62 protein-coding genes and 1 riboswitch (1 of these 63 only partly in view) are annotated in these 53,889 nt (G+C 65.4%); of the genes, 30 read left to right on the top strand and 32 right to left on the bottom strand.

The annotated features are described in order from the left end of the window. A partial coding sequence (locus ACYCVF_RS06265) for a transposase (RefSeq protein WP_459606558.1) occupies positions 1-164 on the top strand: 164 nt, incomplete at its 5' end. Between the two features lie 9 nt (positions 165-173). Here the strand turns inward: ACYCVF_RS06265 and ACYCVF_RS06270 are convergent. Then, positions 174-866, bottom strand: coding sequence for a ribonuclease T2 family protein (locus ACYCVF_RS06270; protein ID WP_459599929.1), 693 nt, complete (start codon positions 864-866; stop codon positions 174-176). 118 nt (positions 867-984) lie between these two features. Then, positions 985-1,446, bottom strand: coding sequence for a hypothetical protein (locus ACYCVF_RS06275; protein ID WP_459599927.1), 462 nt, complete (start codon positions 1,444-1,446; stop codon positions 985-987). A 185-nt stretch (positions 1,447-1,631) separates the two neighbouring features. On the opposite strand from ACYCVF_RS06275, the gene ACYCVF_RS06280 reads away from it, so the two are divergent. Together ACYCVF_RS06280 and ACYCVF_RS06285 are read left to right on the top strand one after the other, a co-directional pair. Then, positions 1,632-1,925 (top strand): hypothetical protein, encoded by a 294-nt coding sequence (locus tag ACYCVF_RS06280; RefSeq protein ID WP_459599925.1) that lies wholly within the window; start codon positions 1,632-1,634, stop codon positions 1,923-1,925. 42 nt (positions 1,926-1,967) lie between these two features. Next, positions 1,968-2,498, top strand: a complete 531-nt coding sequence (locus ACYCVF_RS06285; protein WP_459606500.1) for a DUF3617 domain-containing protein — start codon at positions 1,968-1,970, stop codon at positions 2,496-2,498. Between the two features lie 100 nt (positions 2,499-2,598). Here the strand turns inward: ACYCVF_RS06285 and ACYCVF_RS06290 are convergent, their stop codons facing one another. Genes ACYCVF_RS06290 through ACYCVF_RS06300 form a run of 3 tightly spaced genes read right to left on the bottom strand, consistent with a single transcriptional unit; the run spans position 2,599 to position 5,279 of the window. After that, positions 2,599-3,987 (bottom strand): ATP-binding protein, encoded by a 1,389-nt coding sequence (locus ACYCVF_RS06290; RefSeq protein WP_018318346.1) that lies wholly within the window; start codon positions 3,985-3,987, stop codon positions 2,599-2,601. A 24-nt stretch (positions 3,988-4,011) separates the two neighbouring features. Beyond that, positions 4,012-4,743 carry a response regulator gene (locus ACYCVF_RS06295; RefSeq protein WP_459599921.1) on the bottom strand — a complete coding sequence of 244 codons (732 nt, stop codon included), beginning with the start codon at positions 4,741-4,743 and terminating at the stop codon, positions 4,012-4,014. Continuing rightward, positions 4,740-5,279, bottom strand: coding sequence for a MarR family winged helix-turn-helix transcriptional regulator (locus ACYCVF_RS06300; RefSeq protein WP_459599919.1), 540 nt, complete (start codon positions 5,277-5,279; stop codon positions 4,740-4,742). Before ACYCVF_RS06300 ends, ACYCVF_RS06295 begins: the two co-directional genes overlap by 4 nt. 338 nt (positions 5,280-5,617) lie before the next feature. Here ACYCVF_RS06300 and ACYCVF_RS06305 point away from each other — a divergent pair, with 338 nt between their 5' ends. From ACYCVF_RS06305 to ACYCVF_RS06325, 5 genes are all read left to right on the top strand, one after another. After that, entirely contained in the window at positions 5,618-6,700 is a 1,083-nt protein-coding gene (locus tag ACYCVF_RS06305) for a branched-chain amino acid aminotransferase (protein WP_459599917.1), read from the top strand. A gap of 150 nt (positions 6,701-6,850) precedes the next feature. Further along, complete coding sequence (locus ACYCVF_RS06310) at positions 6,851-7,375, top strand: YegJ family protein (protein ID WP_459599915.1); 525 nt, start codon at positions 6,851-6,853, stop codon at positions 7,373-7,375. A gap of 174 nt (positions 7,376-7,549) precedes the next feature. After that, entirely contained in the window at positions 7,550-9,070 is a 1,521-nt protein-coding gene (gene hisS, locus ACYCVF_RS06315) for a histidine--tRNA ligase (RefSeq protein ID WP_459599913.1), read from the top strand. A 122-nt stretch (positions 9,071-9,192) separates the two neighbouring features. Beyond that, positions 9,193-9,396: a tautomerase family protein gene (locus tag ACYCVF_RS06320; protein WP_025033847.1), complete on the top strand. Its 204-nt coding sequence runs from the start codon at positions 9,193-9,195 to the stop codon at positions 9,394-9,396. Positions 9,397-9,513: 117 nt separating this feature from the next. Then, on the top strand, positions 9,514-9,906 hold the full coding sequence (locus ACYCVF_RS06325; protein WP_459599911.1) for a thioesterase family protein: 393 nt from the start codon (positions 9,514-9,516) through the stop codon (positions 9,904-9,906). A gap of 19 nt (positions 9,907-9,925) precedes the next feature. Here ACYCVF_RS06325 and ACYCVF_RS06330 read toward each other — a convergent pair whose 3' ends face one another. The 3 genes from ACYCVF_RS06330 to ACYCVF_RS06340 form a co-directional block, all read right to left on the bottom strand. After that, positions 9,926-11,287 carry an NAD(P)H-dependent oxidoreductase gene (locus ACYCVF_RS06330; RefSeq protein WP_459599909.1) on the bottom strand — a complete coding sequence of 454 codons (1,362 nt, stop codon included), beginning with the start codon at positions 11,285-11,287 and terminating at the stop codon, positions 9,926-9,928. 75 nt (positions 11,288-11,362) lie between these two features. After that, positions 11,363-12,199, bottom strand: coding sequence for a pyrroline-5-carboxylate reductase (gene proC, locus ACYCVF_RS06335; RefSeq protein ID WP_459599907.1), 837 nt, complete (start codon positions 12,197-12,199; stop codon positions 11,363-11,365). 181 nt (positions 12,200-12,380) lie between these two features. Then, a complete protein-coding gene (locus ACYCVF_RS06340) occupies positions 12,381-12,881 on the bottom strand; it encodes a type III secretion system chaperone family protein (RefSeq protein ID WP_459599905.1) in 501 nt (166 codons plus the stop codon). Positions 12,882-13,317: 436 nt separating this feature from the next. Continuing rightward, positions 13,318-13,489: riboswitch (FMN riboswitch) on the top strand. 77 nt (positions 13,490-13,566) lie between these two features. Between ACYCVF_RS06340 and ACYCVF_RS06345 the strand changes: the two genes are divergently transcribed. Continuing rightward, a complete protein-coding gene (locus ACYCVF_RS06345) occupies positions 13,567-14,151 on the top strand; it encodes a 6,7-dimethyl-8-ribityllumazine synthase (RefSeq protein WP_459599903.1) in 585 nt (194 codons plus the stop codon). 156 nt (positions 14,152-14,307) lie between these two features. Here ACYCVF_RS06345 and ACYCVF_RS06350 read toward each other — a convergent pair whose 3' ends face one another. From ACYCVF_RS06350 to lgt, 7 genes are all read right to left on the bottom strand, one after another. Then, positions 14,308-15,342 (bottom strand): D-alanine--D-alanine ligase family protein, encoded by a 1,035-nt coding sequence (locus ACYCVF_RS06350; protein ID WP_459599901.1) that lies wholly within the window; start codon positions 15,340-15,342, stop codon positions 14,308-14,310. Then, positions 15,339-16,367, bottom strand: coding sequence for a putative zinc-binding metallopeptidase (locus ACYCVF_RS06355; RefSeq protein ID WP_061020492.1), 1,029 nt, complete (start codon positions 16,365-16,367; stop codon positions 15,339-15,341). The genes ACYCVF_RS06350 and ACYCVF_RS06355 overlap by 4 nt, the downstream gene beginning before the upstream one ends. A 219-nt stretch (positions 16,368-16,586) precedes the next feature. Continuing rightward, the gene (locus tag ACYCVF_RS06360; RefSeq protein WP_212374359.1) at positions 16,587-17,540 is read right to left on the bottom strand and encodes a ribose-phosphate pyrophosphokinase; all 954 of its coding nucleotides are present in this window, start codon (positions 17,538-17,540) and stop codon (positions 16,587-16,589) included. Between the two features lie 194 nt (positions 17,541-17,734). Beyond that, on the bottom strand, positions 17,735-18,352 hold the full coding sequence (locus tag ACYCVF_RS06365; protein ID WP_459599899.1) for a hypothetical protein: 618 nt from the start codon (positions 18,350-18,352) through the stop codon (positions 17,735-17,737). Positions 18,353-18,532: 180 nt separating this feature from the next. Beyond that, positions 18,533-19,300, bottom strand: a complete 768-nt coding sequence (gene pgeF, locus ACYCVF_RS06370) for a peptidoglycan editing factor PgeF (RefSeq protein WP_459599897.1) — start codon at positions 19,298-19,300, stop codon at positions 18,533-18,535. Then, positions 19,300-20,415 (bottom strand): class I SAM-dependent methyltransferase, encoded by a 1,116-nt coding sequence (locus ACYCVF_RS06375; protein ID WP_459599895.1) that lies wholly within the window; start codon positions 20,413-20,415, stop codon positions 19,300-19,302. Before ACYCVF_RS06375 ends, pgeF begins: the two co-directional genes overlap by 1 nt. Before the next feature lie 21 nt (positions 20,416-20,436). Then, positions 20,437-21,282: a prolipoprotein diacylglyceryl transferase gene (lgt, locus tag ACYCVF_RS06380; protein WP_459599893.1), complete on the bottom strand. Its 846-nt coding sequence runs from the start codon at positions 21,280-21,282 to the stop codon at positions 20,437-20,439. A 203-nt stretch (positions 21,283-21,485) separates the two neighbouring features. Here lgt and ACYCVF_RS06385 point away from each other — a divergent pair, with 203 nt between their 5' ends. From ACYCVF_RS06385 to ychF, 4 genes are all read left to right on the top strand, one after another. Next, on the top strand, positions 21,486-21,737 hold the full coding sequence (locus ACYCVF_RS06385) for an accessory factor UbiK family protein (RefSeq protein WP_212341808.1): 252 nt from the start codon (positions 21,486-21,488) through the stop codon (positions 21,735-21,737). Positions 21,738-22,020: 283 nt separating this feature from the next. Beyond that, on the top strand, positions 22,021-22,737 hold the full coding sequence (locus ACYCVF_RS06390) for a 50S ribosomal protein L25/general stress protein Ctc (RefSeq protein WP_459599890.1): 717 nt from the start codon (positions 22,021-22,023) through the stop codon (positions 22,735-22,737). Positions 22,738-22,797: 60 nt separating this feature from the next. Then, complete coding sequence (gene pth / locus ACYCVF_RS06395) at positions 22,798-23,403, top strand: aminoacyl-tRNA hydrolase (RefSeq protein WP_459599888.1); 606 nt, start codon at positions 22,798-22,800, stop codon at positions 23,401-23,403. Between the two features lie 118 nt (positions 23,404-23,521). Further along, positions 23,522-24,619, top strand: a complete 1,098-nt coding sequence (gene ychF, locus ACYCVF_RS06400; protein ID WP_459599886.1) for a redox-regulated ATPase YchF — start codon at positions 23,522-23,524, stop codon at positions 24,617-24,619. A 46-nt stretch (positions 24,620-24,665) separates the two neighbouring features. On the opposite strand, the gene ACYCVF_RS06405 is transcribed toward ychF, so the two are convergent. Further along, positions 24,666-24,962: a DUF4282 domain-containing protein gene (locus tag ACYCVF_RS06405; protein WP_061020500.1), complete on the bottom strand. Its 297-nt coding sequence runs from the start codon at positions 24,960-24,962 to the stop codon at positions 24,666-24,668. Between the two features lie 155 nt (positions 24,963-25,117). On the opposite strand from ACYCVF_RS06405, the gene ACYCVF_RS06410 reads away from it, so the two are divergent. The 3 genes from ACYCVF_RS06410 to ACYCVF_RS06420 all read left to right on the top strand — a co-directional run bounded on the left by ACYCVF_RS06410 (position 25,118) and on the right by ACYCVF_RS06420 (position 26,395). Continuing rightward, complete coding sequence (locus tag ACYCVF_RS06410; protein WP_459599884.1) at positions 25,118-25,570, top strand: MaoC family dehydratase; 453 nt, start codon at positions 25,118-25,120, stop codon at positions 25,568-25,570. After that, on the top strand, positions 25,570-26,052 hold the full coding sequence (locus tag ACYCVF_RS06415; protein ID WP_459599882.1) for a MaoC family dehydratase: 483 nt from the start codon (positions 25,570-25,572) through the stop codon (positions 26,050-26,052). Before ACYCVF_RS06410 ends, ACYCVF_RS06415 begins: the two co-directional genes overlap by 1 nt. Before the next feature lie 196 nt (positions 26,053-26,248). Further along, a complete protein-coding gene (locus ACYCVF_RS06420) occupies positions 26,249-26,395 on the top strand; it encodes a hypothetical protein (protein ID WP_459599880.1) in 147 nt (48 codons plus the stop codon). Positions 26,396-26,547: 152 nt separating this feature from the next. On the opposite strand, the gene ACYCVF_RS06425 is transcribed toward ACYCVF_RS06420, so the two are convergent. The 5 genes from ACYCVF_RS06425 to ACYCVF_RS06445 form a co-directional block, all read right to left on the bottom strand. Continuing rightward, on the bottom strand, positions 26,548-26,775 hold the full coding sequence (locus ACYCVF_RS06425) for a hypothetical protein (RefSeq protein WP_459599878.1): 228 nt from the start codon (positions 26,773-26,775) through the stop codon (positions 26,548-26,550). Positions 26,776-26,967: 192 nt separating this feature from the next. After that, the gene (locus ACYCVF_RS06430) at positions 26,968-27,390 is read right to left on the bottom strand and encodes a hypothetical protein (protein ID WP_459599876.1); all 423 of its coding nucleotides are present in this window, start codon (positions 27,388-27,390) and stop codon (positions 26,968-26,970) included. A gap of 242 nt (positions 27,391-27,632) precedes the next feature. Further along, positions 27,633-28,544, bottom strand: coding sequence for a hypothetical protein (locus ACYCVF_RS06435; protein WP_459599874.1), 912 nt, complete (start codon positions 28,542-28,544; stop codon positions 27,633-27,635). Positions 28,545-28,891: 347 nt separating this feature from the next. Beyond that, the gene (locus ACYCVF_RS06440; RefSeq protein ID WP_459599872.1) at positions 28,892-29,332 is read right to left on the bottom strand and encodes a nuclear transport factor 2 family protein; all 441 of its coding nucleotides are present in this window, start codon (positions 29,330-29,332) and stop codon (positions 28,892-28,894) included. Between the two features lie 260 nt (positions 29,333-29,592). After that, positions 29,593-30,045: a nuclear transport factor 2 family protein gene (locus ACYCVF_RS06445; protein ID WP_459599870.1), complete on the bottom strand. Its 453-nt coding sequence runs from the start codon at positions 30,043-30,045 to the stop codon at positions 29,593-29,595. A 404-nt stretch (positions 30,046-30,449) separates the two neighbouring features. Between ACYCVF_RS06445 and ACYCVF_RS06450 the strand changes: the two genes are divergently transcribed. Beyond that, positions 30,450-30,836: a hypothetical protein gene (locus ACYCVF_RS06450; RefSeq protein ID WP_459599868.1), complete on the top strand. Its 387-nt coding sequence runs from the start codon at positions 30,450-30,452 to the stop codon at positions 30,834-30,836. Positions 30,837-30,915: 79 nt separating this feature from the next. On the opposite strand, the gene uvrB is transcribed toward ACYCVF_RS06450, so the two are convergent. The 4 genes from uvrB to ACYCVF_RS06470 form a co-directional block, all read right to left on the bottom strand. Beyond that, on the bottom strand, positions 30,916-33,924 hold the full coding sequence (gene uvrB / locus ACYCVF_RS06455) for an excinuclease ABC subunit UvrB (protein ID WP_459599866.1): 3,009 nt from the start codon (positions 33,922-33,924) through the stop codon (positions 30,916-30,918). A 93-nt stretch (positions 33,925-34,017) separates the two neighbouring features. Then, positions 34,018-34,245: a hypothetical protein gene (locus ACYCVF_RS06460; protein WP_459599864.1), complete on the bottom strand. Its 228-nt coding sequence runs from the start codon at positions 34,243-34,245 to the stop codon at positions 34,018-34,020. Between the two features lie 52 nt (positions 34,246-34,297). Next, the gene (locus tag ACYCVF_RS06465; RefSeq protein ID WP_091886682.1) at positions 34,298-34,522 is read right to left on the bottom strand and encodes a hypothetical protein; all 225 of its coding nucleotides are present in this window, start codon (positions 34,520-34,522) and stop codon (positions 34,298-34,300) included. Positions 34,523-34,638: 116 nt separating this feature from the next. Then, positions 34,639-35,553, bottom strand: a complete 915-nt coding sequence (locus ACYCVF_RS06470; protein ID WP_459599862.1) for a LysR substrate-binding domain-containing protein — start codon at positions 35,551-35,553, stop codon at positions 34,639-34,641. 120 nt (positions 35,554-35,673) lie between these two features. Here ACYCVF_RS06470 and ACYCVF_RS06475 point away from each other — a divergent pair, with 120 nt between their 5' ends. The 3 genes from ACYCVF_RS06475 (at position 35,674) to ACYCVF_RS06485 (ending at position 37,492) form a co-directional block, all read left to right on the top strand. Beyond that, on the top strand, positions 35,674-36,453 hold the full coding sequence (locus ACYCVF_RS06475) for a TSUP family transporter (protein ID WP_459599860.1): 780 nt from the start codon (positions 35,674-35,676) through the stop codon (positions 36,451-36,453). Next, the gene (locus tag ACYCVF_RS06480; RefSeq protein WP_459599858.1) at positions 36,450-36,680 is read left to right on the top strand and encodes a hypothetical protein; all 231 of its coding nucleotides are present in this window, start codon (positions 36,450-36,452) and stop codon (positions 36,678-36,680) included. Before ACYCVF_RS06475 ends, ACYCVF_RS06480 begins: the two co-directional genes overlap by 4 nt. A 113-nt stretch (positions 36,681-36,793) precedes the next feature. Continuing rightward, positions 36,794-37,492: a glutathione S-transferase family protein gene (locus ACYCVF_RS06485; RefSeq protein WP_459599856.1), complete on the top strand. Its 699-nt coding sequence runs from the start codon at positions 36,794-36,796 to the stop codon at positions 37,490-37,492. A gap of 173 nt (positions 37,493-37,665) precedes the next feature. Here the strand turns inward: ACYCVF_RS06485 and ACYCVF_RS06490 are convergent, their stop codons facing one another. Continuing rightward, complete coding sequence (locus ACYCVF_RS06490; protein WP_459599854.1) at positions 37,666-37,872, bottom strand: cysteine-rich CWC family protein; 207 nt, start codon at positions 37,870-37,872, stop codon at positions 37,666-37,668. Positions 37,873-37,986: 114 nt separating this feature from the next. Between ACYCVF_RS06490 and ACYCVF_RS06495 the strand changes: the two genes are divergently transcribed. From ACYCVF_RS06495 to ACYCVF_RS06505, 3 genes are all read left to right on the top strand, one after another. After that, entirely contained in the window at positions 37,987-39,540 is a 1,554-nt protein-coding gene (locus tag ACYCVF_RS06495) for a DUF1800 domain-containing protein (protein ID WP_459599852.1), read from the top strand. 2 nt (positions 39,541-39,542) lie between these two features. After that, positions 39,543-40,760 carry a DUF1501 domain-containing protein gene (locus tag ACYCVF_RS06500; protein WP_459600849.1) on the top strand — a complete coding sequence of 406 codons (1,218 nt, stop codon included), beginning with the start codon at positions 39,543-39,545 and terminating at the stop codon, positions 40,758-40,760. 133 nt (positions 40,761-40,893) lie between these two features. Next, positions 40,894-41,217: an antibiotic biosynthesis monooxygenase family protein gene (locus ACYCVF_RS06505; RefSeq protein WP_459599850.1), complete on the top strand. Its 324-nt coding sequence runs from the start codon at positions 40,894-40,896 to the stop codon at positions 41,215-41,217. Positions 41,218-41,387: 170 nt separating this feature from the next. Here ACYCVF_RS06505 and ACYCVF_RS06510 read toward each other — a convergent pair whose 3' ends face one another. The 5 genes from ACYCVF_RS06510 to ACYCVF_RS06530 form a co-directional block, all read right to left on the bottom strand. Further along, positions 41,388-41,843: an N-acetyltransferase family protein gene (locus tag ACYCVF_RS06510; protein ID WP_459599848.1), complete on the bottom strand. Its 456-nt coding sequence runs from the start codon at positions 41,841-41,843 to the stop codon at positions 41,388-41,390. Between the two features lie 88 nt (positions 41,844-41,931). Then, complete coding sequence (locus tag ACYCVF_RS06515) at positions 41,932-42,744, bottom strand: PAS-domain containing protein (RefSeq protein WP_459599846.1); 813 nt, start codon at positions 42,742-42,744, stop codon at positions 41,932-41,934. Between the two features lie 128 nt (positions 42,745-42,872). Then, entirely contained in the window at positions 42,873-43,031 is a 159-nt protein-coding gene (locus ACYCVF_RS06520; protein WP_459599844.1) for a hypothetical protein, read from the bottom strand. Between the two features lie 73 nt (positions 43,032-43,104). Continuing rightward, positions 43,105-43,281 (bottom strand): hypothetical protein, encoded by a 177-nt coding sequence (locus ACYCVF_RS06525; RefSeq protein WP_459599842.1) that lies wholly within the window; start codon positions 43,279-43,281, stop codon positions 43,105-43,107. Between the two features lie 155 nt (positions 43,282-43,436). Then, positions 43,437-44,087: a glutathione S-transferase family protein gene (locus tag ACYCVF_RS06530; RefSeq protein WP_459599840.1), complete on the bottom strand. Its 651-nt coding sequence runs from the start codon at positions 44,085-44,087 to the stop codon at positions 43,437-43,439. A gap of 604 nt (positions 44,088-44,691) precedes the next feature. Between ACYCVF_RS06530 and ACYCVF_RS06535 the strand changes: the two genes are divergently transcribed. The 7 genes from ACYCVF_RS06535 to ACYCVF_RS06565 all read left to right on the top strand — a co-directional run bounded on the left by ACYCVF_RS06535 (position 44,692) and on the right by ACYCVF_RS06565 (position 52,787). Then, positions 44,692-45,894: a pyridoxal phosphate-dependent aminotransferase gene (locus ACYCVF_RS06535; RefSeq protein ID WP_459599838.1), complete on the top strand. Its 1,203-nt coding sequence runs from the start codon at positions 44,692-44,694 to the stop codon at positions 45,892-45,894. A gap of 159 nt (positions 45,895-46,053) precedes the next feature. Continuing rightward, positions 46,054-46,533, top strand: coding sequence for a DUF992 domain-containing protein (locus ACYCVF_RS06540; protein ID WP_459599836.1), 480 nt, complete (start codon positions 46,054-46,056; stop codon positions 46,531-46,533). 153 nt (positions 46,534-46,686) lie between these two features. Continuing rightward, positions 46,687-48,750 carry an elongation factor G gene (locus ACYCVF_RS06545; RefSeq protein ID WP_459599834.1) on the top strand — a complete coding sequence of 688 codons (2,064 nt, stop codon included), beginning with the start codon at positions 46,687-46,689 and terminating at the stop codon, positions 48,748-48,750. Between the two features lie 300 nt (positions 48,751-49,050). Next, on the top strand, positions 49,051-49,323 hold the full coding sequence (locus tag ACYCVF_RS06550; RefSeq protein ID WP_061020522.1) for a helix-turn-helix domain-containing protein: 273 nt from the start codon (positions 49,051-49,053) through the stop codon (positions 49,321-49,323). A 111-nt stretch (positions 49,324-49,434) separates the two neighbouring features. Next, positions 49,435-51,177 (top strand): SulP family inorganic anion transporter, encoded by a 1,743-nt coding sequence (locus ACYCVF_RS06555; protein WP_459599832.1) that lies wholly within the window; start codon positions 49,435-49,437, stop codon positions 51,175-51,177. Between the two features lie 78 nt (positions 51,178-51,255). Continuing rightward, positions 51,256-52,095, top strand: a complete 840-nt coding sequence (locus ACYCVF_RS06560) for a shikimate dehydrogenase (RefSeq protein WP_459599830.1) — start codon at positions 51,256-51,258, stop codon at positions 52,093-52,095. A 65-nt stretch (positions 52,096-52,160) separates the two neighbouring features. Then, the gene (locus ACYCVF_RS06565) at positions 52,161-52,787 is read left to right on the top strand and encodes a hypothetical protein (protein ID WP_459599828.1); all 627 of its coding nucleotides are present in this window, start codon (positions 52,161-52,163) and stop codon (positions 52,785-52,787) included. A 112-nt stretch (positions 52,788-52,899) separates the two neighbouring features. On the opposite strand, the gene ACYCVF_RS06570 is transcribed toward ACYCVF_RS06565, so the two are convergent. After that, a protein-coding gene (locus tag ACYCVF_RS06570; protein WP_459599826.1) for an alpha-hydroxy acid oxidase crosses the window boundary here: on the bottom strand, positions 52,900-53,889 show its 3' portion. Its footprint extends 147 nt past the window's final position; only the last 990 of its 1,137 coding nucleotides appear in the window; the start codon falls outside the window, past its right edge — the gene reads right to left on this strand; its stop codon occupies positions 52,900-52,902.

Consider the following 53,889-nt stretch of genomic DNA (forward strand, 5'->3'; position numbering starts at 1 on the left):
CGCATCGCTACGATAAGATCGCCTACAAAGGCCGAAACGTCATCGAACGGATGTTCTGCCGCCTCAAGGACTTCCGCCGGATTGCAACTAGATACGACAAGCGAGCAGACATCTTCCTGTCTGCAATTCTTCTGGCCGCTGCGATCACTTGGTGGATCAATTGAGTCCGGACCCTAGCCGCCCCTGATCGGCGGCATGGTCACCTGCTCACGGCGGCAGGCGCGGCGCTCGATCTCGTCGCAGGCACGGAATTGCAGGTCCTTGCTGAGGCAGACGCGAACCTCGGAGAGCCGCGTCCGATTGCAGGTGACCGAGACGGCGGCATTGCTGAGACCCGGATTGGCCTTGATGAAGGCCTCCTCGACCTCCGCCGGCGCCACGGTCTTGGCCTGCGACAGATCGAGATAGTCGGCCGGGATCTTGATCGCGGCGCGCGCTTTCCGGATCATCTCGAAATAGCTGCGGCCCTCGAGCCCGGAGCAGGTGCCATGCTTGTCCCATTCGTTGAAGATCAGGCCCGGCGCCGGCATCAAATCGAGCATCGAGGAGACGATGTTGCGGTTCAGCCGGGGCGCCGGCCGCCGGCAATATTCCGGGAAGCCGTTCTCATATTGCGGCCACAGCCCATGCACCACGAAAGCGTAGGGACGCCCGCCGCATTGCATCTGTGACCGGCCGCCGCGCTCGGCCGCCTCCTCGCAGAACGAAGGCGACCATGACAGCGCGAGCACGTAGAAATCGAACTCACCCGGTGCGTTCTGCCGCTTGTCCTGGGCCTGTGCATGCCCGGCGAACGAGGCTAGCCCCGCGGCGAGCGTCAGCGAGATCATCAAGCGTGACAACGAACGCAATCTGGAATGAAACATGGCGACGGCCCTCAACTAGACTGTGCATATAGCCTAGCAGGCGATTGGAACATTTCAAGAACAAAATTAGGCGCTACCGATTGCCCCCTGGCTCGACCCGAATCAGGCGCCCTTCAGATCAGGGCTTGGCGGCGCGGCAAGCCGGATTGTAGGCCCAGTTGCGATCGACCCCGACCACGCACCATTCGACACCGTTGCCGTAGCCGGCGAAGCCGCCGTCCTCGATGATCGAGAAGTGCACCTTGCGCACCTTGCCGTCATTGAGCATGGCGTCGCCGGTGCAGAAGCGGCGCGGAATGTTATCGGACTGCCAGGGGCGGAACGCGACCTCGCGAACGGCAGAGAAGCCCGTGATCTTCAGCGACGAATTCCAGAACGAGCTTTCCTTTTCCCAGAACTGGGTGGCGATCGTCGGCAGCGCCTGGTCGCAATCGGCGACGGCGCCGTCGTAGCGGGGGCCGCTCAGCCAGAAATTGAGCTCCAGCGGATTGGCGGCCCTGGCCTCGCCGAGCGACAGCGCCCCGAACATGAGGCCGAGCACGGCGGCAAAGCGGAGCGATTTCAGGGAGGGGGCGCGCATGATCAATCCGGACAGCTAAGGTCTTGCGAAGGTCGGACGGTGCCGCGAAGGCCGGGGGAGGTCAAGTGCAGCGCGGCAACACTTCGCCAGGAGTTGACCGGAATGTGCCCGCTGACTGGGCTTCGGTTCTTTTCACTTCCATCCCGGCACCGTACACTGGCGGCTAGCCAATTGGAGTGACGGGAATGCGAATCATTGCGGCCGCGGGCCTTCTTGCCCTGGGTATGATGGCGAGCCAGTCGGCGCGCGCCGATCTCCTTCCTGTGCCGCCATTCAAGGGCAACGACACCGGCGGCATCATCGCCTATTCCATGGCGACCCAGGTCGATGCGCGCCAGGTCGCGGTCGATCATTGCGCGCGCTACGGCAAGGTCGTGAAATTCCTCGCGGTGCAGGCCTCCGAGGGCGGTTATGTCTCGTTCTCCTGCCGCTGGGTGCCCTACGGCGCCGCCGCGCAGCCGATCCGCACGCTGTACTGAGACGCTGTCGTAACGCCGCATTCTTTCGGCCGGAGCCTCCCCATGACGCGCAAACTTGCTTTGCTCGGCTCGATGCTTTGCTTCGTGCTGTCGGCAGGCAGCGCCAGCGCCGAGGATTTGCCGATGCGCAAGGCCGGCCTATGGGAAATGAAGCTGGTCACGACCGGCTCGCCCATCCCTGAAATGACCATGCAGCACTGCACCGACGAGACCGTCGACAAGGAGATGAGCAACAACGTCTCTCCGATGGCCAAGCAGATCTGCGCCAAGCAGGAGATCAAGAAGACCGCGACCGGCTATGTCAGCGATTCCGAATGCAGCGTCGCCGGTGTCAGCACGACTTCGCATGCCGAGATCACGGGCGACTTCAACTCGGCCTATACGGTGAAAACCACATCGCATGCGCAAGGCGGCGTCGCCGGGGCGGCCGGCCGCGATAGCACCATGACGCTGCAGGCCAAATGGCTGGGCGCCTGCAAGCCGGACCAGAAACCCGGCGACATCGTGATGCCCGGCGGCTTCAAGATGAACGTGCGCGACATGGACAAGCTGAAGGCGCTGCTGCCGAAGTAGGAGAGCAAGCGGCACGGACGCCGGTGCGCTCCCTCGCCCCGTTCTCACGAAGAGAGAGGCGGGGTCAGGGGCCTCTCTGCCCGGGGGCGAGGTAGGACCGCTACACCGGAATCCGCACGCTCGCCCTTAATCCGCCCATTGGGCTGTCGCCGAGCGTGATGTCGCCGCCGTGCGAGCGGGCGATGTCGCGGGCGATGGCGAGGCCTAGGCCGGTGCCGCCTTCGTCCTGGTTGCGGGCGTTGTCCAGCCGCAGGAACGGCTTGAACACCTCTTCGCGCAAGTGAGCGGGAATGCCCGGGCCGTCGTCGTCGATCGTCACGGTCAAGTAACGGTGATCGCGCTGGCCGGTGATGGCGATGGCCTTGCCGTAGCGGGCCGCGTTGGTGACGAGGTTGGCGAGGCAGCGCTTGAACGAGGCCGGCTTCACCGTCACCACCGGCAGGCCGTGGAAGGCAACGGTCGCCGTGTGGCCGTGGCGTTCGGCATCGCTGCGCAGTTCTTCAAGCGCCTGCGCCATGTCGGTCGGCTGCGACTGCTCGCCGGAATCGCCACGAGCAAAGGCGAGATAATCCTCCAGCATCATCGACATCTCGTCGACGTCCTTGCGCATGCCCTCGAGTTCGGGGCTGTCGCCGATCAGCGCCAGCTCGAGCTTGAAGCGGGTCAGGATGGTGCGCAGATCGTGGCTGACGCCGGCGAGCATCGCGGTGCGCTGCTCCATGGTGCGCTCGATGCGCGACTTCATTTCGAGGAAGGCGACTGCCGCGCGCCGCACCTCGCGCGCGCCCCTCGGGCGGAAGTTCGGCGCTTCGCGGCCCTTGCCGAAGCTTTCGGCGGCATCGGCAAGGCGCAGGATCGGCTTGATCTGGTTGCGCAGGAACAGCACCGCGACGATCAACAGGATCGAGGACGTGCCGACCATCCAGAACAGGAAGATCTCCGAGTTGGAGGCGTAGGCCGCGCTGCGCTGCGCGAACACGCGCATCACGGCGTCGTCGAGCTGGATGCGGATCTCGACGAGATTGGAGCGGCCGACCGTGTCGATCCAGAACGAGCGCCCGATCTGGCGCCCGAGCTGCACCGACAGCGTCTGGTCGAGCAGCGAGAAGAACGGCTTTGGTCCTGGCGGCGGCATGTCGCCGGCGGGCAGGAAATCGACCACGAGGCCGAGCCGCTGCTGGGCGATGCGGCGGATCTGATCACGGTCCTTGTCCTGCGGATAGCCCTTGTAGACGTCGATGAGCGCGGCGATGTCCTGTACCACCGCGGCCGACAATCTGCGCGTCACCGTGTTCCAGTGCCGCTCCATGAACACGAAGGCGACGACCGATTGCAGCACCACCATCGGCACGATCATGATGAGGAGCGCGCGGGCGTAGAGGCCGGTCGGCATCCAGCCCTTGAATGCGTTGCCCATCCAGCCATTGGCGGCGGAGACGCGGCCGGCGGCGCTTCGCAGCAGCGTCAGGCCGGTATCGATCGTGCTCATCGCTCGCGCTTCACTGCTTGGGTCTCAAGGCGAGGCCACCAGCCGGTAGCCGATGCCGCGCACTGCCTGGAGGAACAGCGGATTGGCTGGGTCGGTCTCGATCTTGCGCCTGAGGCGGTTGATCTGCACGTCGACGGCGCGCTCGTTGACGCTGCCGTTGCCGGTCAGCGCGCTGCGCGGCACGGTTTCGCCCGGTGTCTCCGAGAGAATCCGCAGCATCTCGCGCTCGCGATCGGTGAGGTGGATGACCTCCTCGCCCTGGCGCAACTCGCCGCGGTCGAGATGGTAGACGTAGGGACCGAAGGCAATTTTCTCGACGATCGCGGCCTGCGGCGGCGGGGCGGCGCGCTTGAGGATGTTGTTGATGCGCAACGCGAGCTCGCGCGGCTCGAACGGCTTTGCCACGTAATCGTCTGCGCCGATCTGAAGGCCCTCGATGCGGGCTTCCGCTTCGTGCCGCGCCGTCAGCATCACGATCGGCACCGAGGAGGAGGTTCGAATGAAGCGGGCGAGATCGAAGCCGGTTTCGCCGGGCATCATCACGTCGAGAATCAGGAGGTCGAAATGCAGGCCAAGCAGCTTGGATCGCGCGTCGCCGGCGCTCGCTGCGGTGGTGACGCGGTAGCCTTCACCGGCGAGAAAGCGCGAGAGCAGATCGCGGATGCGGCGGTCGTCATCGACCAGCAGCAGATGCGGGGCGTCATCGGCGGGTTGCACCGGCGGGCGGGCGAGCGTGGCAGCGAGCGGCACGGTCACTCCTTGTCGTGGTTGACGGAAGCGAAGATCGTCTCGAGCACCTTGTCCGGATCGTCGCGGTCGATCATCGCGCGCAGGAAGCGCTTCACGGTCTCGGCGTCTTGCGGAGCCATCTCGGCAAGCGCCCTCGTGATTCGCGTGGTCTGGAGGCCGGCGAGCTTCTGCACCAGCGCCTCGCCCTTCGGTGTCGCGTAGAGCAGGCGCTGGCGGCGATCATTGTCGCCGGTCTTCTGCACGATATAACCCTCGTCCAGGAGCTGCTTGAGCACGCGGCCGAGCGACTGCTTGGTGATGCGCAGGACGTTGAGGAGGTCGGCGACCTTGAGGCCGGGATAGCGGTAGACGAAGTGCATGACCCGGTGGTGGGCCCGGCCAAACCCGAACGCCTCCAGCTCCTGGTCTGGATCGCCGACGAAGTCGCGATAGGCAAAGAACAGCAGCTCGATGATATCCCAGCGCAAATTCCCTCCGTCGGAGCCGGCCGGCCGAGGCTCGGCGGCGTCATGAGAGGAGCTCGCGAAATTTATGTCAGGCATATTGACGTATCTTGGGTTCAATGTTACAAAACGATCGGCCCGTACGAAATTTTAGGTCGTTTCACGACGGGGCGGCATCGAAGCAGGGGCGGCGGAAGGAGCCGGACAGGCGACGACGGCCGGATCTGATCTACCGTGCGATTGTCGAGCGGCATTTCGGCAAAACATACTGGACTTCCGCCTTCCGCAAAAGCATGTCCTCAGCGACATGCTGGCCACGGAAACCGGCCGTAACAAGGCTGGCGGTGGTCCGCAGAAACCAAATCGAGCCAGCCGGGGCCCAAAGCGGGCAGGCGGGCGCCAGAACAGCGCCGCCACCGGCAGCGGGAGGCAAGGACATGAGCATGACATTCGACATCCAGCCCGCATCCAATCCGACGTCCGAGAAGGACCGCGTCGCCAAGCTGGTGGACCCCGGCTTCGGACGGATCTTCACCGATCATATGGCGATCGTCCGCTACAATCAGGCCAAGGGCGGCTGGTACGAGGCGCGGATCGAGGCGCGCGCCAACTTCCAGCTCGATCCGGCCGGCGCCGTCCTGCACTACGCCCAGGAAATCTTCGAGGGCCTGAAGGCCTACAAGCGCGATGACGGCGGCGTGAACCTGTTCCGTCCTGACGCCAATGCGCGCCGCTTCAAGGACTCCGCCGACCGCATGGCAATGGCACAGCTGCCCGAGGACGTCTTCATCGAGGCAGTCGAGCAGGTCGTGCGCATCGATCGCGCATGGATCCCCGGCGGCGAAGGTAGCCTTTACCTGCGTCCCTTCATGATCGCGAGCGAGACCTTCCTCGGCGTCAAGCCGTCGTCCGAGTACATCTTCGCGGTCATCGCCTCGCCGGTGGGGTCATACTTCAAGGGCGGACCCGCCCCGGTCTCGATCTGGGTGTCGGAGAATTACACGCGCGCAGCCGTCGGCGGCACCGGCGCCGTCAAGTGCGGCGGAAACTATGCCGCGAGCCTGCGCGCCCAGGCCGAAGCGATCCAGCACGGCTGCGATCAGGTCGTCTTCCTCGACGCGATCGAGCGCCGCTACATCGAGGAGCTCGGCGGCATGAACGTCTTCTTCGTGTTCGATGACGGCTCGCTGCTGACGCCGCCGCTCGGCACCATCCTTCCGGGCATCACCCGCGACTCCATCATCACGCTCGCGAGGGATGCCGGCAAGACCGTGCGCGAGGAGCCCTATTCGCTCGATCAGTGGCGCAAGGATGCGGCCTCGGGCAAGCTGAAGGAGGCGTTCGCCTGCGGCACCGCGGCGGTGATCTCGCCGATCGGCAAGGTGCGGTCGGTGAGCGGCGACTTCGACATCGGCGGCGGCGCCGCCGGCCCCGTCGCCATGGGCCTGCGCAAGCAACTCGTCGACATCCAGTACGGCCGCACCAACGATCCGCACAATTGGATCCGCAAGGTGTCTTGATCGCCGGTGAGAGCGTCTTCTCCTTCTCCTCCTGGATAACCAAGGGGGGAGGGGAAACGCGCATGGCGTGTGGCTTTTCGTGCACTGAACGTACCGCCACAACTCCGCGACAAAGCCAGGATACATCGAGTCATCCTGGACATTGCGATCATGGCAGCAAAACTCTCCCAACTCCTGAAATGGGTCGTTCTCGCCGCAATCACCGGCCTCTCCGTCTTCGGCATCCTGACCATCGGCCCGACGCACGAAGTCGCAGCGCAAGACCGCTCGCCGATCGTCGATGTGCGCACCAGCGATCCCGAGATGAACGCGGCGATCGCGCGGGCCCGCGGCACGCTCCCGACCTTCTGGGCGTCCTACGAATCGCCGAAGCCGGCGGAGACCGGGCACGCCCTGAAGGTGCGCTTCTCGACCCGCAAGGGCGGCGAGCACATCTGGATTGGCGAGGTGAAGAAGCTGCCAAATGGCACCTATTCCGGCCTCTTCGCCAACGAGCCGCGCGACATGCCGGGCAAGCACGCCGGCGACAAGGTCTCGTTCGCCGAAACTGACATCTCGGATTGGATGTTCATGCGCAACGGCAAGATCGTCGGCGGCGAAACCATCAAGCCGACGCTGAAATCGCTTCCGAAGGCGGATGCCGACGCCCTCAGGGCCCGGATGGAGCAGCCGTAAAGGCGGGGGGCTCGGGCCCGTAACCGCACACTCCGTCATGCCTGGGCTTGTCCCGGGCATCCACGTCTTTGGCACCCTCATCGTGCTACGTGGATGGCCGGGACAAGCCCGGCCGTGACGAGTTCTGCGGACGGCCCGGTTGCCGCATCCCGCGTCGGCTGGTAAACGCCGCGCATGGCCGAGAAACCCAAAAAACCCCAGAAACTGAAGGCCCGCCTGCCGCGCGGGCTCGAGGATCGCGATCCCGCCGCGATCCGGGCGACGCGGGAGATGGTCGAGAAGATCCGCACCGTCTACGAGCTCTACGGGTTCGAGCCGGTGGAGACGCCGGCAATGGAGTACACCGACGCGCTCGGCAAATTCCTCCCCGATCAGGACCGTCCGAACGAGGGCGTATTTTCGTTCCAGGACGACGACGAGCAGTGGATCAGCCTGCGCTACGATCTGACCGCGCCGCTGGCGCGCTATGTCGGCGAGCGCTACGGCACCGACGGTCTTGTCTTGCCCTACCGCAGCTACCGCGTCGGCTATGTCTTCCGCAACGAGAAGCCCGGCCCCGGCCGCTTCCGCCAGTTCATGCAGTTCGATGCCGACACGGTCGGCTCGGCGACGCCGGCGGCAGATGCCGAGATTTGCATGATGGCCGCGGACACGATGGAGGCGCTCGGCATTGCGCGCGGCTCCTATGTCGTGAAGGTCAACAATCGAAAAGTGCTCGATGGTGTTCTGGAGGCCATCGGGCTGGGCGGTGACGAGAACGCTGTCCGCAGGCTTACGGTGCTGCGCGCGATCGACAAGCTGGACAAGTTTTCCGCCGACGAAGTGCGCAAGCTGCTTGGTCCCGGGCGGTGGGACGGCGGCGAAGAAGGCAAGGGTGACTTCACCAGGGGCGCCAATCTGAGCGAGGCTGAGGCAGACGTCGTTCTCGCCATCACCAAGCCGCGTGAGGATTGGAAGGAAGCCATCGCCGCGGCAGAAGCCTACCTTGCCAAGAGCCAAGTCGGTCAGGCCGGCGTCAGCGAGCTCGAAGAGATTGCCGAGCTGGTCACGGCGTCGGGCTACGGTGCGGACCGCATCAAGATCGATCCGTCCGTCGTGCGCGGCCTCGAATATTACACCGGCCCTGTTTACGAGGTCGAACTCCTGCTCGACACCAAGGACGAGAAGGGCCGTCCGGTGCGCTTCGGCTCCGTCGGTGGCGGCGGGCGCTACGACGGCCTGGTCTCGCGTTTTCGCGGCGAGCCGGTGCCGGCGACCGGATTCTCGATCGGCGTGTCACGCCTTCAGGCCGCGCTGACGCTGCTCGGCAAGCTGGATACGCGGCCGGAATTCGGCCCCGTCGTCGTCACCGTGTTTGATCGCGACCGCGTCGCCGACTACCAGAAGATGGTGGCAAGCTTGCGCACCGCCGGCATCCGCGCCGAGCTCTATCTCGGCAATCCCAAGAACATGGGCAACCAGCTCAAATACGCCGATCGCCGCAACTCACCTTGCGTGATCATCCAGGGTTCGGATGAAAAAGCGCGCGGCGAGGTGCAGGTCAAGGATCTCATCGAAGGCGCCAAGGCCGCCGCGGCGATCGCCTCCAATCAGGAATGGCGCGAGACCCGGCCGGCGCAGTTCTCGTGCAGCGAAGCAGATCTCGTCGCGAAGGTGCGCGAGGTCCTGGCGCGCCATGACGTGAGCTGGGGCTAGCCATTCACTGGCGTCGTCATGCCCGGGCTTGTCCCGGGCATCCACGTCTTGTTTGATAGCGAAGACCGTGGATGGCCGGGACGAGCCCGGCCAGGACGGAGAGAGAAGAGGGAGCGAACAAAATGCCTGAGATCACCATCAGCATGGCCGAAGGCCGCACCGACGAGCAGAAGGCCGGCATGATGCGCGACATCACCCAGGCACTTGTGAAGAATCTCGGCGTCGATGCCGATGCCGTCGTCATCCAGATCAACGAAGCCCCGCTGCGCCACAAGATGAAGGGCGGCAAGACCTTCGTGGAGCGCGCAGCAGCGGCGAAGAAGTGACGCTTTAGACTAGCGTCATTCCGGGGCGCGCGAAGAGCGAACCCGGACTCTCGTGCCGCAAACTTCTGGATTCCGGGTTCGGCGCTACGCGCCGCCCCGGAATGACGAGCAAGCACCATGGACGCACGCGACTTCATCAAGATCGGCATGAGCGCCGAGCGCACGCTGGTGGTCCCGGCCGAGCGCACGGTCGGGCATTTCGTGCCCGGCATGCCGATGGTCTACGCAACGCCGATGATGATCTTGGAGATGGAGATGACGTCGGGCGATGCGATCCGCTCCGCCCTCCAGCCGGGCTGGGTCACTGTCGGCACCGAGGTCGACATCCGCCATCTTGCAGCAGCCCTTGTCGGCGCGACGGTGCGGACCACGGCGAAGGTGGTTGCCGTCGAGCGCCGCGTCATCCGGTTCGAGGTCGAGGCCTACGAAGGCACGCGAAAGCTCGGCGAGGGCCGCCACGCGCGCGGGCTGGTGAATGTCGAGATGTTCAACAAGCGGCTGGGGGCGTAGGGAAGCGCTTCAGCGTGACTTAACCCGCGCTGCGCGCTCCCGGCGTCGAATAGAACGCTTCCTGCTCCCTGCGGACACGCACGGCAGGCAGGGTCTCGTCGATCGCCACATCGGCCCAGGTAATGCAGGAATCCTTTGCCACCGCCTTGGTCAATCGCACATTGTGTGCCAGCCCGAGCGGCAGATAGCCCTTTGCAAGTGACGTGCTGGCCGGCGTCAGCTTGCCGAAAACAGTGTAGCCGCCTTCTCCGTCCAGTGTATCTCCCTCGCGCAGGTCCTTCTTGGCTGTCGCGGCAACATCGGCGTTGAACGTCGTTGCAACGCCTGTCGCCTCCTTGCGCAGGGCGATCGAGGCCACTGAAATTCCAAGCTCCAGACCTATGAGATGCCACTTCTTGTAGGAGCTCATGTAACGACCGCTCGGATCGGTGACGACGCTGTATTCCTGGAAGCAGTTGCGGATGTAATCGCTGTCGCCTTCGAAACAGACCCAGACGCCCTTGCGGATGTCGTTGGGGATCGGTTTGCCCTCGGCCGTCAGGCAGGACACGACTTCGACCTGGCCCTTGGATTCCAGAATGCCGCCCTCGGAACGCGGGCGCATCAGCGTCGGGATGTCGTCGACCGATCCCGGCGGGAATGCGAGGCCTTGCGAGGGCGCCTCCAGCCCGGTTGCGTTCGCGATCGCGGCCGATTCGATCGCCGGCTTGGAGCCGTCGAGGAACGCGTTGAACATTTTCGGATTCATGCCGCCGCGCGCGGCTTGCTCGGCAGACAGTCCCCAGTGATCCCAGACCGTTTCGGGCGTTGATTCCCGATAATGCGGCAGCCATTTGTGGCCGCGGCCCGCCGCCACGACCGGGAAACCGCAGGCCCTTGCCCAATCAACGAGGTCGCAGGCGAGGGCCGGCTGATCGCCGTAGGCAAGGCTGTAGATCACGCCTGCCTGCCTGGCTCTTTGCGCAAGGATCGGTCCGCAGAAGGCGTCAGCCTCGACGGTCACGTTGATGACGGCCTTGCCCGCAGAAAAGGCGCCGAGGCAGTGCTCGACCGCCGCGATGGGATTGCCGGTGCATTCGGCAATCACCTCGATGCCTTCGCACCTCACCAGCGCTTCCCAGTCGTCGGTCAGGAACGTCGTGCCGTTCTTGAGCGCATCCTCGAGCGAGGCTGCGGCGAATTGCTCCGGGCGCCAGCCGACCCGGTTCAGGTTTTCGCGGGCACGCGACGGGGACAGGTCTGCAATTGCGACGAGATGGACGCCCGGCGTGCGCAGAACCTGATGCAGGTACATTGCACCGAACTTGCCCGCCCCGATCAGCCCGATCCTGATGGGGCGACCGTCGGCCTGTCGTTCGAGAAGTTTCGCGTAGAGATTCACGATCGCTCTCCCTACCGGCAACAGCCAGGATCGCATTGCATCCGGCCGACCGGGGCCGAAGCGCTCTTGATCCGCCTACTTAGCCAATTCCTTCGACCGCTTCGTGGCCGCCGCGATGGCGCGGATCATCAACTCGCGCAGGCCGGGCTCGCCCATCAGCACGCCGAGCGCCGCAGCCGTGGTGCCGCCGGGCGAGGTGACGTTCTGGCGCAACGTGCTGGCGGGAAGGTCTGACCGGTGCAGCAACTCGCCGGAGCCGGCGACGGTTTCACGTGCGAGCTTGGTTGCCAGCGCTTCGGGCAGTCCTGCCTCGACGCCGGCGCGCGCGAGTTCCTCGGCGAGCAGGAACACATAGGCCGGGCCCGAGCCGGATACGGCGGTGACCGCGTCCATCAGGCCTTCGTCCTCGACCCATTCGACCGAGCCGGTGGCGCGCAGCAGCGCATCGGCCACCGCGCGCTGAGCGGCGCTGACACTCTCCGCTGCGACCGCAACGGTGATGCCACGGCCGATCGCGGCCGGGGTGTTCGGCATCGCGCGCACGACGGCGCCGCCGCAGACCTCTTCAAGCGACGCGATCGTGGTGCCCGCCATGATCGAGACCACCGAGGTCCGGTTCGAGACGAACGGCTTCAGCCTGGCGCCGGCCTCGCGGAACATCTGCGGCTTGACCGCGACGACCAGCGTCTCGACCAGGCCGGCGGTCTGTACATCGGGGTTGAGCACCACGCCCTTGGCGGCCAACGCTGTGATCTCGGGCGAGACGTGCGGATCAATCACCGCGACGCGGCGCGGATCGAGCCCGCCCGAAAGCCACCCGGTCAGCATCGCACCGCCCATCTTGCCGGCGCCGGCGAGGAGAATGGTGCCGGTGATGTTTTGGAGGGGGTTGCTGTCTGCCACTGTGATCACCCAAGCAAAAGGTGTCGTCCCTGCGAACGCAGGGACCCATAACCACAGGTGGTTCTAGTGGATGGAGGGCGGAGCAACAAGCGTTGTGCCACGAGGAGCATCACGCGATATGGGTCCCTGCGTTCGCAGGGACGACGATGAGGAGAGAGAAGTGGGCCTCCTCACTTGCTGAAGAGCAGGCCTACGCCTCTCCCACCGTGTCGAACATTGCGGCGTCCATCGCCTCGACCGTGGTCTTGCCGGCCCACACCACGAACTGGAACGCGGGAAAGTAGCGCTCGCAGGCGTGGATGGCGCCGGCGAGCATGGCTTCGCATTGCGCCGTGGAGGCGGTGAGGCCGCCCGGCAGCACCAGGGCCTGGCGGTGCATCACCATGCCGGTGTTGGTCCACAGGTCGAAATGGCCGACCCACAGCTGCTCGTTGACCGCTGCCACGAGCCGCTGAACCTCGCTTCGCCGCGGCAGCGGAATCTTCATGTCGAACGCGCAGGCCAGATGCAGCGCCTCGATCTCGCCCATCCAGGTGAAGGAGAGCTGGTAGTCGGTCCATTGTCCCTTCGAGACAATCGTGAGTTCGTCCTCGCCGGAACGTTCGAACGGCCAGTTGTTGCTGGCGGCGATGTCCTCGACGACCGCGAGCGGATGGCTTCTGGAATCGATAGTGCCTTCGAGCAGGGACATGCCGTCTCGACCTCTTGCCTTCTTGTTGTCTTTGATACGCACGCGGTTGGGCCCGGCGCGCGCTCCCTAAACGTCGCTATGGCGATCTCCGGGGTCGCTCTCGCGATCCCCTCGGATCAGCGCGGGCCTGTCGCGGATCAAGTGATGTGATTTGCGGAATCTGCGCAACGGGGTCCCGAGTCCGTCCACAAGCCAGGACTCGTTCGTCCACAGCTCATCTCCGCCACAATTATTAACGCCGGCAGTCCCCAATCCGGACGGAGGAGAACAAACCGGAATCGAATTCACCGGGCGGGCGTCAATCGTTGAATTCCGCCCCGCGAGGCCCGCTCCCGCGGGGCTGGCATGGGACCATGCGATTTGCCCATGCGGAACGCGCTTGCCGCGACTGCGCGGGGGTTGCATATTTGCGGGCAGGCCGTTCATTCCGGGCGGCCGATGTTCTCAGGGCGGGGTGAAAGTCCCCACCGGCGGTAAGGGCCGAAAGGCCTAAGCCCGCGAGCGCCTTCCCCCAGGGTTCCTGAAAAGGATTTCGCCGAAGGGAGGGGTCAGCAGATTCGGTGCAACTCCGAAGCCGACGGTCATAGTCCGGATGAAAGAGAACGGTCGGTGGCAGACGCATCGCAAGATGCGGCTGTTTGTCGTTCCGTGTGCCCTGATTCTGGTCCTTGAACCGAGGAAAGCCATGAATCAGATGCTGCAAGATCCCCAAGTCCAAACTTCCCAAACTCCCAAAGCCGAAACCTCCCACTCCGCCGAACCGCCGGTTCCACGTGGCCCGGCGACGGATCATCCGCGCTTCGCAAAGCCGCAGCGGGTGGCCTTCGTGCAGGCCTGCTGGCACCGCGAGGTGGTCGAGGAGGCCCGCATCGCCTTCGTGAAGGAGGCCGAGGCGCGGCACCTCACCCATGTCGACGTATTCGAGGTGCCGGGCTCGTTCGAGATCCCGCTGCACGCGCAGGTCCTCGCCAAGACGCGGCGCTACACCGCGATCGTCGCGGCGGGCCTCGTCGTCGACGGCGGCATCTATCGCCACGAATTCGTCGCCGACACCGTGATCAAGGCGTTGATGGACGTGCAGCTCCGTACCGAAGTGCCGGTGTTCTCAGCCGTGCTGACGCCGCAGCAATTCCACGAGACCGAGGTGCACTACGACTTCTTCCGCAAGCACTTTGCCATCAAGGGCGTCGAGGTCGCTGCCGCCTGTGCGGAGACTTTGCTTGGCCTCGAACGTCTCCGTGGCCAGGTCGCGGCGGGGATCGTGGGGTAGGCCAAGGTCATTCCGGGGCTCGCGAAGCGAGAACCCGGAATCTCGAAGTTCTCAGGTGCGCAACCGCGCACCTGAGTTCGGCGCTGACGCGCCGCCCCGGAATGACGATGAAAAATCAGTCGAACAGGCTCGAAGCCGACTCTCCGGCGGCCGTCGTCAGCCCAACGATACACCCGCCTTGGCCCGGCTGATCCCGAGGGCCAGGATGCGGTGCAGGAGGTCCGGGTATTCGAGCCCGGCATGCTGGGCCGCCGTGGCGAATTCCTGGCTTTTCGCGATCTCGGGGTTGGGATTCGCCTCGATGAAATACGGCATGCCGTCGGCGGTGAGACGAAAGTCGATGCGCGCGTAGCCGTCGAGGCCAAGCGCCCGATAGATGCGCTTCGCGGCGCGCTGGATGCGTGCGGTAACTTCGGGCGTGAGGTCTTTCGCCGGCCCGTCGACGATGCCGACCTTCTCCTGATAGTCGGTGTCGTGCTTGGCCTTCTCCGTGGCGATGTGCCGAGACCTGCGCCCGCCCATGCTGCCGAATTTCAGTTCCCAGACCGGCAGGACGCGCAGGCGATTGTTGCCGATCACGCCGACATAAAGCTCGCGCCCCTCGATGAATTGCTCGGCGATGGCGGCGGTTTCGCTCCGATCATGGATGAAGGCGACGCGCTCCGCGAGCTTTTCGTCGGTGTCGACGATCGAGGCCTGGGAAATGCCGGCAGATCCATCCATGTTCAGGCTCTTGACGATCAGCGGCAGCGCAAGATGCTTCGGCCGCTTGACCTTGCGTCGCATCGGGAAAACGGCGAAGGCCGGCACCGCGATGCGCCGGTGATGCACCAGCGTCTTTGACAGGTCCTTGCCGCGCGCCAGGATCAGGCCGCGCGGGTTGCAGCCGGTATAGGGCACCTTCATCAGTTCGAGATAGCTGGCGATATGCTGGTCGTAGGCGACGTTGTTGTGGAATTCCTCCAGCAGCGTGAAGACCACGTGCGGCTTGAACTCCTCGATCGCCTCGCGCACCGGCTTGATCTCCTCCTGCGCGCCGAGCGCGCGGACGTCGTGGCCGGCCGCACGCAAGGTGCTGACGACGTCGTATTCCGTTTTCCAATTGTTGATTTCCTGCGCGGTGTATCCGTCGGAGGAGTCCGGGGGCAGGAAGTCCGGATGCATGAGGACCAGAATGCGAAGGCGTCTCATAGCGCGATCCATTTGCGCCGGGACGGGCCGAACATCGTGTGCATCGTCTTGGCGGTCACGAGGACGGTGAAGTCGAGAACGAGCTTCTGTTCAGGGCCGACGGCGCGCAGGTCGAGCTCGCGGCAGCGGGAGATCATCTCGTCGAGCACGGCATCGAGCGTGAGCTGGTTCTCGCCCGTCCAGCGCGCGACCAGTTGCCTGATGTGGGCGCGGTGCCGCCTGATCAGGGCCGAAGCCGGCTTCGAGCGGTGATGGCGTGGGTCGGCTGAAAACAGCCGGGAGAGGTCGCGGTCGTAGGTTTTCGGCGGCGTGAAGGCGTAGAACGCCTGCTTCTTCTTGTAGTGGTCTTCGAGCGTCTGGCTGAGCCGGCTCAGCGGGTCGACGCGCTCCCGCGTCGTGATCTGCGGCCGCTTTCCCGCAATCTCGCTCATCAGCTCGTCGACATATTCGAGCTTCTTCAGCGCCGGCCAGCCGGCATATCGCGTCCGCCAGTTCGAGCGCGGCCGCAGCCACACCGCGAAGGTTTCGGCGAAATCCTCGTCCGGATGGCTCTGCGCGTACCACAGCCGGAGATGCTGGACGTATCGCCTGCTCGCGGGATTGGGCCGATAGTAGCGAGGGTAGTGTTTCGATGACGGGCCGAACAGCTGCTGCCAGCGCCGTCGGCGCTGCAGCTGGTAGCCGTGCTGCAGGGCATGGCCGGCTTCGTGACGGAGGATGGCCATGCATTCGCGCCAGGTCCCGCCCTCGACGTCGAACATCATCTTCTTCTCGAGCTTCATCAGGCGCGGATGGGCGAGATAGAAGGGTATGGCGATGCCGGGGACGTCGCCCGGACTGAACCATTCGCTCGAGATCCAGGTGTGCGGCCGCAGCCGAATGCCGCGTTCTTCGAGTTCCTCGTGCAGCGTGCTGACGCAGTCCTCGAGCCAGGTGCCTTCGACCGTAACCCTCAGGCTGGAGAGACGCTGCTTGAGCAAGGCGTCGTCCGACAGCTTCTCCCAGGCAAATTTCCGGCGGGGCATCAGGCATCCAGTGGGCAGAGATGACTCGGTCACCGGATGATGTCATGGGCTGCCGTTGGCAACAACCCGCGCGGTCGGGTCGCGGCAGGCACCGCGTAGATGGTGGTCATTCCGGGGCGTGCGTAGCACGAGCCCGGAATCCATTGATCTCACGGATTGCTGGAAGATGGATTCCGGGTTCGCCTCTCCGAGGCGCCCCGGAATGACGACTGTAGAAAATCAGTCGAACAGGCTCGAGACCGACTCTTCGGCCGCCGTGCGCGCGATCGCGTCGGAGATCAGGCTGGCGATCGGTAGCGTGCGGATGTTCGGAGCCTTGGTCACCGCATCCGTCGGCAGGATCGAGTCGGTGATCACCAGCTCCTTCAGCTTCGAGCCGGAGATGCGCGCGGCTGCGCCGCCGGAAAGTACGCCATGGGTGATGTAGGCGTAGACGTCCTTGGCCCCCTTGGCGATCAGCGCATCGGCCGCATTCACCAGCGTGCCGCCGGAGTCGACGATGTCGTCGACCAGGATACAGGTGTAGCCGGCGACGTCGCCGATCACGTTCATGACCTCGGACTCGCCGGGACGCTCGCGCCGCTTGTCGACGATCGCGAGCGGGGTGTTGATGCGCTTGGCGAGGCCGCGCGCACGCGCCACGCCGCCGACGTCCGGCGAGATCACCATCACCTTGGAGAGGTCGAACCGCTCCTTGATGTCGCGCACCATCAGCGGCGCCGCGTAGAGATTGTCGGTCGGGATGTCGAAGAAGCCCTGGATCTGGCCGGCATGCAGGTCGAGCGTCATGACGCGATCGACGCCGGCCTGCGTGATCAGGTTGGCGACCAGTTTGGCCGAGATCGGCGTGCGTGAGCCCGATTTGCGGTCCTGTCTTGCATAGCCGAAATAGGGCAGCACCGCGGTGATGCGGCGCGCCGAGGAGCGCCGCAGCGCGTCGGTGATGATCAGGAGCTCCATCAGATGGTCGTTTGCCGGGAACGAGGTCGACTGGATGATGAAGGCATCCGAGCCGCGGACGTTCTCCTGGATCTCGACGAAGATCTCCATGTCGGCGAAGCGCCGCACCACCGCCTTGGTCAGCGGCAGGTCGAGGCCCTGCGCGATGGCCTGCGCGAGGGCCGGATTGGAGTTGCCGGCGACGAGCTTGATGGAGCCGTTCTTGGCCGACATGGACGCTTCCTCCCGCGCTTTGCTGGATACGACGTTCAACATCAGAAAATACCCACTGGCAGCACGGTTACGACGGGCGAGGAAATATCAGGCGAGAGGCCGCAATGGCAACCCGGCATGCTACGTTTTCCCTTCGATAATCCTGAGTCGGGCCAACGGCTTGGCCGCAACTTGAGACCGTGGTTTAACGGGGGTTATCGGTCGGCGTAGCCGAGGGCCGAGGCGGGCATCTCAGGCACGGGCGCGACCGGGCTCATGCTTGCCACTGCCGGTCCGCGCAGGCCCGGAGCGGCGCTCGGCGTATCCGGCGCGCCGTTGATCATGTTGGAAAGTCCGCTGAATCCGGCCTGGGCGATCTTCCGCAACACGAGATCGTCGGCAGCCGCCCATGCGTCGCGGCCGCCCTTGGCCGAGGTCGGTTCCTCGCCGGAGAGGCGCAGCGCCCGCTGCTGGTTGGCGTCATAGACGTCCCAGACCCAGGCGATGACGGTCTTGCCGCGCACCACCTGGGCCGAGAGGTAGCTGCGCACGCGGTAGGCGGCTGTGCCCTCGCGGGAAACGACGGACAGGCTGCGCAACTTGGATTCGCTGTCGAGCACGCCGACCATGCGGTCGAACACCTGGGGCGGCGGTCCGTCGATGGATTCGAACGCCACGGTCGACCCGCCGCCGACGCTCGGCGCCATCGCATAGGAGTTGGCGGCATTGCCGCCGCCGCCGGCACAGCCGCCGAGCGCGGTCGCAGCCGCCAGCAGCATGACTGCCAGCACGCGCGAACCCGCGCGGCGCAGAAATGATGACGCGTCCCTCATTATGGAGGGCAGCGATATCGTTAAAATCGATTAACGTCTAGGGCAGCGGCGACACACACCGGGAATACACGGATTTCTCGTGTTGTCACTTGGGCTTGAGCCACCCCGAGATTGCGCATCCTGGACGCGCTGCGGCGCATGGTGCCGTTGTGCTGCGTCCGGGACACGAGACTGTGTTGTTCACGCTTCCAGCGCGATGGCGTGAACATGCCGGCCGTAATCCGGCTCTTTGCGATGCACGGAGCGGCGGTAACTGAAGAAGCGCTCGTCGGCATAGGTGTCGAGCCCGAGATCGTCGATCATCAGGATTCCGGCAGCTTCCAGCCGCTTGCGGATGAAGCCGGCGAGATCGAACATCGCGTGGCCCTCGCGCACGGACGGGATGAAGAACACGGCATTCTCGGCGTCGGCCTCGATGAAACGCGTCACGAACTCGTTGCCGACCTCATAGCTCTCCTGGCGGATCAGCGGGCCGATTGCGGCGATGATGCCGCCACGGGTGGCGCCGAGATTTTCCATCGCCGAGATGGTCGCTTCGAGCACGCCCGTCAGCGCGCCCTTCCAGCCGGCATGCGCGCCGCCGATCACGCCGGCGTTGGGATCGACGAACAGCACCGGTCCGCAATCGGCGGTGGAGACGCCAAGCGCAATGCCGGGTTTGTTGGTGACGAGCGCGTCGCCCCTTGGCCGCGGTCCGCTCGGCCAGGACGCATCGGCGACGAGCACGTCGGGCGAATGGATCTGGTGCAGGCTCAGGAAGCGCTCCGGCGCGACGCCGACATGCTCGGCCATCCGGCGGCGGTTCTCCGCGACGAGCGCCTGATCGTCGTTGGACCCGAGCCCGCCATTCAGCGCCGAATAGATGCCGCCGGAGACGCCGCCCTCGCGGGTGAAGAAGGCATGGCGCAGGCCGGGCACGGACGACAGCAGCGACGAAGCAAGCGTCATCAGGTCTCTCCAGACTGTTCGGGATCGCTGAAGCCGGCAAGGCCCGATAGCCGCGGCTCGGAGATGCCGAGCACCTTGAACATCGAACCCATGCCGCCGCGCCCGGTATCGGTCAGGCGCTTGTGCGCCACGGAAATGTCGGTGGCGACGTCCGGCGCCGCCTTCTGCATCAGGGCCGCGGCGCGGGTGTCGATGCCGATACGCTTGAGGAAGTCGCCTTGCGTCACCGGACCATGCACGCGGGCGCCGACGTCCTCGGCCGCGCGCGCCAGCGCCTGGAAGTCCACATGGGCGGTGACGTCGGCCTGGCCCGGCGCCTTCAAGGGATCGGCGAAGGTGTGGCGTGCGATGGCCTGGAAGGTGTCGCCGGCATCGCTGCGCAGATGGCCGTAGTCGATGATGAGCGCTGCGCCGTCCTGGTCGCGCACGCGCGTGGCGAGCTTCATGATTTCGGTATCGGGTCGCCATTCGAACACGGCGCCGATGGGCGCGGCGCGTACCAAAGAGGGCAGCAGCACGTCGAAGCGTGGCGTCGGCTCGGGCGCTGCGCCGAACTGGAGCCTTCCGTTGGGATCGATCTCGATCACGCGCTCGTGCCAGCCGGTCTCGTGGCGGATCATCTGGTGGATCGGCAGCACGTCGAAATATTCGTTGGCGAGAATGATGCCGGGGCCTTCCGGCACGTCGTCGATGCTGTCGTGCCAGGCGATGTTGCGCACGTTGGAGAGCGTCGCACTCTGCCGCTCACGCAAGACGGGATTGACCTCGACCAGATGGATGTGGAGCGCCTGGTAGAGCGGCGGCAGCACGCGGAGTGCGCGCAGCGCATCCGCCATCATGGTGCCGCGGCCGGGACCCAGCTCGATCAGCCGCAAGAATTGCGGCGAGCCCATCTGCTTCCAGACCGAGGCGGTCCACAGTCCCAGCAGTTCGCCGAACATCTGGCTGACCTCGGGCGCCGTGGTGAAGTCGCCCTCGCGCCCGAGCGGATCGCGCGAGACGTAATAGCCATAGCGCGGATGCATCAGGCACAGTTCCATGTACCGCCAGACCGGCATCGGGCCTGCGGACTTGATCAGCGCCTTGATCTCGTTGAGTAGCGGCGAGTCGCTCACTGTCCATCTTCTCGAACTGAATTAACGAATAGCCTCGAGGGGCTTCGGCGCACCGCGCCTGACTGCCCATACAATAAGTATGAGGCCTACGATAAGCATCGGGATCGACAACAGCATGCCCATGGTTAATCCGCCCCAGAGGAAACCGAGCTGCGCATCCGGCTCGCGGAAATGTTCGCCGGCGATCCGGCTCAGGCCATAGATCAGGATGAAGGCGCCGAGGATCATGCCGGGCCGCTTCAAGGCGCCGAGGCGGATCATCACCGCGAGCACCGCGAAGAGCAGGATGCCCTCCATGCCGGCCTCATAGAGCTGGCTCGGATGACGCGGCAGTTGCGTCGGGTCGTTGGGGAAGATTATGGCCCAGGGCAGGCTCGGGTCGGTGGCGCGGCCCCACAATTCGCCATTGATGAAATTGGCAATGCGCCCGAGCAGCAACCCGACCGGGGCGACGGCGGTGGTGATGTCGCCGAGCGACAGGATCGAGATGCCGTTGCGATAGGCGAACCACATCACCGCGACGACGCAGCCGAGGAAGCCGCCATGGAAGGACATGCCGCCCTCCCACAATCTGAAGATCGCGGCGGGATGCTCGATGAAGAACGGCAGATTGTAGAACAGCACGTAGCCGGTGCGGCCGCCGAGGATGATGCCGAGCGTGACCCAGAGGATGAAGTCGTCGACCTGCACCAGCGAGATCGGCGCCGGTCCGCCCCACAGGCGCTGGTTCTTCAGGAGCGAGCGCGCATAGAGCCAGCCGAACACGATGCCGCAAATATAGGCCAGCGCATACCAGCGGATCGCGAACGGACCGATCTCGATCGCGATCGGCTTGAAGGCGGGAAAGTCGATCAGCAGAAAGGGCATCGCGCCTTCTATGTCTGGACGAGATTGCGGCGACGGAGCACCAGCAGCGGACGCCGCGTGATTCTTCTTATGCAGGCACGTTGAATACGATTGCAAGGAAACCGGTTCATGACAAGGATACCAGCAATGGGCCCTTGAACCGTTCGATCCGGATTGCCATTGTCTTTGCGAGAGTTCGCGCAAAGTTTATTTCGGAGATCGAAATGACCCAGACCAGCAACCGGTTTTTCGATGAGATCGGCCGCCTGATGAACGACGCCGCCGGTGCCGCCCAGGGCGTCAAGCGCGAGTTCGACACGGTGATGCGCACCCAGGCCGAAAAATTCCTGCGCGACATGGATCTGGTCAAGCGCGAGGAGTTCGAAGCGGTCAAGGACATGGCCCGCCTCGCCCGCGAGGAGAACGAGGCCCTGAAGGCGCGCATTGCGGCGCTGGAGGCCAAGCTCGGCGCGTAAGTTTCCTCGGCGTCATTCCGGTGCGATGCGGCAGCATCGAACCCGGAATCTCGCGATTCTCAGGCGCGCAATTGCGCGCCATAGTTCGGTCGCTGTCGCGACCGCCCCGGAAATGACGGCAAATCGGGTGCCTTCCGGCAGCCCATTCTCCTTGTCATTTCCGCATCTTCCGGCTAAAAGCCCGCCACGTCCGCGGCCCCCGCACCCCTGGAGGCTTGCTGTGGACGGCACCATGGGCCGCCTTGCGGCCCATTAACTTTTGCAAAAACAAGGACTTAACGACATGGCGACGACCGTCAAGGAATTGAAGGCGACCGCACGTCCGAAGAGCGGCAAGGGGGCCGCCCGGGCTGAGCGTCGCGCCGGCAGAGTGCCCGGAGTGATCTACGGCAACAACCAGCCCCCGCTGACGATCTCGATTGAAGATCGTGAGCTGCGCCAGCGCATCCTCGCCGGCCGGTTCCTGACCACGCTGGTCGACATCGATCTCGAGGGCAAGAAGCACCGCGTCATTCCGCGCGACTATCATCTCGATCCGGTCAAGGACTTCCCGATCCATGTCGACTTCATGCGGCTCGGTGAAGGCGCCACCATCCGCATCAGCGTTCCCTTGCATGTCGTGAAGTCGGAGGCGTCGCCGGGCGTGAAGCGCGGCGGCACCGTCAACATCGTTGCCCATGCGATCGAGCTCGAATGCGGTGTCGAGAGCATCCCGCAATACATCGAGGCCGATGTCGGCTCGCTCGAAATCGGTCACTCGCTGCATCTGTCGGACGTCAAGTTGCCGGCCGGCGTGAAGGCGCTGACCCGGGAGGACGCCACCCTCGTCACCATCGTGCCGCCGTCCGGCTACGCCGAAGAGCAGAAGGCCGCAGCTGCGGCGGCTGCCGGTGGCGCTGCACCGGGCGCTGCGGCTGCTCCGGCGGCTGGTGCGGCTGCTCCGGCTGCGGCTGCTCCGGCTGCTGCCAAGGCGCCTGCCGGCGGCGACAAGAAGAAGTAATCTCTCAAAGCTGGCGCGCGGTCCTGTGATCCGCGCGCCGAGCGAGGGGCGCGCCGCGTCATGCGACTCTTTGTTGGGCTCGGCAATCCCGGCGCGAAATACGCACGTAACCGGCACAATATCGGCTTCATGACCGTCGACGAGATCGCGCGGCGTCATGGTTTCGCACCATGGCGCCGCCGCTTTCAGGGCGAGACTTCGGAAGGCACGCTCGGATCCGAGCGCGTGATCCTGCTCAAGCCCACGACCTACATGAACGAGTCCGGCCGCAGCGTTCAGGAGGCGGCAGGCTTCTTCAAGATCGCGCCAGGCGACGTCACCGTGTTTCACGACGAGCTCGAGCTGCCGCCGGGCAAGGTGCGGGTGAAGATCGGCGGCGGCATCGCCGGCCACAACGGCCTGCGCTCGATCTCGGCGCATATCGGCAACGACTACCGCCGGGTGCGGCTCGGCATCGGTCATCCCGGCGTCAAGGAACTGGTGCACGGCCACGTGCTGTCGGACTTCGCCAAGGCCGACAACGAGTGGGTGGCGACGCTGTGCGAGGCGGTCGCCGAGCACGCCGCGCTGCTCGCCAAGGGCACGGACGCGACCTTCGCCAACAGGGTGCATCTGGCCATGCAGGCGAAGGGATTTTTGACCAAGGACGACAACGGCAAGGAATAGGGGCGCCGTGTCTCCGTCATGCCCGGACTTGTTCCGGGCATCCACGTTCTTCCTTCCGCGCGTCAAGGCGTGGATGGCCGGGACGTGCCGGCCATGACGAATACGGATAGAGGATACCATGGGATTCAAATGCGGGATCGTCGGATTGCCCAATGTCGGCAAGTCGACCTTGTTCAATGCGCTGACCGAAACGGCCGCGGCGCAGGCCGCGAACTATCCGTTCTGCACCATCGAGCCGAATGTCGGCGAGGTCGCCGTGCCCGATCCGCGGCTGGAGAAGCTCGCGGCCATCTCCAAGTCGGGCCAGATCATCCCGACGCGGCTGACCTTCGTCGACATCGCGGGCCTCGTGCGCGGCGCTTCCAAGGGCGAGGGCCTCGGCAACCAGTTCCTCGCCAATATCCGCGAGGTCGACGCCATCGCGCATGTGGTGCGCTGCTTCGAGGACTCCGACATCACCCATGTCGAAGGCAAGATCGCCCCGCTCGCCGACATCGAGACCATCGAGACCGAGCTGATGCTCGCCGATCTCGACAGCCTCGAGAAGCGCGTCGACAATCTCGCCAAGAAGGCCAAGGGCAACGACAAGGACGCCAAGGAGCAGCTCGACCTCGTCAACCGGACCCTGGTGCTGCTGCGCGACGGCAAGCCCGCGCGCCTCGTCGAGCGCAAGGCCGAGGAGGAGCGCGCGTTCTCCATGCTGGGGCTGCTCTCGTCCAAGCCCGTGCTCTATGTCTGCAACGTCGAGGAAGGTTCGGCCGCCACGGGCAATGCCTTCTCCAAGGCAGTCGAGGAGCAGGCGGCAAAGGAAGGCGCGGTCGCCGTCGTCATCTCGGCAAAGATCGAATCCGAGATCGCCACCATTTCGCGCGAGGAGCGTGCGGACTTCCTGGAGACGCTGGGCCTTGAAGAAGCCGGCCTCGACCGCCTGATCCGCGCCGGCTACACGCTGCTCGACCTCATCACCTATTTCACGGTGGGTCCGAAGGAAGCGCGGGCCTGGACCATCCATCGCGGCACCAAGGCGCCGGCGGCGGCCGGCGTGATCCACACCGATTTCGAGAAAGGCTTCATCCGGGCCGAGACCATCGCGTATGAGGACTACGTCGCGCTGGGCGGCGAAGCCGGCGCCCGCGATGCCGGCAAGCTGCGCCTCGAAGGCAAGGAATACGTCGTCGCCGACGGCGACGTGATGCATTTCAGGTTCAATACGTAGGACTGTCATTCCGGGGCGCGCGAAGCGCGAGCCCGGAGTGACGGGGCTACCGCATTCCGCCGCCCTGATCCCGGATTGCGCCGAGATGCTCGTTGATGCGGAAGACGATCAGGATCAGCTCGGCGATGATGCGCGAGAACACGATGCCGACGATGACGCTGGCGATCGACGACAGCAGCACCAGGAAGCCGCCGAACGGGCTGATCGCCATCGCAGCCAGGCCCGAGAAGATGCCGGAGAGGCCGAACAGGCAGATCAGCGCGATCACCAGCCAGTAGAAGGTCTTGATGATCGTCGGCGTGATGAAGCGGTCCCATTGAAACAGGTCGCTGAATGAAAACATCGCTCTCCCCAGGGGCAAATCAGGCCTCGGCCGTCGATTGATCCGACTCACGACCAATGCCGACACCCCATATGTAGCACGAGCCATGCGGGCCGGCGGGTTGTGATTGCTGCAAAGTGCGGCCACAATCTGTCATCCCGCAAAGCTTTCCCAAGATGACCCTGACCTTCGAAGATTTCCCGCCCGGCCGTTTCGGAACATTCGGCCCGCGCCACGTTACCCGCGACGAGATCCTGGCCTTTGCCGCCGAGTTCGATCCGCAGCCGATGCATCTGGACGAAGAGGCGGCGGCGAAGAGCATGCTGCGTGGCCTGTCCGGCTCGGGCTGGCATCTCTGCTCGCTGATGATGCGGATGATGGCCGACGGCTTCATCACGCGCGCCGCATCGCTCGGCTCGCCCGGTGTCGATGAGGTGCGCTGGCTGTCGCCCTTGCGGCCCGGTGACGATCTCATGCTCGACGTCGATGTCGTGGAGGCGCGCACCTCGAAGAGCCGCCCGGAGCTCGGCATCGTCAAGTTCAAGTGCACCGTGCGCAACGCCAAGGGACAGTCCCTCGCCGAGATGACCTCGCCGATCCTGATCAAGCGGCGCGAGGGGGCGGTCTGATGCGGTTCTTCGAGGACATCGAGATCGGCCACCGCCGCGAGATCGGTGCCTATACGTTCACGGCCGATGCCATCAAGAATTTCGCCGCCAAGTTCGATCCGCAGCGCTTCCATCTCGATGAGGAGGAGGGCAAGAAATCGCTGTTCGGCGGGCTCGCCGCCTCGGGCTGGCACGTCGGCTCGGCCTGCATGAGCCTGCTTGTCGCCGACGGCCAGCGTCTGGCGCGGGAAGCCACAGCGCGCGGCGAGGAGGTTGCGGTGTGGGGACCGTCGCCGGGCTTTCGCGACCTGCGCTGGATCAAGCCCGTGCTCGCCGGCGACACCGTCGCTTTCGTCAACGTCGTCGTCGACAAGCGTGCGTCGGCCTCGCGCCCCGGCTGGGGCATTCTGACGGCCCGCACCACCGGCACCAACCAGCGCGGCGAGGAGGTCTATTCCATCACCGCCTCAGCCTTCGTGCCGACGCGCGCGAACAGTGCTTAGACTTGTTCCAGGATGAACGTGGAAATGAGTGCGCGAGTGTTGCCCGCGCGCTATGGACGCGATTCCGGGCGGCTGCCATAAGCCTGCGCAACATGGTTACCGCGAGCAGTTTGGCGGAACCAGTGAGTTGCTAACTAATTATGAACCTGTCGCTGTCTATTTGAAACGAACTGGCAGAGGACAGGGGACGAGGACCATGGCAGACCGCGGCGCACTCAAATTCGTTGGATTCATCTTCGCGACCGCGACGCTCGCCGTGATGCTGGTCGCCGGTATGGTGGTCAAGGGCTATGCCGATGGCGGCTACACCCTGGAAGCCTCTACCATGGAAGCCTCCCGATAAGAATCCGCCCGATAAGGGTCGTTGATTTCTGAGGCATGATTCGGAAAAGCGCGCAGCGGTTTAAGGAACGATCCGCCGAAACGACAATCCAGACCGCGATGACGCTACATCCCAATCGCATCGCGCTTTAGGGGCCGCGCGTCCGGCCCCGGTCAGCGACTGTACACGAACGCCAGCACAGCGATCGCAACCACCAGCAATCCGACGAAGCGCAGCATGATCGTGCCGAGCTGATTCGGCGCGGGCTGCAGCGATATCGGGTCCGTGTTGTCGGGCCGAATGCTTTCCATGACATGTCCCCAGGGCTTGGCCATCGCGGCCATGAGCGCTTGGCTTTGGTCGCCGGAGAGGGGTGGAGGGTTCAAAGCTTCGGTTGTCATGCCTGCAAAGGCTTCGCATAGGAAGGCTTGGCATCGAGTACGCCCGCGGCCTCGCCGCATTGCTGCACTGTCTCGGAGATACTGGGTCGCCGCCTTCGCGGGCGAAGGGCGTGCTGTCCCGATCACACCCCCAGAAACAAAACCGCCGCGCCCCTTCCGGAGCGCGGCGGCTGGTGATGCCGTGCTTTGCGATCAGCTGTTGCGCAGGCCGTCGGCGGCGCGCTTCCACTGCGCGACGTTGTCCGCGATCATGCGGGTCGACTTCATCGCGGCCTGGCTGAGCTGGGCGTAGCCGGAGATCTCGCGCTGGACGCGCTGGCCTTCGGCGTGGAGCAGGTCGCGCAGGCTCTCGAGTTCGGAGATCAGGTTCTCGATCTCGGCGAGCGAGGTGCCGGCGACGCGCTGGATCAGCGAGTTGACGTTGTTGACGGTGGCTTCCGCGCTCGGGTCGAGCGGCGGCGCGTCGGTGGTCGTCGCGGCCGGGCGGCGCAGATAGGCGATGTCGTTGCGGACGAAATCGCGGATGCCGGCTTCGACCTCGGTCACGGCCGCAAGGTTGGGTTCGACCGTCTCGGTCTCGGTGGCTTCGATCTTTTCGGGACGCATGGCGTTCATCGTTGTTCCCCTGTTCGCGTTGAGCGCAGCGCGAGTGTCCCCCGCACGACGACGTCTGTGAGGTCCCTCATCAGGGCGTCCGATTTTGACCGCAAATTGGCCGAGATGCGGCAAGGGCGGACCATTCGGGGGTATTGCCGTGACGCATGGTTAGGAGAGTATGAACGGCGGCTCGGTGAGGTGTGTCTTGCGGCCCGCCGGCGCGCGACCCCTCGCCGCGCACGCGGGGCGAGGTCAGCAAGCTACCAGCTCTTCTTGAACCCCGCCGTCAGGCTCTTGTTGATCGCGCCCTGCGGGGTCTCGCCGACCGAGCCGGAGACGGTGACGTTGTCGAACAGCTTCTGCTCGGCGCCGAACCTGCGCAGCCATTTGTCGTCGGTGGTCGACAGCGTCTGGCCGGCGGTGATGCTGGTGCCGCTGTCGGTGAGGGTGACCCTGGCGGTCTGGTCGGTCTCGTAATTGCGCGTGACGTGTCCGCCGATGCCGGGAACCGCGGTGGTGCCCTGCTGATTGACGCTGTAGCCGTTCTGGAGCGTCAACGAGGTGTCGCCCGACAGCGGCACCGACTTGGTCAGCGACGCTCCGATCTTGCTGTGCTCGGCGCCGGGATCGACCCGGGCTTCCACCGCGGTCTTGTCCCAGAGCGAGCCCGCGCCCGGCGCTGTCGCGGCGGCCCAGGCACTGCCGGAGGATTGCGGCAGGCTGCCGCCATTGGTCGCCTTCTGTGCCAGAAGCTCGGACATCGTCCGCGGCTCGCTCGTGACAGTCATGTCGGCGCCGATCCGCGTGTCCCAGAACGAGGTCACGGACTGCTTCACCGTCACCGCCGAGGAGCCATTTGCATTGGAATTGGACGACCAGTCCAGGCCGTCCTTGGCCGCAGCCTGGGCGCGCTTCTTGGCGGCCATGGGGTCGATGCCGGTCCCGGCATCCACCGCAAGCTGACTCCAGTCGAGCTTGTCGACGTCGATGCCTTTGAGCACGTCCGCGTCGTCGACGTCCGCGGCCTCCGCAGGCTCGGTCTCGGCCTCCTCGTCGGGCACTGCTGCGGTCGGCGGAATGATTTGCGCCGAGACCGTCAGCACCGAGCCTAAAATGAATGCGGCCACCAGCAACGGCAGCCTGGTCCAGCCAAACCCTGTCGAGAATTCCATCGTCCTGCCCGCAAGCCCCAACGCATGCTGTCCGACAATATACATCGGCCTTCAGCCATGCGCCATTCCGCCCCCACGATGCTGATCCATCGTTGCGGAATTGTGGCGGTTCGCCAGGGGACGCGAACCAACGGGCCGCGCGGAAGGCGCGCGCCCGGTGACGTGCTCCCGATGCGACGGCATCCGGCGGGGCTGGAGGCCGGGACGTCGCGGTCGCCTCGTCATCGGTCCCGAAAACGGGGCCCGTTGGCGTCCCCCCTAAAGCGCGATGATCATCATCGCGCTTTAGGTTGTTGTTTGCGCATGACCTTTTCGGAAAACCGCTTCGCACTTTTCCGGATCTTGCGTTAGCCGACGCTGGTCATCTTCGGCAGATGAATGGCGCGGCCGAGTGCCTGCTCGACCAGATCGAACGTATCGATCAGCACGCGCATGCTGACGAGCTTGCCGGCCCTGAACTGGGCGAACTGCGCGACCCGCAGGCTGATCGGCTTGCTGGAATCCAGCGTCGTCAGCGAATAGCGCACCATCGAGGCGGCGGAATCGATCCCGAGCATGATGCTCTCACGGTCGAAGCGGCGAACGTGGAAATTGTCGGCGAGCTGGCGGATGACGTCGAGCACGGCTTCCTTGCCCTGGCGCGCGCCGAGGAACGGAAACATGTCGATCGGGCCGTAGAGCGCCCATTCGACGTCCTCGTCGATCAGGGCTTCGATGTCCTCGAAATGCCGGTCGTTGATCGCGCGGTGCAACGCGCGCGAGAAACGCCAGAGGCTGTGCTCTGTCATTTGGGGCGTCCTGAAGCTGGCTTGCAAAAACGAAAAACGACCCCGCGCACGGCAATGTGCTCCGGGGCGATCAACTCATTTGTATACGAACAAATAGAGGATTTCGGCCAAAACGCAATTCACGTTTTCGCAATGCACAATTGCGCGGATTCTGTGAGATTTACAATATTACCCCGTAGTTTCCCGGTCCGATCGGCGAGAGTTCCCTTTGCCAGGACCTACATCGGAGATGGTGGGTGGGGTGACCGCGGTTCCGGAGCCTACCCCCCGTCTGTGCCGGCCCCTGTGATCGACGGCCCGATCTCGCGCTCCAGCACCTGCTGAACCAGATCGTAGGAATCGATGATCTCGCGGATCTGGGCCACCAGCCCGCCCCGGAAGCTGTAGAACACGGCCATGTCGAACTGCACGACGCGGTCGTTGCTGCGCTTCCTGAAATAGGTGTGCATGTAGGTCGCGACCTCGTCGCCCTCGGCGACGATGACCGGCGCCTTGTAGCGGACTTCCGAATAACGCGACCAGATCGTCTGCCAGAGCCCGCGCAGCTCGGCCTTGCCGTGGCGCGGCACCATGTGCGGCAGCACGTCGATCGGCGCATGAGTGAGGAAGTCGACGTCGTCGGTGCAGCACGCCAGCGCCGCCTCGATGTCGCCGCGTGCGAAGGCATCGAGCAGATGCAAAACCCGCTGGCGATTCAGCTTCTCGACCGTCATTCCGCCCGTCCTTGCTGGCCGTGTGGCGTTGCGCAACGTTAACGCGCGGTTTCGTGCGACGGCAATCCGCAAGATCACCGGGATGTTCCAGACGGTATGACGCGGGAGCGCAATGCCAGGTTCATGGCAAGCGAGTAGGGTTCGAACCGCGTCCTTCCTTGCCCGAATTTCCGCCGCCTTGGGCCGCGCTGGGCGCAACGCGTATGGACGGATGCGCAACGGCGCACGCAGCGGCGAAAGCAGAGCCAGGGGAGCGGGCGGGGACGTCGTAGGGCGCTGCAGTTACGCGGGCGGTGCGCTCCCTCGCCCAGCACGCGCGAGGTAAAGGGGCCGCGTGACGCATCTCACATCATCCCTCCGAGACCGCGCCCAACGTCATCCCCATGTCATCAGGGAGACGTGCCATGGCCGTCATCGCTACCGCCAGAAAGTCCCGCCTGCACAACGCGTTCGAAGGCCTCGCGCTGACCGCGACCCTCCAGAGCTTCCCGACCTTCGCCGCCGCCGCCTTCCTGCTCAAACTCTGCGGCGACCACGACCTCGTCGGCGACCCCGGCGTCGCCATCTTCGTCGCCGCTGCTTCGTTCGTCCACGCGCTGCTGGCGGTGACCCTGGGCCCGAGCTTCCCGCACCTGTTCAGGACCGTCTACGAGCCGAAATTCTTCGAGGCCCATCTGTCGCTGTCCGACAAGATCACGGCCTGGCGCACCCAGCCGGTCGCCTCGCTCCAACTCGTCACCATCGTGCTGCTGATGTCGGTGATGGCCGTGGTGGCGGCGAGTGTGGGGTGAGGCCGCAAATCTCCTCGTCATTCCGGGGCGCCGCAAAGCGGCGAGCCCGGAATGCATAACCACCACTGCCGCAGATGCCCTACCTCTTCTTCCACCCTCCGCGCCGTCCCGGCATCCCACCCGTCGACTTCGGCGCCGGTCCGAACTCCGGGCCCGACTGCCGCGAGTCCGTCGGCTGGATGATCCGGCTAGTGCTGCCGAATGGCTTTGACGGGAGCGCGCGGCCTTCGCGGTAGGGCAGGGATTCCGGCCCGTGCATCTCGTCGAGATGCGGCTTGTGCACCTTCGAGCCGCTGCCGCCGCCGCTGGCCTTCAGCGCCGAGCTGACCGTTTTCTTCTTCATGGCGCTGACCGGCAAATTGGCGGCGTCGCCGTATTTCTTCGCGCCGGCATAGGCGCCTGCCTTACCCTGCACCGTGCGCTGCTTGGCGGTGGGATCGTCGACGACGGCGAGCTCGGTGGCGCGCAGGCGCTTGACCTCGTCGCGCAGGCGGGCGGCTTCCTCGAAGTTCAGGTCCGCTGCGGCTTCGCGCATCCGCGTTTCCAGATCGGCGAGCACGGCCTCGAAATTGTGGCCGATCGCGATGACGTCGTCGGTCATGTCGTGGCCGCCGGCCTCGACCAGCACGTGGTCGCGCTCGTAGACCGAGTTGAGGATGTCGCCGATCTGCTTCTTCACGCTCTCCGGCGTAATGCCGTTGGCGGTGTTGTACTCGACCTGCTTCTCGCGGCGGCGGTTGGTCTCGGCGATGGCCCGCTCCATCGAGCCGGTCATCTGGTCGGCATAGAGGATCACCTTGCCGTCGATGTTGCGCGCGGCGCGGCCGATGGTCTGGATCAAGGACGTTTCGCTGCGCAAGAAGCCTTCCTTGTCGGCGTCGAGAATCGCGACCAGCGCGCATTCGGGAATGTCGAGGCCTTCGCGCAGGAGGTTGATGCCGACCAGCGCGTCGAACGCGCCGAGCCGCAGATCCCTGATGATCTCGATGCGCTCGATGGTGTCGATGTCGCTGTGCATGTAGCGGACGCGGATGCCCTGCTCGTGCAGATATTCGGTGAGGTCCTCCGCCATGCGCTTGGTGAGCACCGTGATCAGCGAGCGATAGCCGGCCTGCGCGGTGGCGCGGACCTCGCCGACGAGATCGTCCACTTGCGTACGCGCCGGGCGAATGTCGACGGGCGGATCGATCAGCCCCGTCGGGCGAATGACCTGCTCGACGAACACGCCGCCGCTCTCGTTCAGCTCCCAGCTGCCGGGCGTCGCCGACACCGCGACGGTCTGCGGCCGCATCATGTCCCACTCCTCGAAGCGCAAGGGGCGGTTGTCCATGCAGGAGGGCAGGCGGAAGCCGTATTCGGCCAGCGTCGCCTTGCGGCGGAAGTCGCCGCGGAACATGGCGCCGATCTGCGGGATGGTGACGTGGCTCTCGTCGGCGAAGATCAGCGCGTTGTCGGGCACGTATTCGAACAGCGTCGGCGGCGGCTCGCCGGGCCGGCGTCCGGTGAGGTAGCGCGAATAGTTCTCGATGCCGGCGCAGCTTCCGGTCGCTTCCATCATCTCGAGATCGAAGGTGGTGCGCTGCTCCAGCCGCTGCGCCTCCAGCAGGCGCCCCTGGTCGTGCAGCTGGTCGAGCCGCTGCTTCAGCTCGAACTTGATCGACTTGATCGCCTGCACCAGCGTCGGGCGCGGCGTCACATAGTGCGAATTGGCGTACATCTTGATGAATTCGAGCTCGTCCTGCTTGTGGCCGGTGAGGGGGTCGAATTCCTCGATGGTCTCGATGGTGTCGCCGAACAGGTTCACGCGCCAGGCGCGGTCCTCATAGTGCGCCGGGAAGATGTCGATGACGTCGCCGCGGACGCGGAAGGTGCCGCGGGTGAAATCGGCCTGGGTGCGCTTGTATTGCAGCGCGACGAGGTCGGCGATGAGCTGGCGCTGGTCGATGCGCTCGCCCTTCTTCAGCGCGAAGGTCATCGCGGTGTAGGTCTCGACCGAACCGATACCGTAGATGCAGGACACCGACGCGACGATGATCACGTCGTCGCGTTCGAGCAGCGCGCGCGTCGCTGAGTGGCGCATGCGGTCGATCTGCTCGTTGATGGAGGAGTCCTTCTCGATATAGGTGTCGGTGCGGGGGACGTAGGCCTCCGGCTGGTAATAGTCGTAGTACGAGACGAAGTACTCGACCGCGTTGTCGGGGAAGAAATTCCTGAACTCGCCATAAAGCTGGGCAGCGAGCGTCTTGTTCGGCGCCAGGATCAGGGCCGGGCGCTGCGTCGCCTCGATCACCTTGGCCATGGTGTAGGTCTTGCCCGAGCCGGTGACGCCGAGCAGCACCTGGCTGCGGTCGTTGCGATTGATGCCCTCGACCAGCTCGGCGATTGCGGTTGGTTGGTCACCCTTGGGCTCGTAGGACGACTTGATCTCGAAACGCACGCCGCCTTCGGACTTCTCCGGGCGCGGCGGCCGGTGCGGGGTCCACACCTTCGTCGAGCCGTCGCCCTTGCGGAACTCCGGCCGGCCCTCGCGGATCAGCGCGTCCAGGGCCTCCGCAGTGGCCTTGACGCCAAGCGCCTCCATCTTGCTGCGCGGCGGCCGCGCCAGCGCCTCGGCATCGTCCTCTTCAGTGGGAAGACCGAGCTGACGCGCCAGTTCCGGATCGAGCGTCGGGATGGTGGCCGCGGTTCCGTAATTGGCCTGCGGCGCCTCGCCGAAACCGCCCCCACCCTCTCCCTCCCGCGCTTGCGCGGGAGGGTTGGGAGGGGGCACGCGTGCGCCCGGCGGCTGCGGGTTGGGCCGCAGCGGCATCGGCCGCGTATTGTCCTGCGGAAATTCCTTCGGCGTCGAGGCCCGCGCGCGATGTGCGGCGGCCTCGCCCCCGGCGCGGCGGTCGCGCGAATTGTCCGGCGGCGGCTGCAGCCCGGTGCCTGATCCCAAGCCCGCGTCGCCGCGGTTGATCGCGGGATTGAGCAGCTCGGCCAGCGCCGGCCCGATCGGCTGCACGTCGGGACGATGCGCCTTCGAATTCGGGGTCTTGGTCTTCGGGGATTTGCCGGATTTTTCGGAGGATGCGGGTTTCTTCGCCATGGGGCGAATATGGGACGAGTCCGCCCCGCGATAAAGGGCGAATGCCCGCCGCCATGCAGGCTGCTGACAGCAGGTTGGCAGCAGGCCGGGACCTCACGCCGCCGGCAGCGGCCCGCCGTCGTCCTCGGCCGTGACATTCGGCTCGAGGATATCGAGATGGATGCCGCCGCAGCCGGTGCAGCGCATGGTCCAGTACTCGCATCCTGCGCGGCCGCGGATCACGCGGAGCACCGCGAGATCGCCGTCGCATTCCGGGCAGCTGGACAGCACGGCGCGGGCATAGATCCGCGGCGGCAATCCGTCGATTTCGATGGTTGACATGACCGGTTTCCCCCTTTGCGCCGCCTTGTCTTTGGTCGGTCCGCGGATCGCCTCATTCGTCGTCGCTGTCGGCCCGCCGCCGGAAGCGATCGATGTGGTGCTTGGCGTCGGCAATCGCGGCATCGCGATCGGGCCAGGCGAAGCCGACCTCCATCGCAGGAAACAGCACGCCGTCGATGGCCACCGGGCTGAAATCGGCACGCCGGATCCGCGCGTGCCACAGCCCCTTGCCAGCTTCGAAGGATTCGATGTCAAAGCCGTCGTAAAGGGTCGTCATGAGTGTAGGTCCCACGTTTCTTATCGGAGAGTCAGGGGACCACGTTTGCGGATTTCAGAATGTGAAGCCGTTCACAAGCGGTGCGGCTTTTTTCGCCCAAGCGTATCGAAAAGGCTTCAGTTCCGCGCACCGGGTCGGCCGATCCGACGGGGGCGGGCGGCGGGTTCCGAGGCCGCGCGCATGATCCAGCGGCGGAACGCGGCAAAGTCGCGCTGCTCCGTCTGGAAGCTGCGATAGAGCAGATACCAGCGCATGCCCTTGGGCACCGACAGGTCGAACGGCGCGACCAGGCGTCCGGCAGCGAGATCGTCGTCGATATAGGGGCGGATGCCCATGGCGATGCCGAGCCCGTCGGCGGCGGCCTGCAAGGCCTGGCCGTAGAACTGGAACTCGGGCCCGCGCGCGTTGATCCGCGCAACGCCCGCGGCCCTCAGCCAGATCGGCCAGTCCTCGGCGGAGTGCGCGACGCGGATCAGGCTCGGACCCTTCAGGTCGGCAGGGCGTTTCAGGCCACCCGCGAGGCGAGGCACGCAAACGGGGGTGAGGTCGCCGGCGAACAGCGGCTCGGCAACGAGGCCAGGCCAGTCGCCGGTGCCGAGCTTGATGCCGCAGCTCCAGTCCTCGCCGAACGGCACCGACGCGCCGCCGGTGGTGAAGCGCACCTCGATGTCGGGCTCCTCGCTGCGAAACTCCGACAGGCGCGGGATCAGCCAGCGCATCGCAAAGGTGTGCCCGACGCCGATGGTGAGCACGCGCACGCTCGAGGGCGCCGTCACCTGCGCGGTGAGGCTCGCCAGCGCATCGAAGATCGGTGTCAGCCCGCCCTGATAGGCGCGGCCGGCCTGCGTCAGCACCAGGCGGTTGGCCTTGCGCTCGAACAACGCGACGCCGAGCCGCTCCTCCAGCAGATGCACCATGCGGCTGACGGCGGCCGCGGACACGCTCAGCTCCAGCCCGGCCGCAGCAAAGCTGCCGGTCCGAGCCGCGGCCTCGAACGCCTTGATGCCGTTGAGAAACAGCAACCGCCGCAAATGACCGACCCTCAGGAAAGCTGATGCCAGGGCAAGATAACTCAGTTTGCGGCGAGGGGGCAAGCAAGGCACGTTCCTGGCAGCGTGCGTTCCTGACCCGAGCAGTTGGAGATCCTGCGTGTGACGCCCATCATGATCGCTGCCCTCGGATTGCTGATGGTCGCCACCGCGTTTCTGTCCGGGCTGTTCGGCATGGCGGGCGGGCTGATTCTGATCGGCGTGCTCCTGGCCTTGATGCCGCTGCCGACCGCGATGGTGCTGCACGCGATCACGCAGATGGCCTCGAACGGCTGGCGCGCGTTCCTGTGGCGCGCGCATATCCGCTGGCGGCCGGTCGCGAATTATATGGTCGGCGCTGCGGTCGCGCTCGCGGCCTGGTCGCTCACCCGTTACGTGCCGGACAAGCCGGTCGCGTTGCTGATGCTGGGCGTCACGCCGTTCATGGCGCGGCTGTTGCCGGCGAACATCAAGCCCGATCCCGACCGTCTCTGGCAGGGCACCGTCTATGGCATGATCTGCATGGGCCTGATGCTGATGACCGGCGTCTCCGGCCCGCTGCTCGACACCTTCTTCCTCGGCGGAAATTTCGGCCGGCGAGAGAAGGTCGCGACCAAGGCGATGTGCCAGCTCGTCAGCCATTTCACCAAGCTGGTCTATTTCGGCGGCATCATCGACCAGGCCGCGAGCCTCGACCCCGTGCTCGCCGCCGTTGCGATTCTCGCCTCCATGCTCGGCACCACGCTGGCACGGCGCATCCTCGAAGCCATGACCGATCAGCAGTTCGTGGCATGGTCGAACAAGCTGATTACCGCCATCGCCTGCTACTACATCGCCTATGGCGGCTGGCTCATGCTTCGCACGCCGGTGCTGGCCGCCCTCGACAAGGGAGGTCTGCAATGAGCCGTAACGCCGATCCGCTGGTGCTGGACTTCGTCGAATGGGTCGCGCGCGAGCCGCGCACCTATGCCGAAGTGGTCGCGACCTGGAAGACCTCGTGCCCGCGCCTCACCATCTGGGAAGACGCTGCGGACCGCGGCTACGTCGCGCGCGAGACGGTGCCCGGAATCGGCCTGGTGATCGCGGTGACCGAAGGCGGCGAGAGATTGTTGCGCATGAACGGACGGTGATACGCACATCTACGTCCACAACATCATTGCGAGCGCCGGCGAAGCGATCCAGAATGTCTCCGCGGCGGCCGCCTGGATTGCTTTCGCTGCGCTCGCAATGACGGAAACCAGCCATGTCACTCAAACTCTTCGAACTCGTCGGCACCGACGCTTCACGTCCGTTCAGCCCCTATTGCTGGCGCACGCGGATGGCGCTGGCGCACAAGGGACTGTCGGCGGAGTCGCTGCCCTGGCGCTTCACCGAGAAGAGCGCGATCGCGCCGCACGGATCGGAGAAGGTTCCGGTGCTGTTGCACGACGACAAGGCGGTGGTCGATTCCTGGACCATCGCGAATTATCTCGAAGACAATTTTCCGGATCGACCGTCGCTGTTCGGCGGCGAGGGCGGCCGCGCCATGGCACGCATGATCAACGCCTTCGGCGACATCGCCATCGTCGGCGGCATCTTTCCGCTCATCGTCGCCGATATCCCGAACAACCTCGCCGAGGTCGACGCCGCCTATTTCCGCACCTCGCGCGAGGCGCGCTTCGGCGGCAAGAGCCTGGAAGAGGTCATGGCGAGTCGCGACACCGGCGTGATCGCGTTCCGCAAGTCGCTCGAGGTGATGCGCCAGACCCTGAAGAAGCAGCCCTATATCGGCGGCGATGCGCCGAACTACGCCGACTACATCGTGTTCGGCGGTTTTCAGTGGGCGCGCGTGGTGAGCCCGTTCAAGCTGCTGGAGAGCGATGACCCGGTCTACGCGTGGCGCGAAAAACTGCTGGATGCGTTCGACGGCATGGCTCGGAAGTCGCCGGGGCACACGGTGTAGGCCGAGGTTTTTCCTCACCGTCGTCCCTGCGAACGCAGGGAGCCATACCGCGTGATTTATCGGTTAGGCATGGTCGTAGTACCAAGCGATCAGTCTTCGCCAAACGTCTCCCTGTGGTTATGGCTCCCTGCGTTCGCAGGGACGACAGCGAGAATGTGGCGATCATCCCGCGCTCAATGAGCAGCGTTCGCCGCTTCCGCCGCCGCGTTGCGCAAACACTCCCGGCACAGGCAATCCTCGCCCTTGACCGGCATCGGCAGCTTTGCCGTCTCCTCCGCGCACCAGCACGTGCCCGAGAGGTCGCAGCCGAACTCGGTGCCGCAACGGGCGCAGACGAGGCGGCGTGGTTCCTGCGTCAGGGATTCTTTCGGAATTGTCATGATTTACGTCGAAGCTTCGCCGTCATTTTCATGTCGGGTTCATCTGTCGCTGCGGTATATTACTCGCCGCGCATGAAATCGGAAAGCGCTTCACGACGCGCGAAGGACAGATCGATGGCCCGCGATTCGCACGCCGCCCTCGTCGCGCTCAACCGCTTCGGCTTCGGCGCCCGCGGCGGCGCATCGGGCGATCTCATCAACGCAGCATCCGATCCGCGCGGCTTCGTGAAGGCGGAGCTCGCGCGCGCAAACGGCGTGCTGCTGGAAGCGCCGGGCCTGCAATCGACGCCTCAGCTTGGGCAGGCGGTGTTTGCCTATCAGGACCAGGTCAAGCAGGCCCGCGAGGCTGCGAAGGCCGCTGCGCCCGCTGAATTGGCGCCCACAAAGCCGCCGGCTGATCAAAAGCCGGTGCCGCGCCGCAGTCTGTCGCTGAACGCCGCGGCGGACATCGCCGGCCAGATGGCGGACGTAAAGCCCGCCGGGACGCCCGCCAGGCCCGACACGATGGAGCCGAACGCCGCGCCGCCCGCCGCAAAGCCCGCGCCGCAGCCGCTCAACGTCATCCAGAAGACCTTTCGCACGGAGGCGCTGGCGCGCTTGCAGCGCGCGACGCTGGCCGAGTGCGGCTTCACCGAGCGCCTCGTCGCGTTCTGGTCCAACCATTTCTGCATCTCCGCCAGCAAGGGCGAACTGGCGCGGATATGGGCGGGCGCGTTCGAGCGCGAGGCGATCAGGCCGCATGTGCTCGGCCGCTTCGCCGACATGCTCCGGGCCGTCGAGCAGCATCCGGCGATGCTGTTCTTTCTCGACAACCAGCAATCGCTCGGACCGGATTCGCGCGCGGGGCAAAGCCGCAAGCGCGGGCTGAACGAGAATCTCGCGCGCGAGATCATGGAGCTGCATACGCTGGGTGTCGGCGGCGGCTATACGCAGGACGACGTCACCTCGCTCGCGCGCATCATCACCGGCTGGACCTTCGCCGGAAGACAAGGGCAGCTCGGCATCCCCGGCGCCTTCGTCTTCAACGTCAATGCGCATCAGCCGGGGCCGCAAGTGCTTCTCGGCAAAACCTATGGACCGACCGGGCTGGCACAGGGCGAAGCAGCACTCGCCGACCTCGCACGCCATCCGTCGACCGCGAGCTTCATCGCCACCAAATTCGTCCGCCACTTCGTCGCCGACGATCCGCCGCCGGCGCTCGTCGCGCGCCTGCGCGAGGTCTTCGTCAAGACCGACGGCGACCTCAAGGCGCTCGCGACCGCGCTGGTCGATTCCGACGAGGCTTGGAAGGCACCACTGACCAAGATGCGCTCGCCCTACGAATTCCTGGTCGCAAGCGGCCGGCTGCTCGCGCGTGTGCCGGAGGATCCGAGCCGTTATCTCAATGGACTCAACCTGCTTGGGCAGCCGCTATGGTCGCCGCCCGGCCCCAACGGCTTTCCCGACACCAATGCCGCCTGGGCCGCGCCTGAAGGCATCAAGCTCAGGCTCGATATCGCGGCGCAAATCGGCGCGCGGCTCGGCAACAACATCGATCCGCTCGACCTGCTGGAATTCGCAGCCGCCGATGCAGCTTCAACCGAGACGCGGCGGACCATCGAGCGCGCGGAATCGCGGCAGCAGGCGCTGGCGCTGCTGTTGATGTCGCCGGAAATGCAGCGGAGATGATGATGATCGACTGCGTCGAGAACCGTCTCCTCGCCTCGCGCCGCGGCCTCCTGCTCGGCGGCGCCTCCTTTGCCGCCTGGGCCTATCTGCCGAAATTCGCGCGCGCAGCCGACGGGCGCGATCCGCGCTTTATCGTGGTGATCCTGCGCGGCGCGCTGGACGGCCTCTCGACCGTCGCCCCGACCGGCGATCCCGGCTATGCCGGCCTGCACGGCTCGATCGCGCTTACCGCGGATGGTGCGCATCCTGCGATCATGCTCGATTCCTTCTTCGCGCTGCATCCGGCGATGCCGGAATTTGCGCGCATGTATCGCGACAGCCATGCCGCAGTGATCCATGCGGTGGCGACGCCCTATCGCGACCGCTCGCATTTCGACGGCCAGGACGTGCTCGAAAGCGGCTATGCCGGCCCGGGCCGCGTGCAGTCCGGCTGGCTCAACCGCGCGCTGGAAGCGCTGCCGCGGGGCGAGCGCGTGTCGAGCGGCCTCGCGGTCGGACCGACCACGCCGCTGGTGTTGCGTGGCAATGCGCCCACCGTCGGCTGGGCGCCGGTGGCGCTGCCGCAGGCGGATGACGACACCGCGATGCGCCTCGTGGAGCTTTACCGCCACCGCGATCCTGCGCTGGCCACGGCGTTGTCGCAGGGGCTCCAGTTCGACAAGGTCGCAGCCGGCGACGGCATGAAGCCGAAAGGCGGCAACGTCGTCGCTCAGATGCGGCAGGTCGCGCGCGGCGCGGCAAAACTGATGGCCGCCGATGACGGCCCGCGCATCGCCGCGCTCGCCTTCGACGGCTGGGATACGCACGCCAATGAAGGCGGCCCGGTGGGGCGTCTCGCCTTCCTGCTCGGAGGCCTCGATGGCGCGCTATCCGAATTCGAGAGCGGGCTCGGCGCGCGCTGGCGCGACACCGTCGTCGTCGCCGTCACCGAATTCGGCCGCACCGCGCGCATCAACGGTACCGAGGGGACCGATCACGGCACGGGAACGGTCGCGCTGCTCGCCGGCGGCGCGGTGAAAGGCGGCCGCGTTATCACCGACTGGCCGGGCCTCAAGCTCGCCAACCTCCATGAGGGGCGCGACCTCAAGCCGACGACGGATCTGCGCTCCGTGATCAAGGGTGTGCTGCAGGACCAGTTCGGCCTGTCCGATCGCGTGCTGGCGGAGACGGTGTTTCCGGATAGCGCAGGTGCAAGGCCGATGAAGGGGCTGGTCGTTTAGGCCGTCATTCCGGGGCGCGCGGAGCGCGAACCCGGAATCCATCGTTTCGTGGCGAAATGGATTCCGGGCCTGCGCCTTGCGGCGCATCCCGGAATGACGAGATAATCGGCGGAGCATCAGGAGAACCACACCCATGTACATCGCCATGAACCGCTTCCGCGTCGCCAAGGGGTCCGAGGCCGCTTTCGAGCAGGTCTGGCTCACGCGCGACACTCATCTCGACAAGGTGCCGGGCTTCGTCGAATTCCATCTGCTGCGCGGGCCGGAAGCCGAGGACCATACGCTCTATGCCTCCCACACCGTGTGGGCGAACCACGCGGCGTTCGAGGCCTGGACCAAGTCGGAGGCGTTTCGCGCGGCGCATCACAGGGCGGGCGACAACAAGCCGCTTTATCTCGGCCATCCCCAGTTCGAGGGCTTCGAGGTGATGCAGACGGTGGGGCGCGGGGCGAAGTAACGCGGCCAACACAAAAAAATGCGGTCCCTGTCAGACGCGGCGACTGACGGGGACCGCTTTGGAGCGCTTGATCGGTGACGGGGGCCTGACCAGACGCAGGTGGAGCGTAGCCTTGCTATGTTACGTGCGGGTGACAGCCGGCGTTATCCACAGGGGGCCCGGCGCAGGGCTCAGAAGATCTTGCGATAGACGATGAAGCCGGACCGCTCGGCGACCTTGTCGTACAGGCGCTGCGCCGTGAGATTGGTTTCATGCGTCTGCCAGTAGACGCGCGGCGATCCCGCGAGTCTCGCCCGCTCGTAGACGCCATGGATCAGCGCCGAGGCGACGCCCTTGCCGCGCGCCGCCTCGAGCGTGAACAGGTCCTGCAAATAGCAGGATGGTTCGATCGCGGTGGTGCTGCGATGAAAAAGATAGTGCGTCAGGCCGAGCAAGCGGCCGTCGTCCTCGGCGACCAGCGCGTGCATCGGCTCATAGGCGTCGAAGAAGCGCTGCCACGTCATGCGCGTGATCTCGGGCGCGAGCGCGGTCGGACCGGAGCGGCCGTAGAAGGCGTTGTAGCCGTCCCACAGCGGCAGCCATTGATCGTAATCCTGCCTGATGACGGCGCGAATGGTGAGGGACATGTGAGCTTCCGAAGACGATGACGCACTCTTCATACGTGATGACTGCGTCATCGAGCAACCGGGCAGCCGATCCGGACAAGATCATGCTCTATTCCGCGACGCGCAAGGACCGGATCAGCCTGCCGGCCGTGGGGTCGCGCAGCGAACGGTAGTAGTCGGCGCCTGAGGGCGCATCGGTGTGACGCACGAGGTCGGTCACCGGCGTATAGCTCAGCATCCGCCCGCCGTCGGGCAGCGCGGTGCAGACGAAGCGCAGCACCTCGCCGTTGCGCAATTTGATGTTGATCGGCGTGGCATCGCCAAGCCGCACCATCTCCATGCGCTGCGCGATGAAGGTGCCGAGCTCGTCCTCCGGCAGCTCGAACGCGCCTGTGTCTCGGCCATGATACATCAGCGCGATGAAGGGCGGCTTGCCGTCGGCGATCACGTCCGGCACCGCGAGGTAACTGCGGAATGCGCGGTTGATGAATTCGGCCCGGGTCTCGGCATCGAGCAGCACGATGCCGATATCGACCTGGTCGAGCGCGGCCGACAGCCGCGCGGCCGTGGCGTGGCTCTTCCGCTCGGCCGCGAACGTGTTGAGCTGCCTCTCGCGCATCAGGCCGGTGATGCCGGCGGTGCCGGCAGCCGTGATGGCCAGGAGGCCGAGCCGGACCAGATCGGCGGGTCCATAGCCGGAAACGCCGTGATGGTTGAGGAAGAACAGTGCCGCGCCGATCACCGCGACGACCGCGGTGGTCATGGCGGAGGCGAGACCCGCGAGCGCGCCGGCGAGAGCCACGATGCAGACGAACAGCGGCGCGGGCGAGGGAGTGGGGATAAAGCGATCGAGCAGCATCGCCAGCAACAGGGTCGCTGCCGTCAGCACCGGACCGGAGATCGCACGCCATCCGAACCGCATGGACCAGTCTCGCTCCTCCCGAACGAGGTAAGGTCGCAACACTGACTGATTGTTTCGCGATTCCGACGCGATTTCGTGCGGCGTGCTTAAGGCGTGCTTGCGTACAAGCCTAAAGCTTTCAAATGATTCTAGACCATGTGCGCGTGCTTGGCGCGCTGTTGCAGTGCGGGCGCATCCAGCGTCGACGTCCCCACGCCCTTGCGCGTGCCGACGATGATCAACAGCGACGCCGCGACCAGGATGGCCGCCGTCAGGGTGATTGCAACGACTACCACAGGTGATTTCATCGACGTCCTGTCGCGATGCCGGTCGGCGCGGGCCGCACGGCGCCCTGAAGGCAGGTCCAGGATGAAACGGGGATCAGACCGGCAGGCCCATCGCCATGGTCGCCTTGGTCGACAGCACCGTCAGGGTGACGATCACGCACAGCGAAAGCGCGGCGAAGGCGAGCGAGGCCGCGACCGCATGGGTGAGCCGGGAAGACGCGACGGTAGCGGATGGGCTCTGAAAGCCTGCCGTGCCGGACGCCCGCATCATGGTCTAAATCCTTCAACGCGCGAGCGAATCACCCGCGACCTCCCGCAATTTCACCGTTGCAACCGGCAATATTGCGGCGGCGGTCGTGCCAAAAGCGGCGGGATTGCGGCAACAGCGTCCCTTATGCCCGCTATTCGGCGGAGCGGGTGGCGCGGTCAGGCGCCGGCCGCGATGCTGGCGGGGTCGGCGATGTCGGCCGGGCGCCACTCCATCGACACGAAGCCGGGCGCGGCTTCGACGCGCTTCAGCCAGTCCCGGATGGCGGGAAAGGTCGAGAGATCGAAGTCGCAGCGGTCGGCAAGGTGGGTATAGCCGTACAGCGCGATGTCGGCGACCGTCAGCTGGCGCGCGGCGAAATAGGCGTTGGTCTTGAGATGGTTCTCCATCACCTGGAGCGCGCCATAGCCGCGCTCCATCCAGTCCTCCAGCGAATGGGTCTGGAGGTCGCGGCCGCCCTTGACCAGCGACAGCCAGAAATAGGCGGCGCCGATGTTCGGCTCGAGCGCGTGTTGCTCGAAGAACATCCATTGCAGCGCCTCGGCGCGATCGATGCGGTTCTCCGGCGCGAGCGGCGTGCCGACGGCGACGTACCAGAGGATGGCATTGGACTCGGCGAGAAAGCGGTCCTCGCCGACCTCGAGCAGCGGCACCTGCCCCGACGGGTTCTTGTTCAGAAAGTCCGGCGTGCGGCTCTCGCCGCGCAGAATGTCCACCTCCACCGCTTCGTAGGGCAGGTTGAGCAGCGCCAGCGCAAGGCGGACCTTGTAGCTGTTGCCCGAGCGTTGCATCGAATAGAGCTTGTACATTCTGGGGTTCGAATCCGACGACGTGAAGACGCGGCGCTTGTTGCCGCGCAAGGCGGCTAAACAATGATGCCGATGCGAATCCGCCGCAAGAGCCAGCCAATAGAAAAACTCGAAAACCCTACCGCACTGCAATGTTGCGGAAGATCATTCCCGCGCGACGATGCAATTCAATTCACGCTTGCGTCAACATGTGGTGGGATTGCGCGGCGCGATCGTGAAGCAGGTAGAGCGTGCTACAAATGATCGGGCAAGGCGCCTATGCTTCTGCATCGTCATGGCCGGGCTTGACCCGGCCATCCACGTCTTGCCACACGGCATGAAGAACGTGGATGCCTTGGGACAAGCCCGGGCATGACGACCGTCTGTTCGACCGCGAGCTGCCCAAAATTGCTCCGAGGACAAGCCTTGCCGGATATGAGGGGTTTCGGCGGCAAAGTTGCGGAATATTGCGGTAAATCATGCCCTCGAACAGCGCGAATCCGTAAACTTTTCCGGGATCGGACCGAAGTTTCTTGCGGCGCAGCGGCGCACGTTTTAGGGTGGCTCATTCCCACAATCAGAGTCGTGAGGCGAAAGGCTTCACGACGCTCGCCAGGAGATGATGATGTCCTTCCTTGCCGCCGCGCTCGACCGTGTGAAGCCGTCCGCGACCATCGCGGTCACGGATAAAGCACGTGCGCTGAAAGCGGCGGGGCGCAACGTCATCGGCCTTGGCGCCGGCGAGCCCGACTTCGACACGCCCGCCAACATCAAGTTGGCGGCGATCCATGCCATCGAGGCCGGCAAGACCAAGTACACTGCGGTCGACGGCATCCCCGAGCTGAAGGAAGCCATCATCGCGAAGTTTCAGCGCGAGAACGGCGTCGCCTACAAGCCGAACCAGATCATCGTCGGCACCGGCGGCAAGCAGGTGCTCTACAACGCGCTGATGGCGACCATCAATCCGGGCGACGAGGTGATCATCCCCGCGCCCTATTGGGTCAGCTATCCCGAGATGGTCGCGCTCGCCGGCGGCGAGCCTGTGCCGGTGGTCTGCACCGCTGCGACCGGTTTCAAGCTCCAGGCAGAAGCGCTCGAGCGCGCGATCACGCCGAAGACCAAATGGGTCATCCTGTGCTCGCCGTCGAACCCGACCGGAGCCGCCTACACGCGTTCGGAACTGAAAGCGCTCACCGACGTGCTGATGAAGCATCCCCATGTCTGGGTGATGACCGACGACATGTACGAGCATCTCGTCTACGACGACTTCCAGTTCACCACCGTCGCGCAGGTCGAGCCCGGCCTCTACGATCGCACGCTCACCGTGAATGGCGTCTCCAAGGCCTATTGCATGACCGGCTGGCGTATCGGCTATGCTGGCGGCCCGGCGCATCTCGTCAAGGCGATGGCGACCATCCAGTCGCAGTCGACCTCGAACCCGTGCTCGATCGCGCAATGGGCCTCGGTCGAGGCGCTGAACGGTCCGCAGGAATTCATTCCCGCCAACAACAAGGTCTTCAAGGAGCGGCGCGACCTCGTGGTCTCCATGCTCAACCAGGCCAATGGCATCGAGTGCCCGCGCCCGGAAGGCGCGTTCTATGTCTATCCCTCCTGTGCCGGCACGATCGGCAAGAAAGCGCCGTCGGGCAACGTGATCTCGAACGACGAGCAGTTCGTCACCGAACTCCTGGAGACTGAAGGCGTCGCCGTCGTGCAGGGTTCGGCCTTCGGACTTGGACCTGCGTTCCGCATCTCCTATGCGACCAAGACCTCGGACCTCGAAGACGCCTGCAAGCGCATCCAGCGCTTCTGCGGCAATCTGCGGTAAGGACGCAGCAACGGCGTGACATCAAAGGGCCCGCGCAAGCGGGCCCTTTTTTCTTTCACACCGCGCGATCTGGCCCCACCACGACTATTATGGCATAGACGATCGCGCGGCATGTGCCGCGCCTTGCTGCTCGCGCCACATCATTGCCGGAGACGTTTCATGCGCCGTTCATTCATTCTCGCCGGCCTCGCCGCCGCAAGCCTGATTGTCTCTGTTGCGGCTGCCAGCGCGCAGCAGCGGATGGCGCGGGTCGGCGTGCTCGAGTGCCGCGGCGGCGCCAGTGTCGGCTTCATCGTGGGTTCGGTGACCCATCTCGGCTGCGTGCTGCGCGCCGATGGCTTGCCCGATGACCGCTATGTCGCGACGATCCGTAAGGTCGGCCTCGACATCGGCATCACTCAGGAGACCGCGCTCGCGTGGGGTGTGTTCGCACCGGTCGACCGGCTCGGCCCGGGCGACCTCTCCGGCAATTACGCCGGCGCGCAGGGCAGCGCCTCGATCGGCGTCGGTCTCGGCGGCAACGTGCTGGTCGGCGGCTCCCAAAATTCGATCGCGCTCCAGCCGCTCAGCGTGCAGGGCCAGGTCGGCCTCAACATCGCCGCGGGCCTCGAAAGTCTGGAACTGCGTCCGGGGCGATAACAATTTCGCGTGTGATCGCGCCGCGTGAAGCGGCGCGATATTGCCGACGACGCACCGCAGCGACGTTTGACGCTTGCCAAATCTCGGGGACGGGCAGAGCATCCGCGTTTGCCGACCCAATCATGGGCCGAGCTCCACAGAAGGAGGCGGCGAATGGGACAGGACGTCAGAAGTCCCCCGGTCAATAAAACATTGGGTCCACGGTGCATCGCGCTGGTGGGCCCTTTCCAAAGCGGTAAAACGACACTTCTCGAAGCAATCCTGGCGCGAACGGGCGCTATCCCGCGCGCTGGCAGCGTGGATGCCGGAACTTCCGTCGGCGACGCCACGCCAGAGGCCCGCCATCACAAGATGACCGTCGGGTTGACTGCCGCGACCACGAGTTTCATGGGCGACAGCTACACCTTTCTCGATTGTCCCGGTTCCGTCGAGTTTGCCCACGACATGCGCGCCGCGCTTCCTGCGGTCGACGCCGCAATCGTGGTGTGCGAAGCCGACGAGAAGAAGCTGCCGCAGCTTCAGATCATCCTGCGCGAGCTGGAGGAGCTGAAGATTCCGCGCTTCCTGTTCCTCAACAAGATCGACCGCGCCAGCCAGCGCGTCCGCGAGACGCTCGCGACCCTGCAGCCCGCCTCGCGCGTGCCGCTGGTGCTGCGCCAGATCCCGATCTGGAAGGGCGAGCTGATCGAAGGCTTCGTCGATCTCGCGCTCGAGCGCGCCTTCATCTATCGCGAGCACAAGGCCTCCGAGGTGATCGCGCTCGAAGGCGGCGATCTCGACCGCGAGAAGGAGGCCCGCTTCTCGATGCTGGAGAAGCTCGCCGACCACGACGACGCGCTGATGGAGCAACTGCTCGAAGACATCCCGCCGCCGCGCGACGCCGTGTTCGACGATCTCGCCCGCGAATTGCGCGAAGGGCTGATCTGTCCCGTGCTGCTGGGCGCCGCCGCGCGCGAGAACGGCGTGCTTCGCTTGATGAAGGCGCTGCGCCATGAGGCGCCGGGCGTCGTGGAGACCGCAAGACGTCTCGGCGTGCCCGAGACCAGGGATGCGATCGGCTACGTCTTCAAGACGCTGCATTCGCAGCATGGCGGAAAGCTGTCGCTGACGCGGCTGCTCGCCGGCCATGTCGAGGACGGTGCGACGCTGCAATCGTCGTCCGGCGGCGTCGGGCGCATCTCCGGCATCCTTGCCGTCAACGGCGCCTATGACACCAAGCGCGCGTCGGCCGAAGCCGGCGACACGGTGGCGCTCGCCAAGCTCGATCCGATCAGGACCGGTGACACGGTCTCGAACGGCAAGACGCCGCCTGCGGCCTTGATTGCAATCGAGCCGACGCCGCCGGTGCTCGCGATCTCGATCGCGGCCACCGATCGCAAGGACGACGTGAAGCTCGGCCAGGCGATGGCCCGGTTGCACGAGGAGGATCCCTCGCTGGTCGTGGTGCAGAACGCCCAGACTCACGACACGGTGCTGTGGGGGCAAGGCGAGATGCATCTGCGCGTCGCTGGCGAACGGCTGCGCGACCGCTTCGGCGTCAAGATCACCTCGCATCCGCCCGCGATCGGATACCAGGAGACCATCCGCAAGCCGATCACCCAGCGCGGCCGCCACAAGAAGCAGTCGGGCGGCCACGGCCAGTTCGGCGACGTCGTGCTCGACATCAGGCCGCTGCCGCGCGGCGACGGCTTCAAGTTCGCCGAGAAGGTGGTGGGCGGCGCGGTGCCGCGCAACTACATCCCGGCGGTGGAGGAAGGCGTCGTCGACGGGCTGGCGCGCGGCCCGCTCGGCTTCCCCGTCACCGACGTGCAAGTCACGCTGACCGACGGCTCCTATCACAGCGTCGATTCCTCCGACCTCGCCTTCCGCACGGCGGCGCGGGTCGGTCTCAACGAAGGCCTGCCGCAATGCCAACCGGTGTTGCTGGAGCCGATCCACATGGTCGAGATCGTCTGCCCGACCGAGGCCACCGCCAGGATCAACGCGATCCTGTCGGCGCGTCGCGGCCAGATCCTCGGCTTCGACACCCGCGACGGCTGGAGCGGCTGGGACTGCGTCCGCGCCATGATGCCGGAAGCCGAGATCGGCGAACTCATCGTCGAGCTGCGCTCGGCCACCGCCGGGGCCGGCAGCTTCACCCGCCAGTTCGATCACATGGCCGAAGTCACCGGCCGCGCCGCCGACCAGATCATCGCCGCGCACCAGCACGCGGCGTGATCGGCGTCCCGCGGTAAGCAAGGCGCAAAGGTCTCACTCCCTCTCCCGGCGCTAAAGGGGAGAGGGAGGGGAGGCGTGCCTCCGCCATCACCGCAGGTCCGTGACCAACTCGCGGGAAGATTCCGGATTGCTTCGAACAGTTCCATCAACCGCGGGTCGGCCCTTCCGGCCGGTTAGAACTCGTCATGACGGGAGGACATAGAGGCGCCGCAAGGCCTTGCACTTCGTCTCGAATGATGTATTTTACATCATTGTATATGTTTAGAATATCAATTATAGTGTCTGATACGTGAGGCCAAGGTGATCACGTCATTCCAGATGCGGGCGGCCCGAGCGCTGCTTGGCATTGACCAGAAAGCCCTGGCCGAACTCGCCGGCGTGTCGCTGCCGACCATCCAGCGGATGGAGGCCTCTACCGGCAATGTTCGCGGCGTCGTCGAGACCCTGATCAAGGTGGTCGACGCGTTCGATCGGGCCGGTGTCGAACTGATCGGCGAGCAGGCGCGCAGCGACAGCGGAGGGCGTGGCGTTCGCCTCAAGGAGCCGGGGCCGCCGCGGCGGGTGGGGGCATGATCGGATGACGATCATGTTCGAAATCAGGATGAGCTAGCGCATCGTCGCGCCTCGGCAACACGCGACGCACGATGCTTTGGGCATTGTGGGGCAGCGGAGCATTTTGCTGAGATGAGCATCACAAGCGATCACGCGGGCAAACTGCATCAGATTCGCCAGCCGACCTTTGCCGAACTGTATATGCCAAAGCTCGTCACCGTCTGGCGAGAGGGCTACGGCATCGCGGACTTCCGTGCCGACGTTTTCGCGGGCCTCACGGTTGCGATCGTCGCGCTGCCGCTGTCGATGGCGATTGCCATTGCCTCGGGCGTGACGCCCGACCGCGGCCTCTACACCGCCGTCGTCGGCGGCTTCATCGCTTCCCTGCTCGGCGGCAGCCGGTTCCAGATCGGCGGACCTGCGGGCGCCTTCATCGTCCTGGTCGCGGCGACCGCGGAGCGTCACGGCGTCGACGGTGTCATCCTCGCTACCCTGATGGCGGGCCTGTTCCTGATCGCCGCGGGCCTGTTGCGGGTCGGCACCTACATCAAATTCATTCCCTATCCGGTGACGGTCGGCTTCACCGCCGGCATCGCGGTCATCATCTTCGCCAGCCAGCTCCGCGATCTCTCCGGCATCACGCTCGCGGGGAAGGAGCCCAGCGAGTTCGTGCCGAAGCTCGTCGCGCTCGCCGGCGGCCTCAACACCATCAATCCGTCCGCCGTTGCGGTCGCCATCGTCAGCATCGCCATTATCGCTGCCTTGCGGCGCTGGCGGCCGTCCTGGCCCGGCATTCTGATCGCGGTCGTGTTTGCAGCGGTCGCGACTGCTGTGCTGTCGCTCCCGGTCGAGACCATCGGCTCGCGGTTCGGCGGCATTCCGCGCGAACTCCCCTCGCCGGCGTTGCCCGCGTTCTCGCTGGAGAAGGCAGGCGCGGTGCTGCCGGATGCGATCGCCTTCGCGCTGCTGGCCGCCATCGAATCGCTGCTGTCGGCGGTGGTCGCCGATGGCATGACCGGCCGCCGTCACCGCTCGAATTGCGAGCTGGTGGCGCAAGGCGCGGCCAATATCGGCTCGGCGCTGTTCGGCGGCATCTGCGTCACCGGCCTGATCGCACGCACCGCCACCAACATCCGCGCCGGCGCGCGCGGACCGCTCGCGGGCATGCTGCATTCGGTGTTCCTGCTGCTGTTCATGCTGATCGCGGCGCCGCTGGCGAGCTACATTCCGCTGGCCGCGCTCGCCTCGGTGCTGGTCGTGGTGGCCTGGACCATGGCGGAGAAGCACGAATTCGCCACGCTCCTGCGCTCGTCATGGGGCGATGCCGTCGTGCTGCTCGCGACCTTCCTGCTCACGATCTTCCGCGACCTGACCGAAGGCATTCTCGTCGGCTTCGCGCTCGGCGCGGTGCTGTTCATCCACCGCATGGCGGAGATGACGGGCATCGAGGAGCGCACGCCGCTGGTCGCGGCTGATCGTCCCGACGACGGCAATGGCGATCGCGTTCGCTACGATCCTGCGCTTGCGGTCGATCGCGACGTGCTGGTCTATCGCATCACCGGCGCGTTCTTCTTCGGCGCGGCGTCCGCGATCGGAAGCGTGCTCGACGAGGTCGCCGACAAGCGCAAGGCCTTCGTGGTCGATTTCGCGGCGGTGCCGTTCCTGGATTCGACCGCGGCCAACGTGCTCGGCCGCGTCGCCGTCAAGGCGCATCGCCAGGGCATAAGGCTGTTCATCACGGGCGCTTCGCCCGCGGTCCGCCGCGCGTTGCTCACCCATGGCGTGACGCCGCCGCGCGCGCGCTATCGCACGAGCCTCGAGCGCGCCATCGCCGACATCAAGGGCACTGCGTCCGAGGAACCTGCTGCGAGCTGACGTCGCAGCGGCGCTCGTGCGCTTGACAGAGCTCGCGGGACGCGAAATGGATCGCCTCGGAAACGACCCGAGGGAAAGATGACCGCGCCAAGAACGCCTGCAGCCTGTCTGATCGGATGGCCGGCGGCGCATTCGCGCTCGCCGCTGATCCATCATCACTGGCTGCGTACGCTCGGCATCGAGGGCGGCTACGTCATCGAGGCGGTGCCGCCCGAGGACCTGCGCGATTTCGTGCTGCGGCTGTCATTGCGCGGCTTCGTCGGTGCCAACGTCACCATCCCGCACAAGGAAGGCGTGCTGGCGCTGTCGATGCCCGACGCCCGCGCAAAGGCGGTCGGCGCGGCGAACACGCTGTGGTTCGCCGATGGCGAGCTGCGTTCGACCAACACCGACGTCGAAGGCTTCATCAACAATCTCGACGCCAGTGCGCCCGGCTGGGGCGCGGCCGAGGAGGCGCTGGTGCTGGGCGCCGGAGGCTCCGCGCGCGCGGTCGTGTTCGGCCTGCTCGAACGCGGCATCAAAGGCGTGCATGTCGCCAATCGCACCGTTGCGCGGGCCGAGACGCTGGCGAAGCAGTTCGGACCGAACGTGCGTCCGCTGCCGTGGGACGCGATCGACGACGTGCTGCCGCGCGCAAGACTTCTCGTGAACACGACCTCGCTCGGCATGCACGGCCAGCCATCACTCGATGTTGATGTCGCACGCTTGCCGCAAGCGGCAGTCGTTGCCGACCTCGTCTATGTTCCGCTGCTGACGCCGCTGCTGGCCGCAGCACGGGCGCGCGGCCTGAAGACCGCCGACGGGCTCGGCATGCTGCTGCATCAGGCGGTACGCGGCTTCGAGCTGTGGTTCGGCCGGCGGCCTGAGGTCACGGCCGAGCTCCGTGCGCTGGTCGAGGCCGATCTCACAAAGACTTGAGAGGGGCGCGGCGAATAGCACACCATCTCCGGAGTTCTACCCCCGTGGGACAATCGGAGACCATCATGACGGTTCAACGCGCTACTTTCACACGTCCACTGATCGCCGTCACGATGGTGGTCGTCTCGACTTACTGCGCCTTCGCCCAGCGGGCGCCGGTGCCGACGCGCGTGCGCGGCACCATCGAAAGCGTCAATGGCGACACCATGCAGGTCAAGTCGCGCAGCGGCGAGGAGGTCAAGCTTCACCTCGCCTCCGACGTGAACGTGTCGGGGATCACCAGGATTTCACTCGCCGACATCAAGCCGGGTTCGTTCATCGGTGCGACCACGGTGCCGGGGCCGGACGGCGGCCAGAACGCCGTCGAGGTGCACGTGTTTCCGGAGAGCATGCGCGGCACCGGCGAAGGCTCGCGGCCCTGGGATCTGAAGCCCAACTCCAGCATGACCAACGCGACCGTGGCCGAAAGCGTCGTCGGCAATGACGGTCACACGCTGCTGGTCAAGTACAAGGACGGCGAAAAGAAGGTGTTCGTCGCCGACAACACGCCGGTGGTGACCTTCGTGCCGAGCGACAAATCCGAGTTGAAGCCGGGCGCCAAGGTCATCGCCTTCATGAAGCAATTGCCGGACGGCTCGTTCGAGACCAATCGCGTCAGCGTCGGCCGCGACGGCCTGACGCCGCCGATGTGACACGAAGTGTCATACCAGGGTGCGCAAAGCGCGAACTACGGTGCGCAGTTGCGCACCTGGTAATCTCGAGGTTCCGGGCCTGGTCCTTCGGACCATCCCAGAACGACGAGGGTCACACCGCAATGACGTGGTCGTCGATCTCGTCGATCCGGTTGACGCCGCATAGGCCCATCGTGGTGAGCAGCTCCTTCTGGATGATGTCGATCGCCTTGGCGACGCCGGCCTGGCCGCCGGCGCCCAGGCCATAGGCATAGGCGCGGCCGATCATGCAGGACTTTGCGCCGAGCGCGAGCGCGCGCATCACGTCCTGGCCGGAGCGGATCCCGCCGTCGAACATGATCTCCATCCTGTCGCCGACCGCATCCGCGATCTCGGGCAGCACCTCGATCGAGGACGGCGCGCCGTCGAGCTGGCGACCGCCGTGGTTGGACACCACGAGGGCCTGCGCGCCGGTCTTGGCGGCTTCCTCGGCATCCTCGACGTCGAGAATGCCCTTGATGACGAGCTTGCCCGGCCAGATGCTGCGGACCCACTCGACGTCCTTCCAGTTCAGCGAGGTATCGAACTGCGACGCGGTCCATTCGGCGAGGCGGTTGAGATCCTCGGTGTTCTTCACGTGGCCGGCGATGTTGCCGAAAGTGCGGCGCTTGCCTTGCAGCACGCCGGAGACCCAGGCCGGCTTGCTGGCGAAGTCCAGCAGCTTCGACAGCGACCATTCCGGAGGCACCGTCATGCCGTTCTTGATGTCGGCATGGCGCTGGCCGATCACCTGCAGGTCGACGGTGAGCACCAGCGCGCTGCACTTGGCCGCCATTGCGCGCTGGATCAATTCCTTGATGAAGCCGCGGTCCTTCATCACGTAAAGCTGGAACCAGAACGGCTTCTCGACATTGGCGGCGATGTCCTCGATCGAGCAGATCGACATCGTCGACTGCGTGAACGGGATGCCGGCGGCCTGCGCGGCGCGGCAGGCGTGGATCTCGCCGTCGCCATGCTGCATGCCGAGCAGGCCCACGGGCGCGAGCATCAGCGGCATGGTCGAGGGTTCGCCTAGGATCGTGGTCGAGGTGTCGCGCTTGGAGACGTCGACCAGAATGCGCTG

This window comes from Bradyrhizobium cedriense, from assembly GCF_054602315.1.

Coding starts and splice junctions, on each gene's coding strand:
- ACYCVF_RS06270 (WP_459599929.1), bottom strand. CDS start 866: ATGTTTCATTCCAGATTGCGTTCGTTGTCACGCTTGATGATCTCGCTG.
- ACYCVF_RS06275 (WP_459599927.1), bottom strand. CDS start 1,446: ATGCGCGCCCCCTCCCTGAAATCGCTCCGCTTTGCCGCCGTGCTCGGC.
- ACYCVF_RS06280 (WP_459599925.1), top strand. CDS start 1,632: ATGCGAATCATTGCGGCCGCGGGCCTTCTTGCCCTGGGTATGATGGCG.
- ACYCVF_RS06285 (WP_459606500.1), top strand. CDS start 1,968: ATGACGCGCAAACTTGCTTTGCTCGGCTCGATGCTTTGCTTCGTGCTG.
- ACYCVF_RS06290 (WP_018318346.1), bottom strand. CDS start 3,987: ATGAGCACGATCGATACCGGCCTGACGCTGCTGCGAAGCGCCGCCGGC.
- ACYCVF_RS06300 (WP_459599919.1), bottom strand. CDS start 5,279: ATGCCTGACATAAATTTCGCGAGCTCCTCTCATGACGCCGCCGAGCCT.
- ACYCVF_RS06305 (WP_459599917.1), top strand. CDS start 5,618: ATGAGCATGACATTCGACATCCAGCCCGCATCCAATCCGACGTCCGAG.
- ACYCVF_RS06310 (WP_459599915.1), top strand. CDS start 6,851: ATGGCAGCAAAACTCTCCCAACTCCTGAAATGGGTCGTTCTCGCCGCA.
- hisS (WP_459599913.1), top strand. CDS start 7,550: ATGGCCGAGAAACCCAAAAAACCCCAGAAACTGAAGGCCCGCCTGCCG.
- ACYCVF_RS06320 (WP_025033847.1), top strand. CDS start 9,193: ATGCCTGAGATCACCATCAGCATGGCCGAAGGCCGCACCGACGAGCAG.
- ACYCVF_RS06325 (WP_459599911.1), top strand. CDS start 9,514: ATGGACGCACGCGACTTCATCAAGATCGGCATGAGCGCCGAGCGCACG.
- ACYCVF_RS06340 (WP_459599905.1), bottom strand. CDS start 12,881: ATGTCCCTGCTCGAAGGCACTATCGATTCCAGAAGCCATCCGCTCGCG.
- ACYCVF_RS06345 (WP_459599903.1), top strand. CDS start 13,567: ATGAATCAGATGCTGCAAGATCCCCAAGTCCAAACTTCCCAAACTCCC.
- ACYCVF_RS06350 (WP_459599901.1), bottom strand. CDS start 15,342: ATGAGACGCCTTCGCATTCTGGTCCTCATGCATCCGGACTTCCTGCCC.
- ACYCVF_RS06355 (WP_061020492.1), bottom strand. CDS start 16,367: ATGCCCCGCCGGAAATTTGCCTGGGAGAAGCTGTCGGACGACGCCTTG.
- ACYCVF_RS06360 (WP_212374359.1), bottom strand. CDS start 17,540: ATGTCGGCCAAGAACGGCTCCATCAAGCTCGTCGCCGGCAACTCCAAT.
- ACYCVF_RS06365 (WP_459599899.1), bottom strand. CDS start 18,352: ATGAGGGACGCGTCATCATTTCTGCGCCGCGCGGGTTCGCGCGTGCTG.
- pgeF (WP_459599897.1), bottom strand. CDS start 19,300: ATGACGCTTGCTTCGTCGCTGCTGTCGTCCGTGCCCGGCCTGCGCCAT.
- lgt (WP_459599893.1), bottom strand. CDS start 21,282: ATGCCCTTTCTGCTGATCGACTTTCCCGCCTTCAAGCCGATCGCGATC.
- ACYCVF_RS06385 (WP_212341808.1), top strand. CDS start 21,486: ATGACCCAGACCAGCAACCGGTTTTTCGATGAGATCGGCCGCCTGATG.
- ACYCVF_RS06390 (WP_459599890.1), top strand. CDS start 22,021: ATGGCGACGACCGTCAAGGAATTGAAGGCGACCGCACGTCCGAAGAGC.
- pth (WP_459599888.1), top strand. CDS start 22,798: ATGCGACTCTTTGTTGGGCTCGGCAATCCCGGCGCGAAATACGCACGT.
- ychF (WP_459599886.1), top strand. CDS start 23,522: ATGGGATTCAAATGCGGGATCGTCGGATTGCCCAATGTCGGCAAGTCG.
- ACYCVF_RS06405 (WP_061020500.1), bottom strand. CDS start 24,962: ATGTTTTCATTCAGCGACCTGTTTCAATGGGACCGCTTCATCACGCCG.
- ACYCVF_RS06410 (WP_459599884.1), top strand. CDS start 25,118: ATGACCCTGACCTTCGAAGATTTCCCGCCCGGCCGTTTCGGAACATTC.
- ACYCVF_RS06415 (WP_459599882.1), top strand. CDS start 25,570: ATGCGGTTCTTCGAGGACATCGAGATCGGCCACCGCCGCGAGATCGGT.
- ACYCVF_RS06420 (WP_459599880.1), top strand. CDS start 26,249: ATGGCAGACCGCGGCGCACTCAAATTCGTTGGATTCATCTTCGCGACC.
- ACYCVF_RS06425 (WP_459599878.1), bottom strand. CDS start 26,775: ATGACAACCGAAGCTTTGAACCCTCCACCCCTCTCCGGCGACCAAAGC.
- ACYCVF_RS06430 (WP_459599876.1), bottom strand. CDS start 27,390: ATGAACGCCATGCGTCCCGAAAAGATCGAAGCCACCGAGACCGAGACG.
- ACYCVF_RS06435 (WP_459599874.1), bottom strand. CDS start 28,544: ATGGAATTCTCGACAGGGTTTGGCTGGACCAGGCTGCCGTTGCTGGTG.
- ACYCVF_RS06440 (WP_459599872.1), bottom strand. CDS start 29,332: ATGACAGAGCACAGCCTCTGGCGTTTCTCGCGCGCGTTGCACCGCGCG.
- ACYCVF_RS06445 (WP_459599870.1), bottom strand. CDS start 30,045: ATGACGGTCGAGAAGCTGAATCGCCAGCGGGTTTTGCATCTGCTCGAT.
- ACYCVF_RS06450 (WP_459599868.1), top strand. CDS start 30,450: ATGGCCGTCATCGCTACCGCCAGAAAGTCCCGCCTGCACAACGCGTTC.
- uvrB (WP_459599866.1), bottom strand. CDS start 33,924: ATGGCGAAGAAACCCGCATCCTCCGAAAAATCCGGCAAATCCCCGAAG.
- ACYCVF_RS06460 (WP_459599864.1), bottom strand. CDS start 34,245: ATGTCAACCATCGAAATCGACGGATTGCCGCCGCGGATCTATGCCCGC.
- ACYCVF_RS06465 (WP_091886682.1), bottom strand. CDS start 34,522: ATGACGACCCTTTACGACGGCTTTGACATCGAATCCTTCGAAGCTGGC.
- ACYCVF_RS06480 (WP_459599858.1), top strand. CDS start 36,450: ATGAGCCGTAACGCCGATCCGCTGGTGCTGGACTTCGTCGAATGGGTC.
- ACYCVF_RS06485 (WP_459599856.1), top strand. CDS start 36,794: ATGTCACTCAAACTCTTCGAACTCGTCGGCACCGACGCTTCACGTCCG.
- ACYCVF_RS06490 (WP_459599854.1), bottom strand. CDS start 37,872: ATGACAATTCCGAAAGAATCCCTGACGCAGGAACCACGCCGCCTCGTC.
- ACYCVF_RS06495 (WP_459599852.1), top strand. CDS start 37,987: ATGGCCCGCGATTCGCACGCCGCCCTCGTCGCGCTCAACCGCTTCGGC.
- ACYCVF_RS06500 (WP_459600849.1), top strand. CDS start 39,543: ATGATCGACTGCGTCGAGAACCGTCTCCTCGCCTCGCGCCGCGGCCTC.
- ACYCVF_RS06505 (WP_459599850.1), top strand. CDS start 40,894: ATGTACATCGCCATGAACCGCTTCCGCGTCGCCAAGGGGTCCGAGGCC.
- ACYCVF_RS06510 (WP_459599848.1), bottom strand. CDS start 41,843: ATGTCCCTCACCATTCGCGCCGTCATCAGGCAGGATTACGATCAATGG.
- ACYCVF_RS06515 (WP_459599846.1), bottom strand. CDS start 42,744: ATGCGGTTCGGATGGCGTGCGATCTCCGGTCCGGTGCTGACGGCAGCG.
- ACYCVF_RS06520 (WP_459599844.1), bottom strand. CDS start 43,031: ATGAAATCACCTGTGGTAGTCGTTGCAATCACCCTGACGGCGGCCATC.
- ACYCVF_RS06525 (WP_459599842.1), bottom strand. CDS start 43,281: ATGATGCGGGCGTCCGGCACGGCAGGCTTTCAGAGCCCATCCGCTACC.
- ACYCVF_RS06530 (WP_459599840.1), bottom strand. CDS start 44,087: ATGTACAAGCTCTATTCGATGCAACGCTCGGGCAACAGCTACAAGGTC.
- ACYCVF_RS06535 (WP_459599838.1), top strand. CDS start 44,692: ATGTCCTTCCTTGCCGCCGCGCTCGACCGTGTGAAGCCGTCCGCGACC.
- ACYCVF_RS06540 (WP_459599836.1), top strand. CDS start 46,054: ATGCGCCGTTCATTCATTCTCGCCGGCCTCGCCGCCGCAAGCCTGATT.
- ACYCVF_RS06545 (WP_459599834.1), top strand. CDS start 46,687: ATGGGACAGGACGTCAGAAGTCCCCCGGTCAATAAAACATTGGGTCCA.
- ACYCVF_RS06555 (WP_459599832.1), top strand. CDS start 49,435: ATGAGCATCACAAGCGATCACGCGGGCAAACTGCATCAGATTCGCCAG.
- ACYCVF_RS06560 (WP_459599830.1), top strand. CDS start 51,256: ATGACCGCGCCAAGAACGCCTGCAGCCTGTCTGATCGGATGGCCGGCG.
- ACYCVF_RS06565 (WP_459599828.1), top strand. CDS start 52,161: ATGACGGTTCAACGCGCTACTTTCACACGTCCACTGATCGCCGTCACG.